The sequence below is a fragment of the Ramlibacter sp. genome (assembly GCF_035655895.1).
Lineage (GTDB): Bacteria > Pseudomonadota > Gammaproteobacteria > Burkholderiales > Burkholderiaceae_C > Ramlibacter.
Genome location: NZ_DASRTN010000006.1, coordinates 219,953 through 276,535, shown reverse-complemented (window position 1 = coordinate 276,535; position 56,583 = coordinate 219,953). Strand labels below are relative to the sequence as shown.

Sequence of the window (56,583 nt, the reverse complement as noted above, 5' to 3'; positions counted from 1 at the left end):
CGCGATGCTGCTGGCCGTCGTCATGGCCGGGCACGACCCGAACGCCCGCGCCCTCTTCGACGCGCTGCTGACCACCGTGCGTGCCCGCCCGGCGTACAGCATCCCGACGCACGGCCGCTACCTGATGGACTGGCGCCTGACCGCCAACGGCTCCTCGACCGATGCCGCCGGCGGTGGCTGGAACGCGATGGACGGGGACCTGGACATCGCGTTGGCGCTGCTGATGGCCGACAAGCAGTGGGGCTCCGGCGGCAGCTGGAACTACAAGCAGGAAGGCATCAACACCATCAACGCCATGAAGGCGTGGAACATGAAGCCCGACGGCACCACCAAGGGCCTGGGCACGCCGGACGTGAGCCGCACGTCCGACTACATGATCGGCCACTTCCGCGCGTTCGCGAAGGCGACCGGCGACAGCTACTGGAGCACCACGGTGATCGACCGCTGCTACTGGCTGATCAACCGCATGCAGACGGTGTACTCGCCCTCGGCCGGCCTGATGCCCGACTTCATCGTGCAGACCAACACCAGCGCGCCGGTCCCTTCGCCCGGCTTCATGGGCGATGGCGTGGCGACGGAGATGTACTACTACGCCAACGCCCAGCGCAACCCGTGGCGCTGGGGCACCGACTACGTCCTGTCCGGCGACGTGCGCTGGAAGAACGTGGTGAACAAGATGATGGCGTTCTTCAAGTCCGACACGGGCAGCGATCCGGCGCGCACCGCGACCGGCTACCACCTGGACGGCGTGGCGGTTTCCCGGACCTACCCGGACTGGACGTCCAAGGGCATGGTCGGCCCGCAGCTGTGCGGCGCAATGGTCGACCCGGCCCACCAGGCCTACCTCAACTCGCTCTGGACCTACAACGCCAACAACTTCGTCGTGAGCTACTACGAGTCCGAGCTGCAGCTGATTCCGATGCTGGTGGCCTCGGGCAACTGGTGGACGGTGTGATCGAGAAGGCGCGGCCCTCGGCTGACATGAACAAAGCCGGGCGACGCCCGGCTTTTCTGTTGCGGGCCACGCGGCCGCCCCCGACCGACGCGGTTTGCCGGCCCGTTCGCGAGCGGCAGCTCAGCGAAGCGCCTCGACGATCGTGACGTTGGCCATGCCGCCGCCTTCGCACATGGTCTGCAGTCCCCAGCGGCCGTTGCGCTGCTCCAGCACGTTCAGCAGCGTGGTCATGAGCTTGGCCCCCGAGGCGCCCAGCGGGTGGCCGAGTGCGATGGCGCCGCCGTTCACGTTCAGGCGAGCCGGGTCGGCGCCGGTCACCTGCAGCCAGGCCAGCGGCACCGGCGCGAACGCCTCGTTGACCTCGAACGCATCGATGTCGTCGACCGTCAGGCCGGCCTTCTTCAGGGCGCGCTGGGTCGCGGGGATCGGCGCCTCGAGCATCACCACCGGGTCGTGGCCGAGCACCGACAGGTGGTGGATGCGCGCCAGCGGCTTGAGGCCGAAGGTCTTGAGCGCACGCTCGCTCACCACCATCACGCCAGCGGCGCCGTCGGCGATCTGGCTGGCGCTGGCGGCGGTGATCACGCCGTCGGCCTGCAGCAGCTTCACCCCGGCGATGCCCTCGGGCGATGCGTCGAAGCGGATGCCTTCGTCCACCGTGTGCAGCGCGTCGCCGGGCTCCTCCCCCGCCTTCCAGGCGCGCACCGGCAGGAGCTCGCGCCCGAAACGACCGGCCTGCGTCGCGGCGATGGCACGCCGGTGGCTCTCGAGCGCGTAGGCGTCCAGCTGGTCCTTGGTGAGCCCGTACTTGCGCGCGATCATCTCGGCGCCCATGAACTGGCTGAATTCGATGCCGGGGTAGCGCTGCTGGATCCGCGGGCTCATGTAGAAGCCCAGCCCGTTCCGGCGCGGCAACTCGCTGGACGTGAACATGGGCACGCGCGACATGCTCTCGACGCCCGCGGCGATGACGCAATCCATGCTGCCGGCCATCACGGCCTGGGTGGCGAAGTGGAGCGCCTGCTGGGACGAGCCGCACTGGCGGTCGACCGAGGTGGCCGGCACCGACTCGGGCAGGCGCGACGCGAGGACCGCGTTGCGGGCGATGTTGGTGGACTGCTCGCCCACCTGGCTGACGCACCCCATGACGACGTCCTCGACCGCCGCCGGGTCGATCCCCGTGCGATCGAGCAGCGCATCCAGCACCTCGGCAGCCAGGTCGGCCGGGTGCCAGCCGGACAGGCGTCCGTTGCGGCGGCCGGCGGCCGTGCGGACGGCGGCGACGAGAAAGGCTTCAGGCATGGACACCTCCTGGGAAAAACCGATTATCGGTCGGCCGGTGCGCCCGCCCTGCCGGTGCGCGCCCCGGCCGCCGGCATCCGGCCGGGCGAAAAAAAAGGCCGCCCGAAGGCGGCCGAGGGTCCCTGAGCAGATGCCTTCGTCAAGGTGCGAAGGTCAGATTGAGGGTCTGGCTGGCGGTGCCCGCCACGTTCGCCGTCGACGACGCGGTGGTGCGGCCCGGGGCCGTGGCTTCCACGCGGTACTGCCCGGCGGCGGCCGTCTCCGGCGCACCGAAGGCCAGGGCGCCGCCCGCGACATAGCTCGCCCGGATCGGCCCGCCTTGCGGCAGGGCCAGCGAATAGCCGCCGGTCGCCGCATTCACCGGCAGCGACACGATCTCCACGGCGGTGCCGCTGGCGAGCGTCTGGGTGACGCGCACCGTGGCATCGGCGACCGGCGTGCCCGAGGCGGTCGCGGTGCCGGAGACGGTGGCCATCGTGGAGGCTGCGGGCGTGATCGCCGAGCTGGTCGCGTTCAGGGTCGTGGTGCTCGTCGTCACCGGCACGCCGGTCACGACGGCCGTGCCGAAATTGGTCGAGGTCACCACCACGTCGTAGCTGCCCGCCGGCAGGAAAGCGAGGTTGAAGCGGCCGCTGGTGTCCGGCACGGTGGACCGCACCACCACCCCACCCTGCTGCGCCGTGACCAGCGTCGTGGCCGGCGCCGCCTGGGCAGCCAGCGCGGTGCCGACGAAGCCGGCGATGCCCGAGCTCACCCGCTCCATCACGCGCACCACCGGCTTGAGGTTGTAATTGCCCGAAGACCCCGCCGGCACGACGGAGCGGCAGGCGTCGAAGTCGAGCACGAGGTCGGCGGTCTGGCCGGATTGCACGTCGAAGCGCGCCTGCAGCTTCAGGCCGCTGCTCTGCCCGCTCGGCGTGTTCAGCGGCACTTCGACGCCGGTGGTCGGCTTGACGGCATTGGCGCGCGGCTGCGAGGCGGTGTTCTCCGCCAGCACCAGGCGGATCTGGTTGTACTGGCCGGTCGGCAGCGTGGTCTGGCCAAGCTCCTCGAGCACGCCGTTGGTCAGGTTGAGCAGGTCGATGCGCCGGGGCGTGTCGAGCACGATGTCGCGCCATCCGCCATCGTTGTCGCCGGCCGCCGCATTCTGGTTCACGCGGACGCGCTCGACGGTGATGAACACGTTGTCGTAGCCGCAGCTGGGTGCATCGGTCAGCGCCAGGCGCAAGGTCCCGCTGCTGCCCAGCGAGGTGGGGTTGCCCCCGCCTCCACCGCCGCAGGCAGCCAGCCCTGCCACCAGGGCGGTCGCGGCAATCGCCTGCCAGCGCGGCCACCCGGTTCCGATCACGTCACGCGTCATCCAGTCCTCTCGAATCAACGAGGGCGATGGTCGGCCTGCAGTGAACAAATCCTGTTGCCGGGCGTAACCAACGCTGCGAAACATTGGGATTCGCCCTAGTCTGTTACGGGCGGTTGCGAATCGCTGGTCGTTGTTCCCAGACTGCGACAGTTCTGCCCGTGAAGCAGTTCACGACTCAATTCGCGCCAGCTACTCAGCCTGCCTCACCTTGCACGAAGAGGTCTGCTTCGCGCGACACGGATGCCAATTTCGAATGGTCGAAAAAATCACGCACGGGCAGATCGGCCAGGACCCGGCCGCGTTCGACATAGGCCACGCGGGTGGCCAGTCGCTTCACCTGGCCCAGGTTGTGGCTCGCAAAGACGAGCGTCATGCCGGCAGCCGCGAATTCGGCCATCACCGCCTCGACCTCGCGCTTGGCCGGGGGGTCGAGGTTGGCGGTCGGCTCGTCCAGGAAGAGCAGGTCCGGTTGCAGGCTCCAGGCGCGCGCCAGCGCCACCCGCTGCTGCTGGCCGGCGGACAGGTGGCGTGCGTTGCGCTGGCCGATGCCGTCCAACCCGACACGGGCGAGCGCCGCTGTGGCACGGCCCGCGCACTGGCGCCACGGCACGCCAGCCAGCCAGAGGCCGAGCGCGAGGTTTCGCTGCACGGTCGTGCGCAGCAGGAACGGACGCTGGAACACCATGGCCTGCCGCGCGCCAGGGTCACGCGCCAGCCGGCCCGCGGCAGGGGGCAGCAGCCCATGCAGCGTCCTCAGCAGCGTGCTCTTGCCACTGCCGTTGGCACCGATGAGGGCCAGCCGCTCGCCACGCTCCACGCGCAGGTCGACGGCGTGCAGGAGGGTGCGGCCGTCGATGGCGACGTCGGCCGATTCCAGTTGCAGCAGGGGCCTCACGCGCCGACCTCCCGCAGTGCGGCCGGCGTGGCGGCCTGCGCGAGCCGCCAGCGGCGCAGCAGCGCGATGACCGTGTTGAGGGCCAGCACGATGGCCAGGAGGACGGCCCCGAGGGCGACCGCCAGCGGAAGATCGCCCTTGCTGGTCTCCAGCGCGATCGCGGTGGTCATCACCCGGGTGAAGCCGTCGATGTTGCCGCCGACGATCATGACGGCGCCCACCTCCGCGATCGCGCGCCCGAAGCAGGCGATCAGCACCGTCAGCATCGCGTAGCGCTCGTCCCATGCGAGCAGCAGGCTGCGCAGACCCGGCCCGGCGCCCAGCGACGCCAGCTGCTCGCCATGCGCCAGGTTCGCATCGTCGACCAGCTGCCGCGTCAGCGCCGCGGCCACCGGCAGCACCAGCACCGCCTGCGCCAGCACCATCGCCTGGAAGGTGAACAGCCACCCCAGGCTGCCCAGCGGCCCGCTGCGGGAGAGCAGCAGGTACACCACCAGGCCGACCACCACCGAGGGGATCGCGAGCAGCGTGTGCAGCACGGCCAGGATCGCGCCACGGCCGGCGAAGCGCGCCACCCCGAGCCAGGCGCCGAACGCGCAGCCCAGCACGCAGCCGAAGACGCAGGCGGTGGCGCTGACGGCGAGCGAGCGACCGACGATGGCCAGCAGCGCAGGCTCGGCGCCGGCCACGAGTTGCAGGGCGGTCTGCGCCGCCTCGATGAAGGTGCTCATCGGGGGAATTGTCGGGCAAGGCGGCGGGCGGGCGGAGGGCCGCCAGCGGAAACGAACCGGCCACGGCGCGCGGCCGATCCCGGTGCGTGGCGGCCTCTTCGCGCCATCGTGGCCAGCGGGGGCGCCAAGCGGTTCACAAGACGGGCGGCGCTGCTGACTGGCGCAGCGCTGCAGCCACACGACGGAACCCCGGAGCCCACCGGCCGGAGCCCGGAGTCCCGAGCCAGAGCGCACGGCGCAGAAGGCCGGTGGTCCGCCGCCCGGCGTCGGGCCGAGGCCGGAGCCGCAAGCGGCGCCGGATCCAGCCCGCTGTTCAGGCGGCCAGGGGTTGCTCCAGCGGCGAACCCTGAACGCCGCTGCCGTACCCGGCGGGCGCCCGGGGCTGTCCGCCCGGCACCACGCGCACGGCGCAGTACTTGAACTCCGGGATCTTGCCGAACGGGTCGAGCGCCGGATTGGTCATCAGGTTGGCCGCCGCCTCGTAGTACGCGAACGGGATGAACACCGCCCCGTGCGGCGTGCCGTCGTCGCGCCGCACGTGGATGGCCACCTCGCCCCGCCGCGACTGCACCGTGATGACGTCGCCCGGCTGCAGCCCCAGGCGCACCAGGTCGGCGCCGTTCATGGACGCCGTGGCCATCGGTTCGATGGCGTCGAGCACCGACGCGCGCCGGGTCATGCTGCCGGTGTGCCAGTGCTCCAGCTGACGCCCGGTGATCAGCACGAACGGGAACTCGGTGTCGGGCCGTTCGTTGGCCGGGATGATGTCCGCCGGCACCAGCTTCACGCGGCCGTCCGCGGTCGGGAACCGCTCGGTGAACACGGTGGGCTGGCCGGGGTCGTCCTCCGACAGGCAGGGATAGGTGACGCTCGAGTCGCGCTCCAGCCGCTGCCAGCTGATGCCCGAGATCGCGGCGTGCATCGCCTGCCGCATCTCCTCGTACACGGCCGCCACGCCGGACTCCTCGCCCGGGTAGTGCCAGTCCAGCCCGATGCGGCGGGCGAGCTCCTGGATGATCCACAGGTCGGGCCTGGCCTCGCCCGGCGGGTTGAGCGCGCGCCGGCCCAGCTGCACCATGCGGTCGGTGTTGCTCACGGTGCCGGTCTTCTCGGGCCAGGCCGAGGCCGGGAGCACCACGTCGGCCAGCCACGCGGTCTCGGTCATGAAGATGTCCTGCACGACCAGCAGCTCCAGGCTGGCCAGCGCGTGCCGCGCATGGTTCAGGTCCGGGTCGCTCATCGCGGGGTTCTCGCCCATGATGTACATGCCGCGGATCTTGTGCGGGTCGCTGTCCTCGGCCAGCGCCTTGTGCATGATCTCCACCACCGTGTAGCCCGGGCGCGGGTCGAGCGGCGTGTTCCAGAACTTCTCGAACCAGGTGCGCGCCTGCGGGTTGTCGACCCGCTGGTAGTTGGGCAGCATCATCGGGATCAGGCCGGCGTCGCTGGCACCCTGCACGTTGTTCTGGCCGCGCAGCGGATGCAGCCCGCTGCCGGGCTTGCCGATCTGCCCGGTCACGCTCGACAGCGCGATCAGGCAGCGCGCGTTGTCGGTGCCGTGCACGTGCTGGCTCACGCCCATGCCCCACAGGATCATCGCGCCCTTGGCCCGGGCGAACGCCCGCGCGACGTCGCGCAGCACGGCGGCCGGCACGCCGCAGATCGGCTCCATCGCCTCCGGGCTATAGCCCTGGACGTTCTCGCGCAGCGCCTCGAAGTTGCTGGCGCGTTCGCGCACGAAGGCTTCGTCGGCCAGGCCCTCTTCGATCACGACGTGGATGAGTGCGTTGAGCATCGCCACGTCCGTGTCCGGCTTGAACTGCATCACCCGCCAGGCGTAGCGGCCGATCTCGGTCACGCGCGGGTCGGCCAGGACGATCTTGGCGCCGCGCTTGGCCGCGTTCTTCATCCAGGTGGCGGCCACCGGATGGTTGGCCGTCGGGTTCGACCCGATGATCAAGATCAGCTCGGCGTTCTCCACGTCGTTGACCTGGTTGCTCACCGCGCCGGAGCCCACGCCCTCGAGCAGGGCCGCCACGCTGGACGCATGGCACAGGCGCGTGCAGTGGTCCACGTTGTTGCTGCCGAAGCCGGTGCGCACCAGCTTCTGGAAGAGGTACGCCTCCTCGTTGCTGCCCTTGGCGGAGCCGAAGCCGGCCAGCGCCATCTTGCCGTGCGTGTCGCGCAGCCGCTTCAGGCCGCCGGCAGCGACCTCGAGCGCCTCGTCCCAGGTCGCTTCGCGGAAGGCCTCGCTCCAGTGCGCCGGACGCGGCGCGTCGTCGTGATGCTTCGGGATGCCGGGCTTGCGGATCAGCGGCTTGGTCAACCGCTGCTCGTGGTGCGCGTAGTCGTAGCCGAAGCGGCCCTTGACGCACAGCCGGCCGTGGTTGGCCGGCCCGTCGCGGCCCTCGACGCTGACGATCTTCTCGTCGCGCACGTTGTACGTGATCAGGCAGCCGACGCCGCAGAACGGGCAGACCGAGTCGACCTTGCGGTCCACCACCTGGCTGCCGATCTGGGTCTTGGGCATCAGGGCGCCGGTCGGGCAGGCCTGCACGCACTCGCCGCAGGCCACGCACGTGCTGTCGCCCATCGGGTCGTCGAGGTCGAACACGATCTTGCTGTCCAACCCGCGCATCGCATAGCCGATGACGTCGTTGACCTGTTCCTCGCGGCAGGCGCGCACGCAGCGGTTGCACTGGATGCACGCGTCCAGGTTCACGGCCATGGCCGGATGCGTGATGTCCGCGGCCGGCTGCTCGCGGCGCAACGCCACCAGCTCGGGGCGCGGCACGATGCCCAGGCGCTCGGCCCAGGCGGAGAGTTCGCCGTGCTGCCCGGGCTGCGCCGGGGCGGCGGTCGCGGCTGCCAGGACCGCCGCGGCCGACCCGGCCTGGGCCGGCGGCACCGTGGCCACGCCGTCGAACGGCGCGGCGCCGGTGGTCGCCGGTCGGGCCAGCGCCGGCGTGAGGGGCGCGCCGTCGGTCCACTTGTAGCCGCGCTCGGGCACGTCGGCCAGCAGCATCTCGACCACCATCTTCTGGCTCTTGCGGGCGCGTTCGCTCTCGGCCTTGACGTCCATGCCGGGCGTGACGGCGCGGCAGCAGCTGGGCGCCAGCGTGCGCTCGCCCGCGATCTCCACCACGCAGGCGCGGCAGTTGCCGTCGGGCCGCAGGCCGTCCTTGTAGCAGAGGTGCGGGATGTCGACGCCGACGCGGCGCGCGGCCTGCAGGATGCTCTCGCCCTGGACCGCCTGGACCTTGGTGCCGTCGAGCGTGAAGTCGATGAGGGGCAGGTCAGATTTCATGGGGGAAGTACCTCTGCACGCAGCGGATCGGGTTGGGGGCGGCCTGGCCCAGGCCGCAGATGGAAGCGTCGCCCATGACCTGGCCGAGGTCGCCCAGCGTGGCGTTGTCCCAGCGCGGCGCCTCCATCAGGCGCGCCGCCTTGGCGGTGCCCACCCGGCAGGGCGTGCACTGGCCGCAGCTCTCATGCTCGAAGAAGCGCATCACGTTCACCGCGGCGTCGCGGGCGCGGTCATGCTGGCTGAGGACCATGACGGCCGCCGAGCCGATGAAGCAGCCGTGCGGCTGCAGCGTGTCGAAGTCGAGCGGAATGTCGCCCATCGAGGCCGGCAGAATGCCGCCGGACGCCCCGCCCGGCAGGTAGGCATACAGCTCGTGCCCGTCGGGCATGCCGCCGCAATATTCGTCGATCAGTTCGCGCACGGTGATGCCGGCCGGCGCGAGCTTGACGCCCGGGAACTTCACGCGTCCGCTGACGCTGAACGAGCGCAGGCCCTTGCGGCCGTGGCGGCCAAAGCCCGAGAACCACTGCGGGCCGCGCTCGACGATGTCGCGCACCCAGTACAGCGTCTCGAAGTTGTGCTCCAGCGTGGGCCGGCCGAACAGCCCGACCTGCGCGATGTAGGGCGGGCGCATCCGAGGCTCGCCGCGCTTGCCTTCGATGCTCTCGATCATCGCGGACTCCTCGCCGCAGATGTACGCGCCGGCGCCGCGCCGCAGCTCGATGTGCGGCAGCGGGCACGGCGGGTCGGCACTGAGCTTGCGCAGCTCCTGGTCGAGCAGCGCGCGGCATTCGTGGTACTCGTCGCGCAGGTAGATGTAGACCGCGTCGGTGCCCACGACCTGCGCGGCCACCAGCAGCCCCTCGAGGAAGCGGTGCGGGTCGCGCTCGAGGTAGGTGCGGTCCTTGAAGGTGCCGGGCTCGCCCTCGTCGATGTTGATCGCGAACAGGCGCGGGGCGGGTTGCTCGCGCACGATGCGCCACTTGCGCCCGGCGGGGAAGCCGGCGCCGCCCAGGCCGCGCAGGCCCGAGTCCTCCATTGCCTTGATCACGGTCTCGGCGGCCACTTCGCCGCGCGCCAGGGCCGCCGGCAAGCCGTAGCCGCCGCCGGCGCGGTAGGTGGCGTAGTCGGTGTACGCCACGCTGGCCTGCACGTCCTGCAGCGCAGGCGACACGCTCCGCTCGGCCAGCGCCGCCGGCGCGAAGTCGGCGCCCGCCGCAGGTGCGCGCACCGGGGCGGCCCCATGGGCCGCGACCGCCTGCGCCACCTTGTCGGCCGTGGCCAGCGGCACGGCATGCTGGTGCACGGCCACTGCCGGCGCCTGCTCGCAGCGGCCGATGCACGGCGCGGCGATCACCCGCACGTCGGTGCCCAGGATCGCGGGCAGCCGCTCGATCAGGTCGCGGGCGCCGGCCAGTTCGCAGGCCAGCCCGTCGCACACGCGCACCGTCAGGCCCGGCACCTGCGCGTCGCGTGGCACCACCTCGAAGTGGTGGTAGAACGTCGCGACCTCGTAGACCTCCGCCATCGGCACGTTCATCTCGCGGGCCAGCGCCACCAGGTGGTGCTCGCGCAGGGCGCCGAAGCGGTCGTTCAGGCGGTGCAGGTGCTCGATGAGCAGGTCGCGCCGATGCCCTTGCGCGGGGCGCTCGCCGATGCACTCGCGCACCTCCAGGACGGCCTGTTCCTCGGGCTGGCGGCCCTTCAGCTTGCTCTTGCGTCGGATGCGCTCGCGCAGCTGGTCCTCGGTGGCGAGGGCCACGGCCTGCACCTGCTGGCTGGGGATGGGATGGTTCATGGTCCGGTCGGGAAAAAGTCCCGTGGGCCAGTGTCGAAGCCGCGCCGGCGCACCGTCAAATTGAATCGAAGCATCTGGCGATTCAATCCGGAAATGACGCGCCGCAGCAAAAGTGCTCGCGTTGAATGAGCGGGGCGCAGGGAACGCGGTACAGCCTGCTCGTCCACCCGCACGGACCGGTTGCGCAGCGGACCCTGGCACACCGTTCCGGCGCGCCGGCCGCGCTAGATCGACAGCAGGCCCGCGTGGGCCGGATCCTCGCGCAGCCAGGCGGTGTCGGCCGCCATCTCGAGCCCGGCCTCCAGTGCGCGGGACGGGCGCACCGACGCGGGCGTCATGAAGCCGATCGGCGTGTGCACCTCGGGCTCGACCAGCGGCAGCGCCTCCAGCTCGCGGTACCCGCGCACCGCGCTCACCAGCGCGCCGGGCATCACCGTGCACACCTGCCCGGCCACCACGCTGAGCGCCAGCGCCAGGATGGAGTTGGTCTCCAGCGCTGGCCGCACGCGCGCGCCGGCGGTGACGAAGGCGCTGTCGACGATGGTGCGGTTGTGCATGTCGGGCGTCAGCATGGCCAGCGGCAGCTCGCCGATGTCCTTCCAGCGCACCGGCGCGCCGATCTGCAGCGCGCTCGCATGCGGCGTGGCGGCCCGGCGCAGCAGGAAGTAGTGCTCCGTGTACTGCGGCAGGGCCTGCAAGGTGCCGCCATGGTGCTGCATCCGCTCGGTGTAGCCCAGGGCGAGGTCGATCGACAGGCGCTCGAGGCCGGCTTCCAGCTCGGCGGAACTGAGCGACAGCACCACGGGCACGACGCCAGGATGGCGCGCCTGCAGCCGCGCCGCGAAACGGGCCAGCACGGGCATGGCGGTCGGCACGGCGCCCATGCGCAGCGAGCCGCGCGGGCGGTTCGCCTCGCTGCCGAGCTCCTGCTGCAGCAGGGTGTGCTCGTGCAGCATGCGTTGCGCGGTCGCGAGGACCCGTTCGCCTTCGGGGGTGAGGCCGGCGTAGTTGCGGGCCCGCTTGACGATGACGACCTGGAACTCTTCTTCCAGCGCCTTCAGCGCGTTCGACAACGCCGGCTGGGTGATGTGGCACGCCTGCGCCGCCCGGCCGAAATGCTGGTGCTCGCTCAAGGCGACCAGGTAGCGCATCGAGGCCAGCAGGTTCATGGCGGGATTGTCGCTGAGCCGCCGCCCGGCGCGCCCGTCGACGGCCGGCACAAGACCGTGCGGCGGGCTGCGGCATTCGCGGGGCCCACATCCGTCCGGCCGCGGGCGCCGTATCCACAGCACCTGCAACCCCGAAAGGACCCCACCATGCAACGCACCCTCGCCCTCCTGCTGTCCAGCGCCATCGGCTGCCTGGCCCTGCCGGCCCATGCCGTCGTGCCGGTGCGCGCCGCCGATCTGCCGGCCTCGAACGACGGTGGCACCGGCTTCATCGGGGTGGCCGCGTCGGGCGCGACCGGCTGGCACGCCGAAGCGCGCCAGCGCACGCCGGCCCAGGCGCTCGGCGCTTCCGGCGAGGCCTCCACGCTGGTCGACGGCCGCCCGAACGTGCAGTCGCCGATGAGCGTGAACGGGACGGCGCCCGCGGTGCCGCGAGGCACCGCGATGGGGGCCGGCGGCCCCGCCACCCACCGCGCCTGGGGCACGCCCGACTGAAGAGGCCGCGGCGTGCATGCCGCGGCCGGCGACTACGCGGCCAGCACCGCCGCGATCGCCGGGCGCATCTGCGCATAGCACCAGGCGTAGGCCTGGGCGCTGGGATGCACGCGGTCGCGCGCGTAGAACCGCTGCGGGTCGGCCGAGAACGGGTCGTCGGCCTTTTCCCGGAAGAAGTCGACGAAGCGGGCCCCGGCGCGCCTCGCCTGCCGGGCCAGCAACCGGTTCGCGCGGCGCGTCCGCGCGGTCATCCACCAGGAGAACGGCGGCAGGAAGAGCGGCGCGAGGCCGACGTTGGCCATGCCGGCCCACAGCACCTGCCCGGCGCGCGCCTGCAGCTCGCCCAGCAGGGCCTGGCTGCCGCTCTCCAGCTCGGCCCAGGGCGTGCGCTTGAGCACGTCGTTGCCGCCGGCGAACACGAGCACGAGGTCGAACCGCGGCCCCGCCGGCAAGCCGCGCACCGTGCGCAACACGTCAGCCACCGTGGCGCCGTTGAGGCAGAGGTTGCGCACCTCGGCATCGGGGAACTCGTCCGCGAGGCGGGCCGCGATCGATTCGCGCGGGTGCTCGCACCCGACGCCGGCGCCGGTGCTGTCGCCCACCAGCAGGACGCGGCGGCTGGGGCTGGCCGGGCTTCGCGTGAACACCGCCGGCGCGCACTCGCACAGGGTGCGCGCCTGGCGCACGCGCCGCAGCTGCGCCAGCAGCAGCGCGGCGGCGGCGCTGGCCGCGAAGGCGATCGGTGGGGCGACCAGCGTGCGCAACAGGGGATCGGCAACGAGGGATGGCATGGAGGAGGTGCTGGAGCGACCCACACGCTAACTGGGCCGCGCCGCTGGCGGGGTCGCCATGTGCCCGATCGCTTGTGGGCCGCCGGCGTTCCCGGCTGCCAGCCGGAGTCGACTTGCAAGCCAACCACGACGTCTTCCCATCAGTCGCGGCCTACAGCCGGGCGCACGGCGGCGGCCTAGCCTTCTCGCATGCAAGTCCTCGAGGTGCTGGAGCACATCCCGGAGATCGCGGAAGCCATGGAGCGCGCGCAGCAGGTGGACCGCGATTGCGCGATCCAGGCCGAGCCGTCCAGCGCATGTCCGTGGACGCTGCAGGCGCGCGAACCCGGCCAGCCGGGCTGCGGCACGCTGCGGCTGCGCAGCTACAGCCAGGGCCGCACGCTCGCCGTCGAGCTGAGCCAGCTGGGCTTCGTCGTCGCCGTGCGGGACCGCGAGGACCGCGTGCGGCTGCGCATGTGGCCGCCCTCCTCCCACTGACTTCCCATCGACCCACCATGGCCCTGCCCCACGCCCGACCCCTGGACATCATCAACGTCGCCCCGCTGGCGGAGGCACTCAGCCAGGCCGTCAGCACCAGCCTGATCAAGACCGAGCGGATGCAGCTGCTGCACCTGGTGCTGCGCGCGCACCAGGACCAGCCGGAGCACCGCGTCGACGACGAGTGCACGATCCATTGTCTGGAGGGCGTGGTCGAGGTGGTGACGCCGGCAGGGGCGCGGCAGCTCAAGGCCGGCAACGTCGTGCTGCTGCCCGGCGGCCAGAAGCACTCGCTGCGCGCCCGCACCGACTGCGCGGTGCTCGTCACGCTGCTGCTCGACCACGGCGATGCGGCGCACGGCGGCGGCAGTGGTGCTCGCACCCTGCGCGACCAGAAGAACGACTGAGCGCCACGGTCCCACCGGGCGGGCCTCCGGTGTCCGCTGGCGCGGGCGCCCACTGCGGCCGTGCGCACCGGAAGGGCGCGCCACGGTGGACGCGCCGCACCGCGGCATCCAGCCCACGGCACGACGCCGTCGCCGTGCGGGCGCACCGGCGGCCCGGCGTGCCGCTGGCGGGCGCCGTGGCGGCGGTGGCGGCCGTTCCAGCGCGGTATGGCAGGATGTCCGGCCGGCACACCCTGCACGCCGCCGACGGCTGCGACGTCGACTCCCTCGGAGCCTCGTTCGGCGCACCCCCGGCAACCGGCGACGACTGACCACCATGACCTCCATCCTCCAGAACGGCCCCCTCCTGCCCTGGCTCGAGCAACAGCTCGCCGCCGTCTACGACCTCGTCCCGCTGCACCAGCAGCCCGATCCCGCTGCCTTCCTGCGCGCCGAGGGCGGCCGCTTCGTGGGCCTGGTGAGCTCGGCCCGCTTCGGCGCGAGCCGGTCCCTGATCGAGGCGCTGCCGAACCTGAAGGTGATCTCCAGCTTCGGGGTGGGCTACGACGTGTTCGACCTGGACGCCGCGCGCGAACGCGCCATTCCGATCGGGTACACGCCCGACGTCCTGAACGACTGCGTGGCCGACACCGCCTTCGGCCTGCTGATGGACAGCGCGCGCCGTTTCAGCGCCGCCGATCGCTTCGTGCGGCGCGGCGACTGGCTCAAGGGCCAGTTCCCGATGTCCACCCAGGTCAGCGGCAAGCGCCTGGGCATCCTCGGGCTCGGGCGCATCGGCCGGGTGGTCGCCCGGCGCGCCAGCGGCTTCGAGATGGAGGTGCGCTACCACAACCGCCGCCCGGTGCCGGACGTGCCGTACGCCTACGAGCCCACCCTGCGCGGACTGGCCGAGTGGGCCGACTTCCTGGTGGTGATCAGCGCCGGGGGCGAGAGCACACGGCACCTGGTCGACGCCGACGTGCTGCGCGCGCTCGGCCCCCAGGGACATCTGGTCAACGTGTCGCGCGGCACCGTGGTGGACGAGCAGGCGCTGGTGAAGGCGCTGCAGGACGGCACGATCGCCGGTGCCGGCTTGGACGTCTACGAGGACGAACCGCGCGTGCCTCCCGCGCTGTTCGCGCTGGACAACGTCGTGCTGCTGCCGCACGTCGCCAGTGCCACGCACGAGACCCGCCGCGCGATGGCGCAGCTGGTGCTGTCCAATCTGGCGGCCTTCTTCGCCACCGGCCGGGTGCCGGTGGCCGTGCCCCACGACGCGTGACGCGGCCGCCGGCGTGGCGCTCCCGCCACTGACCGCGCACCGGTGATTGGCCGGACGACCGTGCGGCGCTACGATCCCCGCACGAACGACTCGACGAACCCGCAGAGCGGGAAGCGGGGGTGGCAGGACTGCAGCCGCCTTCGCGCGCAGGGCGGTGCCTCCATCGCCGCCATGATCGATCCATCGGGGAGGAATGCATGGAACTGGAAGTCACCTGGGGCCGGGCGGTCCGCGTGTGGTGGGCCTATCTCTGGCGCAACCTGCTGGCCATCCTGGCGATGGTCGTCGCCGGCGCCGGGATGGGCTTCGTCGTGGGCCTGGTGCTGGGCACGCTCGGCGTCCCGATCAAGACCATCCAGGGCGTCGCCACCGTCATCGGCGGCCTGCTCGGGCTGGCCATCTCGGTGGTGCCGGTCAAGCTGATCCTCGGCAAGGATTTCGGCGAGTTCCGCCTGGTGCTGCTGGCGAACGGGGCGCGCCGGCGTGCGTGAACCGGGGCCCGGGTGGCCGCACGCCTGCCCGTGACGAACGGCAGCGTGTCAGCGCGAGCCAGGCCGGTCCTGTTCCTCGCCCTCTTTGCCGCCCTGGCCGCAACACACGGCGCGCTGGTGCTGCTGCGGCCGCCGCTGCTGGCGCCGGCAGTTGCCGCCACCGTCTACGGCCCGCTGCTGGCGGCCCAGGCGCTGGGACTTCCCGTGTTCTCGTCTGCCGGCTCGGGCGGATGGGCGTCGCCATCGCTTCTGGGCTGGACCTTCGTGGTCCTGTGCTGGACGCTGGTCTGGGGCGCCGCCGCGGCGGCGGGTGCACGCCTGCTGCGCCGGCGGACATCGGACGGCTGACCTCCCTCCTGCCGCATGCCGGCCTGCTTCGATGGCCGCGGCCCCGTTCCGCTGGCCGCGCCCGCGTGGTCCACGACCTTCCGCGCCCTGACGTTCACCGCCCGGCTGCTGCGCAGCTGGTGAGAAGGCCGCTCGCTCAGGCCGCCGTGCGCTGGCCCTGAAGCAGTTCGGCCAGGGCTCGTGGCTTGAACGGCTTGTGCAGCACGGGCAGGCCGAGCGCTTCCAGCTGGTCGATCTGGTCCGAGTAGCCGGTCATCAGCAGGATGCGGACGGCCGGATGGCGCTGCTGGACCACGCGGGCGAGTTCGATCCCGCTCATCCCGCCGGGCATGACGACGTCCGTCAGCAGCAGCTCGGGCGCCGGATGCTGCTCCAGCCAGGCCAGCGCTTCGGCGGCACTGGCGCGCAGCACGACGGTGCAGCCGAGCGACTCGAGCGTGTCAAGGACGGCGGCCCCGACCTCGGGATGGTCCTCGACCAGCAGCACGCGCCGATGGACCGGGGGCACCGAAGGCTGCTGCTCCGCCGCGGGCGGCAGCACCGCATCGAATGGCAGCTGGGGCAGCAGCACGCGCACCGTGGTGCCGACGCCGGGAACACTGTGCACGGACGCATGGCCCCCGCTGCGCTGTGCGAATCCGAGCACCTGGCTCAGGCCCAGGCCGGTGCCCAGGCCGACCGGCTTGGTGGTGAAGAACGGCTCGAACACCCGCTCGACCACCTCGGGCGGGATGCCGGTGCCGGTGTCGCGCGCCTCGACCACGACGACCGGCCCCTCGACCCCCGGCGCGGCGTCCTGCGGAAAGGCCCGCACCTCGAAGCGCCCACCCGAGGGCATCGCGTCCCGTGCGTTCATCGCCAGGTTCAGGACGGCCAGCTCCAGCTCGGAGGAATCGACCTTGACCGGCGGCGTGCCCGGATCCACCTCGATGCGCACCGTGCAGGCCGCCCCGAACACCGGGTGGAGCAGCTGGTCCATCGCGGGCAGCACGTCCTGCAGCCGCATGGGCTGCGGCGCCAGGACCTGCTTGCGCGAAAGGGCGAGCAGCTGGCGCGTGAGGGTGGACGCCGAATCGACGGCGCGGCCCATCGCGTCGAGAAGGCGGTGGTCTTCGGGCGCGACGCGCCGCCGCAGCAGGTGCAGGTTTCCGCTGAGCACCATCAGTGCATTGTTGAAGTCGTGCGCGACGCCGCCGGCCAGCCGGCCGATGGCCTCGAGCTTCTGTGCCTGCAGCAGCGCGTTCTCGGCCAGCACGCGGGCGTCGGTCTGCTGCTGCAGGAGCTGGGCGGCCTGCAAGGCCTGGCGTGCCCGTCGCGCCGCGATGACCGTGGCACCGATCAGGCCCAGCGTGGGGATGGCCCAGATCAGGCCGAACACCGCCATCTCGCGCAGCCATTCGGCACGGATCGCGGAGGTCTCGAGCGCTGCGGTGACGTACGCCGGGTAGTCGCCCACCTTGCGCAGCACGACGAAACGGCTGCGGCCGTCGAACGAGGACTGGCCGGTGTATTCCGCGGCGGGGCGCCCCCGCCCGGTCTGCGCCAGGGTCTGCGAGCCCGCCGGCAGCCGGGCGAGCGGCGGCACCGCCTCCGGCGTGCGGGTGAACACGGCGCCGTCCTCGCGGAACAGCGTCAGCGCCAGCGAGGGATCGCCGCTCAGCAGGTCGTCGTGGAACTGTCGGAAGTAGGCCGGGTACAGCGCCACCGACACCATGCCGGCGAAGCTGCCGTCCTTGCGGTAGCGGCCGATGCTCAGATCGAAGAAGGTGTCGCGGGTGACGCGGCCGACCTGCGTCTCGCTCAGGTACACGCCCCCTTTGCCGGCCTGGTGGTGCCGGAACGACGGGCGCTCGGCGATGTCGACGTCGCGGCGCACCGGCAGGAAGCGGTTGCCCACCAGCGCGCGCGCATCGGGGCCATGCACCCAGATCGCCTGGATCTGCGGCTTGCCCGCCGCCATGCGGGCCAGCTGCCGGTGCAGCACCGCCTCGTTCGCGCGGATCGCCTCGTCGTCGTCGCTGCCCACCAGGTCAAGCACCCGACGCAGCAGCGTCTCGTTGGTGTCGAACACCTTGAGCGCGTGCTCGTGCGCCACCCGCAGCGTGCGCCGCACCCGGTCCTGCGCCTCCTCTTCCGCCGCGTGCAGCCGGTACGCGGCGACCAGCGCGAACACCAGGGCCGGGACGGCCGCACCGAGCACGACCAGCAGACGCAGCCACGCCAGGCTGGCCAGCGACGCGGCGTCGACGGCGCGTGACTGCGAGGCCCGCGAACTGCTCATCCGGCCATGATAACGATGAGCTTGCCTGCCGCCCAGGGTGTCACCCCCGGGTCACGCATGCCGCACGCGCAGTCCGCTGAACACCGCGCCGGCGCCGGCGAACACGCACGCCAGCACGATGGCAGCCTGCGGTCCCGCGCCCCGGTGCGCGCCCGCGAAGGCGAACACGGCGGCGACGCAGACGGCGCCGAGCGACTGGCCCGTGAGGCGTGCCGTGCCGAGCATGCCGCTGGCGGCGCCCGAACGGTGGGCCGGCGCGCTCGTGATGATGGTGTGGTTGTTGGGCGACTGGAACAGGCCGAAACCGAGTCCGCACAGCGCCATCTGCCACCACACGGTGCCCACGGCGTCCGTGCCGGCGGCAGCACCCAGCAGGCCCAGGCCAAGGCTCAGGGTCGCCAGGCCGATGGCCCCGAGCAGGCCGCCCGGATAGCGGCCGATCAGGCGGCCGGCCAGCGACGCCGCCGCGATCACACCAGCCGGCCAGCACGCCATCAGCAGGCCGGCCCGGCCCGCCGACAGGTGCCACGCGTCCAGCAGCAGGAACGGCAGCGCGATGTACGCCAGCGTCTGGGCCGCGAAGGCGCACAGCGAGGTGCCCATCGAGAGGCGGAAGATCGGGATGCGCAGCAGGTCGACCGGCAGCAGCGGCACCGGCCGCCGCAGTTGCCGGCGCACGTGCACCACCCCCGCCACGACCGCGCCGGCCAGCAGCGCGAGCCCCAGCAGCAGACCGGTGCGATCGGTGCCGCCGGCCCGCGCACCCAGCACGTCGGCGCCCAGGAACAGCAGGCAGAACATGGCGGCATTGAGCAGCACGTCGGCCGCGGACAGGCGGGCCGGCTGGTGCGACGCCGGCGGGTTGTGCGGCAGCACGCGCGCCCCCAGCGCCAGCAGCACGATTCCCAGGGGGACGTTCACCGCGAACAGCCAGGGCCAGCTCGCGTGCGAGAGGACCGCCGCCGCGATCGGCGGACCCGCGACCGACGCCGTGGCCACCGTCACCGAGTTGATCGCGATGCCACGGCCCAGTTGCTCGGTCGGGTAGGTCAGTCGCACCAGGGCGGCGTTCACCGCCATCAGGCCGGCCGCACCGGCTCCCTGGAGCGCCCGGGCCGCGGCCAGCAGCGGCAGCGAGTCGGCCAGGCTGCACACCGCGGACGCGGCGGTGAACACGGCCACGCCCACCAGGTACACGCGCCGGTAGCCGACCCGATCGCCCAGCGAGGCCAGCGGCAGCAGCAGCGCCAGGGTGGCCAGCTGGTAAGCATTGACCACCCACACGGCGTGGGACGGCGTCGATTGCAGGTCGCGCACGATGCCCGGCAGCGCCAGGTTGACGATCATGCCGTCGAGCACCGACACCGCGATGCCCAGCAGGATCACGGCCATGGCGTGGTACCGCTGCGGCACCGGCAGGCCCGGGTGGCGCAGGTCGGTCATGTCGGCAGGCGGCAGGAGGTGAGCCGCGATGCGCGGGACACCGTCAGGCCACACGCTCGGCGACCAGCACCGCGAAGAAGCCGCCGGCGGCCAGCAGCGTCCACTTCAGGACGACCCAGCCCCAGTGCTTGAAGCGGGGCTGGCCGGTGCCGGCGTAGAAGGCGAAGCAGACGCCCGCCGCCAGCAGGCAGAGCAGGATGACCCAGCGGAACAGGAGCATCGCGCCGGCTTACCAGGCGCGCGCCGGCCTGGCGAAGCCCGCGGGCGCCTGCTGCTCGTTCTCGAAGGTCACCACTTCCCACGCGTCCTTCTGGGCGAGCAGCGCGCGCAGCAGCTTGTTGTTCAGGGCGTGTCCCGAGCGGAACGCGTTGTAGGCCGCGAGCAGCGGCTTGCCGACCAGGTACAGGTCGCCCATGGCGTCGAGGATCTTGTGCTTGGCGAACTCGTCGTCGTAGCGCAGGCCGTCGACGTTCAGGACGCGGTAGTCGTCCATCACGATGGCGTTGTCCATCCCCGCCCCGAGTGCCAGGCCGTTGGCCCGCATCATCTCGACGTCCTTGGTGAACCCGAAGGTGCGCGCGCGGGCGATGTCGCGCTGGTAGTTGCCGCTGCCCAGGTCGAACTCGACGCGCTGGCCGGTGGAGTCGACGACCCGGTGGTCGAAGTCGATCTCGAAACTGAGCTTGTAGCCGTGGTACGGGGTCAGGCGCGCGAACTTCAGGGCATCGCCTTCGCCTTCGCGCACCTCCACCGGGCGCGTCACGCGGATGAAGCGCTTGGGTGCGTTCTGCAGCTCGATGCCCGCGCTGTGCAGCAGGAACACGAACGAGGACGAGGATCCGTCCAGGATCGGCACTTCCTCGGCGGTGATGTCGATGTACAGGTTGTCCAGGCCCAGGCCGGCGCAGGCCGACATCAGGTGTTCGACCGTGTGCACCTTGGCGTTGCCGCGCGAGATGGTCGAGGCCAGGCGCGTGTCGGTCACGGATTCGGCGGACACGGGGATGTCGACCGGCTCGGGCAGGTCGACCCGGCGGAACACGATGCCGGTGTCGGGCTGGGCGGGACGCAGCGTGAGCTCGACCCGTTGGCCGCTGTGCAGACCCACGCCGACGGCGCGGGTGAGCGACTTGAGGGTTCGTTGCTGCAGCATCCCCTGATTTTACGGCCGGGAGCTCATCTTCCGCGGGGGGCGCGGGCTATCCCGCGCATAGCCGTGACGCTTGAGGCAGCCCGGCGGACCACACGGTCGAGCCATGCCAGTTCTCGCACGGCCACGTGGCCCAGCCGCACACGTCGCGTCCCGGCAGCGCGACGCCGGTGTTGAGTTCGCGCGTCCACTGCGCACTGCGAAAGTCGCTGCCGTGCAGGCCACGCCCTCGCCGGCGGCCTCGACGGCACGCCGTCGAGCGTTCCAGGACATCGGGCAGGCACCGACCAGCTGCGCGGTGAGGCCGTCGCCCGGCACGCGGGACAAAAAAAGGCCGGGGCGAGCCCCGGCCAATCGATCACTCACTGTCCACTGCCCGCGGGCAGTGCTTCCGTCCTCAGTCGGCCTGCTTGCGCAGGAACGCGGGGATCTCGAAGTCGTCCATGCCACCCGAGCTCAGGGCGTCGACCTTGGCGGCCGCCTGGGTGCGGTTGGTGCGCCAGACGCTGGGCACGGCCATGGTGCCGTAGTCGGGCTGCTGGGCCGGGGCCTGCATCTCGCGCGTCACGATGACGCCGGGACCGCCGACGGCGGTGTGGATGGTCGGCACGTTGAACGGAACGTTGTCGGTGCCGGTGCGCAGCACCTGCAGCGGAGGCGCCGTGCGGCGCTGCTGGCCATGGCGCGACAGGCCGGTGGCGACCACGGTCACGCGGACCTCGTCGCCCAGGTTGTCGTCGTAGGCGGTGCCGTAGATGACGTGCGCGTCGGGGGATGCGTAGGCACGGATGGTGTTCATCGCCAGCTTCGATTCCGACAGCTTCAGGCTGCCCTTGGCCGCGGTGATCAGCACCAGCACGCCCTTGGCGCCCGACAGGTCGATGCCTTCCAGCAGCGGGCACGCCACTGCCTGCTCGGCGGCGATGCGCGCGCGGTCCGGGCCCGACGCCACGGCCGTGCCCATCATCGCCTTGCCCGGCTCGCCCATCACGGTGCGCACGTCCTCGAAGTCGACGTTGACGTGGCCCGGCACGTTGATGATCTCCGCGATGCCGCCCACGGCGTTCTTCAGCACGTCGTTGGCGTGCGCGAAGGCCTCGTCCTGGGTGATGTCGTCGCCCAGCACCTCGAGCAGCTTCTCGTTCAGCACCACGATCAGCGAATCGACGTTCGCTTCCAGTTCGGCCAGGCCATGGTCGGCGTTGGTCATGCGGCGGCCGCCTTCCCAGTCGAACGGCTTGGTGACCACGCCGACGGTGAGGATGCCCATCTCCTTGGCCACGCGCGCGATCACCGGCGCTGCGCCGGTGCCCGTGCCGCCGCCCATGCCGGCCGTGATGAACAGCATGTGCGCGCCGGAGATGGCTTCCTTGATGTTCTCCACGGCGGCCTCGGCCGCGTCGCGGCCCTTCTCCGGCTTGCTGCCGGCGCCCAGGCCGCTGTTGCCCAGCTGGATGGTCTTGTGCGCCGCGCTGCGCGACAGCGCCTGGGCGTCGGTGTTCGCGCAGATGAACTCGACGCCCTGGACGGCGCGGTCGATCATGTGCTCCACCGCGTTGCCGCCGCCGCCACCCACCCCGATCACCTTGATCTGGGTGCCCTGGTGGAACTCCTCGACTTCGATCATTTCGATGCTCATATGTACTCCTGAATCGTTTGCAGTTGCCGTTGCGACTTCGATGTTGGTTTGTGATGGTTCAGAACGTTCACGAGGGCGGATCGGTGCACCGCCATCGCTCCTTTCTGCGCGGCGGGCTCCCCCGCGCAAGCCACGTCCTGTGGGTTGGATGGCCCCGTCGCGCCGCGTGCAGGCGCAGGGCTGCCCCGGAAGGGCAGCCGGCCTGGCGGTGCGGAGTGCGGAAGGGCCACATGTTGGTCAGAAATTCCCGACGATGAAATCCTTGAAGCGCGAGAACGCCGTCTTCATCGATCCGTTGCGCTCGGCCACCTTGAATCCGCGCAGGCGCGCCAGGCGCGCTTCCTCCAGCAGGCCCATGACGGTGGCCGCGCGCGGCTGCGCCACCATGTCGGCCAGCGCGCCGCGGTAGTTGGGCACGCCGCGGCGCACCGGCTTGAGGAAGATGTCCTCGCCCAGCTCCACCATGCCCGGCATGACGGCGCTGCCCCCGGTGATCACGATGCCCGAGGAGAGCACCTCCTCGTAGCCCGACTCGCGGACCACCTGCTGCACCAGCGAGAAGATCTCCTCGACGCGCGGCTCGATCACGCCGGCCAGCGCCTGCTTGCTCAGCATGCGCGGGCCGCGGTCGCCCAGGCCGGGCACCTCGACCTGCTGCTCGGGGTCGGCCAGCAGCTGCTTGGCATAGCCGCTCTCGACCTTGATGTCCTCGGCGTCCTTGGTGGGAGTGCGCAGCGCCATGGCGATGTCGCTGGTGATCAGGTCGCCCGCGATCGGGATCACGGCCGTGTGGCGGATCGCACCACCGGTGAAGATCGCCACGTCCGTCGTGCCGGCCCCGATGTCGACGACCGCCACGCCCAGTTCCTTCTCGTCGTCGGTCAGCACCGACTGGCTCGAGGCCAGCGGATTGAGCATGAGCTGCTCGACCTCGAGGCCACAGCGCCGCACGCACTTGATGATGTTCTCGGCCGCGCTCTGGGCGCCGGTGACGATGTGCACCTTGGCTTCCAGCCGGATGCCGCTCATGCCGATCGGCTCCTTGACGTCCTGGCCGTCGATCACGAATTCCTGCGGTTCCACCAGCAGCAGCCGCTGGTCGGTCGAGATGTTGATCGCGCGGGCGGTCTCGACGACGCGCGCCACGTCGGCCGGCGTCACCTCCTTGTCCTTGACCGCCACCATGCCGCTGGAGTTGATCCCGCGGATGTGGCTGCCGGTGATGCCGGTGTAGACCCGCGTGATCTTGCAGTCGGCCATCAGCTCCGCTTCCTTGAGCGCCTGCTGGATGCTCTGCACGGTGGCGTCGATGTTCACCACCACGCCCCGCTTCAGGCCGTTGGACGGCGCCACGCCCAGGCCGGCGAGCTTGAGCTCGCCGCCCGGCAGCACCTCGCCGACCACCGCCATGACCTTGGCGGTTCCGATGTCCAGCCCCACCACCAGGTCCTTGTATTCCTTCGCCATGTGCCCCTCTTATTTCTTCGCCGCGGCGGCCTCGACCGTGCCGACGCCCCTCAACCGCACCGCAAACCCATCGCCGTACCGCAGGTCGGCCGACAGCAGCGACTCGGGCCGCCGGCCGTAGCGCGACGCGACCTGCGTCAACGTCTGCACGAAGCGCTGCACCCGCGGCAGCACCTCTTCCAGTTCGCCGCGCCCCAGTTCGACGGCGGCCTCGTTGTCCAGCGCCACGCGCCAGCTGCCGCGCCCGGTCAGCTGCACCTCGACCACCGCCAGCTCCAGCGGCTCGAGCAGCGGTGCCACCGCGTGGTACATCGCCAGCACCTGCCGGGCCTGCCCGTCCGGTCCCGACAGCCGCGGCAGGTCGTCGTGCTCGACGTCGCCCGGGTTGGCCTCGAACAGTTCGCCGAAGCTGTTGACCATCCGCGAGCCGCCCTCCTCGCCCCAGAACGCCACCGCGTGGTGCTCCTGCAGCGAGACGCGCAGCCGGTTCGGGAACTCGCGCCGCACGATGGCGCTGCGCACCCAAGGCACCGCTTCGAACGCGCGCCGGGTCGCGGCCAGGTCGACGGTGAAGAAGCTGCCGCGCAGCTGCGGCGCGACGTTGGCGCGCAGCGTGGCCGCGCTGTTGTGCGTCACCTCGCCGTGCACCGTGATGCCGCCCAGCGAGAACAGCGGATGGCGCAGCGCCCACCAGACCACCGCCGCAAGCAGCAGCGCGACCCCGGCGACGAGCAGCACCGAAGCGGTGGCGTTCATCAGCCGGATGTCCACGGGCTGCGGTGCGGCGGCCTGGCTCATGCGCCCGGGCCCTCGGTGGCGTTGCCTGCCGTGCCCTGCGCCGAGCGCCGGCGCTCGATGCGCTGGTGGTCCAGCGCCGCCGAGGCGAGCAGCTGCAGGCACAGGTCCTCGTAGCTGATGCCGGCCGCGCGGGCCGACATGGGCACCAGCGAGTGGCCGGTCATGCCGGGCGAAGTGTTGATCTCCAGCAGCGAGGGCTTGCGCGTGGCGCCGTCGATCATGACGTCGATGCGGCCCCAGCCGCGGCAGCCCAGCACGCGGTAGGCCTTGAGCACGATCTCCTGGATCGCGGCCTCCTCGCCGTCGGGCAGGCCGCACGGCACCAGGTACTTGGTGTCGTCGGTGAAGTACTTGTTCTGGTAGTCGTAGTTGCCCTCGGGCGCCACGATGCGGATGACCGGCAGCGCGATCGCCGAGTCGCCGGTGCCCAGCACCGGGCAGGTGACCTCGTCGCCCGAGACGAACTGCTCGCACAGCACGTCGCTGTCGAGGCCGGCGGCGGTGTCGACGGCGTCCTGCATCTCCGAGTAGCCCGCCACCTTGGCCACGCCGATCGACGAGCCCTCGCGCGCGGGCTTGACGATCAGCGGCAGCCCGAGGTCGTCCGGGATCGCGCGCACCTGCTCGCGGGTGTAGCCGCCGCGGCGCAGCAGCTGGTAGCGCGGGGTGGGCAGCCCGTCGGCCAGCCAGACCCGCTTGGTCATCACCTTGTCGATCGCGATCGAGGAGGCCATCACGCCCGAGCCCGTGTACGGGATCCCGAGCAGCTCCAGCGCACCCTGGACGGTCCCGTCCTCGCCGAAGCGGCCATGCAGCGCGATGAAGCACCGCTTGAACCCCTTGCGCTTGAGTTCGACCAGGTCGCGCTCGGCCGGATCGAACGCATGCGCGTTCACGCCCTTGCTCTGCAGGGCCTTGAGCACGCCGGCGCCGGACATCAGCGACACCTCGCGCTCGGCCGAGCGTCCCCCCATCAGCACGGCGACCTTGCCCAGTGCCTTCACGTCCACCGACGTCATGCCATTGCCCTCCGTGCTCCGCGCGGCATCGCGCGTGCCTTCATTCGTGCGGGTGGCGCTCATGCGGCACCTCCCTGTTCCACCAGCCTGGCCGGCACGCCGCCGATCGAGCCGGCGCCCATGCACATCACCACGTCGCCGTCGCGCGCCATGTCCAGGATCGCCTGCGGCATGCCCGCGATGTCGTCCACGAACACCGGCTCCACCTTGCCGGCCACGCGCACCGCGCGGGCCAGCGAGCGGCCGTCGGCCGCCACGATCGGCGCCTCGCCGGCAGCGTAGACCTCGGCCAGCAGCGCGACATCGGCCTGTCCGATCACCTTGACGAAGTCCTCGAAGCAGTCGCGGGTGCGGGTGTAGCGATGCGGCTGGAACGCCAGCACCAGCCGCCGCCCCGGGAACGCCCCCCGCGCCGCCGCCAGGGTGGCGGCGATCTCCACCGGGTGGTGGCCATAGTCCTCGATGACGGTGAAGCGGCCACCGCCCTGCGCGGCCGGCACGCGGACGTCGCCATAGCTCTGGAACCGGCGGCCGACGCCGCGGAACTCGGCGAACGCCTTCTGCACGGCGGCATCCGGGACGTTCAGCTCCACCGCGACCGCGATCGCCGACAGGGCGTTCAGCACGTTGTGGTGGCCGGCCAGGTTCAGCCGGATGTCCAGGTCCGGCAGCACGATGCCGTTGCGGCGCTGGGCCGTGAAATGCATCTGCGGACCGACGGCGCGGATGTCCACCGCCCGCACCTGCGCATCCTCGCTCACGCCGTAGCTGGTGATCGGGCACTGCACGTCGGGCACGATGGCGCGCACCGCCGGGTCGTCCACGCACAGGATGGCGGTGCCATAGAACGGCATGCGGTGCAGGAAGTCCAGGAACGCGCCCTGGAGCCGCCCGAAATCGTGGCCGTAGGTCTCCATGTGGTCGGCGTCGATGTTCGTCACCACCGCCATCACCGGCATCAGGTTCAGGAACGAGGCGTCCGACTCGTCGGCCTCGACCACGATGTAGTCCCCGGCGCCCAGCTTGGCATTGGCGCCCGCGCTGTTCAGGCGGCCGCCGATCACGAACGTGGGATCCAGGCCGGCTTCGGCCAGCACGCTGGCGACCAGGCTGGTGGTGGTGGTCTTGCCGTGGGTGCCGGCGATCGCGATGCCCTGCTTCAGGCGCATCAGCTCGGCGAGCATCATGGCGCGCGGCACCACCGGGATCTTGCGCTGGCGGGCGGCGACCACCTCGGGGTTGTCGGCCTGGACCGCCGTGGAGGTGACCACCGCGTCGGCGCCCGCGATGTGGCTGGCCTCGTGGCCCAGGCAGGTCTGGATGCCCAGGCCGGCCAGCCGCCGCAGCGTGGGGCTGTCGTGCAGGTCGGAGCCCGAGATCGTGTAGCCCAGGTTGCGCAGCACCTCCGCGATGCCGGACATGCCGGCGCCGCCGAGGCCGACGAAATGAATGTGTTTGACGGCGTGTTTCATGCTTTCGCCAGTTCCTCGCAAGCCGCGACCATCTCGGACGTGGCGGTGGTGCGGGCCACGGCCTGGGCGGCGGTCGCCTTGCGCAGCAGTTCGTCGCGCGTGACGGTCTGCAGCAGCCCGGCCAGCCCCTCGGGGGTGAGGTCGCGCTGCTGCATCAGCCAGCCGGCGCCGGCGTCGACCAGGAATCTCGCGTTCGTGGTCTGGTGGTCGTCGACGGCGAACGGGAAGGGAACGAACACCGCGGCGGCGCCCACCGCCGCGATCTCGGTCACGGTGCTCGCGCCCGCGCGGCAGACGACCAGGTCCGCCTCGGCGAAGGCGCCCGCCGTGTCGTCGATGAAGGGGGTGAGTTCGGCGTACACGCCGGCCGCCGCGTAGTTGGCCCGCAGTTCGTCGATCTGCCGGGCGCCGCTCTGGTGCAGCACGTGAGGCCGCTGGGCTGCGGGGATCAGGGCCAGGGCCTTGGGCACGATGTCGTTCAGCGCCTTGGCGCCCAGGCTGCCGCCCACCACCAGCACCTTCAGCGGCCCGGTGCGGCCGGCGAAGCGCTCGGCCGGCGGCGGCTGCTGCAGGAAGGCGGCGCGCAGCGGATTGCCGACCCAGCGCGCCTTGGCCATCACGTCCGGAAACGCGCTGTAGACCCGGTCGGCGACGCCGGCCAGCACCTTGTTGGCCATGCCGGCCACCGAATTCTGCTCGTGCAGCACCAGCGGACGCCCCAGCAGCACGCTCATCATCCCGGCCGGGAAGGTGATGTAGCCACCCAGCCCGACCACGACGTCGGGCTTGACGCTGCGCACCACCCGCACGCTCTGCCAGAAAGCCTTGAGCAGGCGCAGCGGCAGCAGCGCGAGCGTGAGCGCGCCCTTGCCGCGCACGCCGCCGAACTCGATGGTCTCGAAGCGGAACCCGCGCGGCGGGACCAGCCGGCTTTCCATGCTGTCGGGCGCGCCCAGCCAGTGGACCTGCCAGCCCCGATCGCGCAGGGCCTCGGCGATCGCGAGGCCCGGGAAGATGTGGCCGCCCGTGCCGCCCGCCATCACCAAGGCCGTGGCCCGGGCGCCGGCCGGCCGGCCCGACGTGCGCCCGTCCGCTTGCGGACCGGGTCCGGCCGCACGAACGGCGTCGTCGGTGAGCATGAGGGCGCCGTGCGTCATGCGCGGCCTCCCCGCATCAGCACGCGGTTCTCGTGGTCGATGCGCAGCACCACCGCCAGCGCCACCATGTTCATCAGGATCGCCGAGCCGCCATAGCTCATGAGCGGCAGGGTCAGGCCCTTGGTCGGCAACGCGCCCAGGTTCACGCCCATGTTGATGAAGGCCTGGAATCCCATCCACAGGCCCACGCCCTGGGCCACCAGGCCGGCGAACACCCTGTCGAGCGCCACCGCCTGCCGGCCGATGTGCATGATCCGCCGGGTCATCCAGAGGAACAGGCCGATGACCACCAGCACGCCGACCAGGCCGAACTCCTCGCCGATCACCGCCAGCAGGAAATCGGTGTGCGCCTCGGGCAGCCAGTGCAGCTTCTCGACGCTGCCGCCCAGGCCGACGCCGAAGATCTCGCCGCGGCCGATCGCGATCAGCGAATGGGACAGCTGGTAGCCCTTGCCCAGCGCGTGCTTCTCGTCCCACGGGTTGAGGTAGGCGAAGATCCGCTCGCGACGCCAGTCCGACAGCGCGATCATCAGCATGAAGGCGATGATCATCACCAGCGCGATCAGGAAGAACATGCGCGCGTTCACGCCCCCCAGGAACAGGATGCCCATGGCGATGACGGCGATCACCATGAAGGCGCCCATGTCGGGCTCGGCCAGCAGGAGCACGCCGACCACCGCGACCGCGACGGCCATCGGCAGCACGGCGCGGAAGAAGCGCTCCTTGACGTCCATCTTGCGCACCATGTAGTCGGCCGCATAGAGCAGCACCGCGAACTTCGCCAGCTCCGATGGCTGGAAGCTCATGAAGCCCAGGCTCACCCACCGCCTGGCGCCGTTGACGCCCTTGCCGACGTGGGGCACCAGCACCACCATCAGCAGCAGCAGCGACGCCACGAACAGCCAGGGCGCGGCCTTCTCCCAGCGGGCGACCGGCACCTGGAAGGCGAGCAGGGCGGCGACGAAGGCCAGCACCAGGGAGAACAGGTGGCGCACCAGGAAGTGCGTGTGCGTGTAGCGCGCGAACTTGGGGTTGTCGGGCAGCGCGATGGATGCCGAATAGACCATCACCAGGCCGAACGCCAGCAGGGCCACGGTGACCCACAGCAGCGGCTGGTCGAAGCCCTGCACCCGTGCCGGCGCGGCCGGCGCGGTGTAGCGCGCCCCGCGCACCGGCAACTTGTCGCCGTTGCCGGAGCGGGAGAAGAGCGCCCCGATGCGGGCCATCACCGCGCTCATGCGCCGGCCTCCAGCTGCACGCCGGCTTCGTCGGCGAGTTCGCGCACCGCGGCGCGGAAGACGTCGGCGCGGTGCTCGTAGTTGCGGAACATGTCGAAGCTGGCGCAGGCGGGCGACATCAGGACGGCGTCGCCGGCATGGGCGCGCTGCGTGGCCAGCCGCACCGCCTCGTCCATCGAGCTGGCGTCGACCAGCGGCACGCCGCACGACGCGATGGCGGCCCGGATCTGCGGACCGTCGCGGCCGATCAGCACGACCGCCCGGGCAAATCGGCCGACCGGCGCCGCCAGCGGCGAGAAGTCCTGCCCCTTGCCGTCGCCCCCGAGAATGACCACCACCTTGCGGTCGGCGCCCAGCCCGGCGAGCGCGGCCACGGTCGCGCCGACGTTGGTGCCCTTGCTGTCGTCGAAGTACTCGATGTCGTCGACCATGCCCACGGGCTCGACCCGGTGCGGCTCGCCCCGGTATTCGCGCAGGCCATACAGCATCGGCGCGAGCGGCGCACCGGCCGCGGTGGCGAGCGCCAGCGCCGCCAGCGCGTTGACGGCGTTGTGGCGCCCGCGGATGCGCAGCGCGTCGGCCGGCACCAGGCGCTGGAAGTGCAGTTCCTCCTGCTCCCCCCTGCGCCGCTTCTGGGTCTCGTCGGCCTCGAGCGCGCGCACCAGCCACGCCATGCCGTTGACGATCTCGATGCCGAAGTCGCCCGGCCGCTGCGGCATGTCGGCGCCGAACGTGGTGAACGGCCGCTGCTCGAACTTGCCGCCCTTGAGCCGCACGGGCGCGGGCAGCATCTGCATCACGGCCGGATCTTCCCGGTTGAGGACCATCAGGGCGCGGCTGCCGAAGATGCGCGCCTTGGCGGCGGCGTAGGCATCCATGCCGCCGTGCCAGTCGAGATGGTCCTGGGTGATGTTCAGGACCGTGGCCGCCGTGGGTTCGAAGTCCTGCAGCCCTTCGAGCTGGAAGGACGACAGCTCCAGCACCCAGACCTGCGGCAACGACTGCGATGCGACCCTGGCGGCCAGCGTGTCCAGCAGCGTCGGACCGATGTTGCCGGCCACCGCCGCGGTGCGGCCCGCACGCTCGACCAGCTGGCCGGTGAGCGAGGTCACGGTGGTCTTGCCGTTGGTGCCGGTGACAGCGAGCACGGCAGGCGCATAGCCCTGCTCGGCGCGCAATTGCAGCAGTCCGCGCTGGAACAGCGCGAGTTCGCCGCCGACCGCGAGGCCGCGCGCACGGGCCGGGCGCAGGACCGGGTCGGCCTGCGCGGGCGACAGCCCGGGACTGCGGTACACCGCCTCCTGGCCATCCAGCAGCGCCTCGGTGAGCGCGCCGCCCACGAACCGGGCCTGCGGCAGTTCCGCCTGCAGGTCGGCCAGCCGGGGCGGCTGCTCGCGGGTGTCCGCCACGGTCACCTGCGCGCCCTGGCGGGCACACCAGCGGGCCATCGCGAGCCCGGACTCGCCCAGTCCGAGGACCAGCACGGCACGTGGGAACGGCTCGACCGGGACCGGCTCGGGCACCGTCTCCGGCACGAGCTCCGTTGCCGGCGCCGGCGCCGCATCGGGCGTCGGGGCGCTCTCGGCGGCCGGCTCGCCGAGCGCGAGCGAATCGCGCCAGGCGCGCGCTTCCGCAGCGGCCGTCAGGGTCTGCGGCAGGGGCAGCGGCGATGGCGCGGGCACCGGCGTCGGCGACGACTGCTGGACGCCGGACTGCACGTCCGGCACGGGCACGGGCGTGCCCTGCGACTCGTGCACCGTCGGCGACGCCGGCTCGTGGGCCGGCAGCTGAGAGGCGTCGTGGGACTCGTCGTGCGTCACGCCTACCTCAGCTTCAGGGTGGACAGGCCCACCAGGCACAGCAGCATGGTGATGATCCAGAAGCGCACGACGACCTGCGTTTCCTTCCAGCCGCTCTTCTCGTAGTGGTGGTGCAGCGGCGCCATCTTCAGGATGCGCCGGCCTTCGCCGTAGCGCTTGCGGGTGTACTTGAACCAGGTCACCTGCATCATCACGGACAGGGCCTCGGCCACGAACACGCCGCCCATGATGGCCAGCACGACCTCCTGGCGGACGATGACCGCGATGGTGCCGAGCGCGCCGCCCAGGGCCAGCGCGCCGACGTCGCCCATGAAGACCTGCGCCGGGTGCGCATTGAACCAGAGGAAGGCCAGCCCCGCCCCCGCCATGGCCGCGCAGAAGATCAGCAGCTCGCCCGACCCCGGGATGTAGGGGAACAGCAGGTACTTGGAATAGACGGCGCTGCCGGTCACGTACGCGAACACGCCGAGCGCCGAGCCGACCATCACCACCGGCATGATGGCCAGGCCGTCCAGGCCGTCGGTCAGGTTCACCGCGTTGCTCGCGCCGACGATCACGACGTAGGTCAGGAACACGAAGCCGAACACGCCCAGCGGATAGCTGACTTCCTTGAAGAAGGGCACCAGCAGGCCGGCCTTGGGGGGCAGGTTCACGTCGAAGCCCGAGCGCACCCACTCGAAGAACAGCTCCACCACCCGCACGTTGTTGCTCTCCGAGATGCTGAACACCAGGTAGAGCGCGGCGATCAGGCCGATGACCGACTGCCAGAAGTACTTCTCGCGCGAGCGCATGCCCTCGGGGTCCTTGTTCACGACCTTGCGCCAGTCGTCGGCCCAGCCGATCATCCCGAAGCCGATGGTGACCACCAGCACGATCCACACGAACCGGTTCGCCAGGTCGAACCACATGAGCGTGGAGACCGCGATGGCCATCAGCACCAGCGCGCCACCCATGGTCGGCGTGCCGCTCTTGGACAGGTGGCTCTGCATGCCGTAGCCGCGCACCGGCTGGCCGATCTTCAGCTCGGTCAGGCGGCGGATCACCCAGGGGCCCGCCAGCAGGCCGATCAGCAGGGCCGTCATGGCCGCCATCACCGCGCGGAACGTGAGGTACTGGACCACGCGCAGGAAACCGAATTCCGGGCTCAGGGTCTGCAGCCAGGTTGCCAGGCTAAGCAGCATCGCCGCCGTCCTTTCGTTGTTGTTGTTGTTGCTGGATCGCCTCCACCACCCGCTCCATCTTCATGAAGCGCGACCCCTTGACCAGGACGCTGCCCGCGTGCGGCAGCTGCGCCCGCACGGCGGCGTTGAGGTCGTCGATGGACGTGAAGTGCTCGCCCCCCATGGCGACCGACTGCTCGCCCAGGGTGAACAGCCGCTCGATGGCGCGCTCGCGGGCGTAGTTGCCGACCTCGGCGTGGAACTGCGGGCCCTGGTCGCCCACCTCGCCCATGTCGCCCAGCACCAGCAGCCGCGGGCCGGGCAGCTCGGCGAGCACGTCGATCGCGGCGCGCACCGAATCCGGGTTGGCGTTGTAGGTGTCGTCCACCAGCGTGAGAGACCGCCCGTCCAGCCGTACGTCGAAGGCACGCGAGCGGCCCTTCACCGGCTCGAACGCCTCCAGCCCCTGCGAGATGGCGGCCAGCGGCACGCCGGCACCGAGCGCACAGGCGGCCGCGGCCAGCGCGTTGCGCACGTTGTGGCGGCCGGCGATATGGAGTCGGAAGTCCAGCGGGCCGGCGGGGGTCGAAGCCCGGACGACCCACTGACCCTGGTGCCATTCAGACCCGGCCAGAACGAGGTCGGCGCCGCTGTCCGCGTCGCCGAACGTGAGGCAGGGGCGGCCATCCGCCAGCTGCGTCCACAGCGGCGTGAAGGGGTCGCCCGCGGGGAAGACGGCGGTGCCGCTGCGGCGCAGCGCGCCGAACACGGCGCCGTTCTCCCGGGCCACGGCTTCCACCGTGGCCATGAATTCCTGGTGCTCGCGCTGGGCGTTGTTCACCAGCGCGACGGTCGGCTGCGCGATCTGCGCGAGGTAGCCGATCTCGCCCGGATGGTTCATGCCCAGCTCCAGCACGGCGATCCGGTGTTCCGCGCGCAGGCGCAGGAGCGTCAGCGGCAGCCCGATGTCGTTGTTGAAGTTGCCCTGGGTCGCGAGATGGTGCTGCGGCTGCCATGCGCGCAGGATCGAAGCGACCATCTGCGTGACGGTGGTCTTGCCGTTGCTCCCGGTGACGGCGACCAGCGGCAGCTGGAACTGCTCGCGCCACTTGCGCGCGAGCGTGCCGAGCGCGGCCTTGCTGTCGTCCACCTCGATCCCGGCGAAGCCGGCCGGCAGCCGTCCGGGCTGGGCGACCGCGGCGACCGCGCCCCTGGCCCGGGCGTCGGGCAGGAAGTCGTTGGCGTCGAAGCGCTCGCCGCGGATGGCGACGAACAGGTCGCCCGGCTGCAGCGTGCGGGTGTCGGAATGCACCCGCGCCAGCGCGATGGAGCCGTCGCCGACCAACCGGCCGCCGATCCAGGCGGCCGCCTGCGCCAGCGTGCACATGGGCATGGACACGGGGGTGCTCATGGCCGGGCCTCCAGCGCGATGCGCGCATGTTCCCGGTCGTCGAACGGGTGCTTCACGCCCGCGATCTCCTGGTAGGTTTCATGTCCCTTGCCGGCCAGCAGGATCACGTCCTGCGGTCGTGCGGCGGACACGGTGGCGGCGATGGCCCGGGCCCGGTCGGCCTGGACCTCGACGCAGTCGTGGTGCGACAGCCCCAGCAGGATCTGGCTGATGATGGCCTCGGGCTTCTCGCTGCGCGGGTTGTCGCTGGTGACGACCACGCGGTCGGCGTTCTTCTCGGCGACGGCCGCCATCAGCGGCCGCTTGGTCGCGTCGCGGTCACCGCCGCAGCCGAAGACACACCACAGCCTGCCGCCACGCTGGCTGGCCAGCGGCCGCAGCGCCTGCAGCGCCTTGTCCAGCGCGTCGGGCGTGTGCGCGTAGTCCACCGCCACCAGCGGTTGGCCGGCCTGCTGGATGCGCTCCATGCGGCCGGGCACCGGCAGCAGGCCGGTGCAGGCCTGCACGGCCTGCGCCAGCGGCACGCCCAGCGCGCGCATGGCTGCCAGGACGCCCAGCAGGTTGGCCACGTTGTACTGGCCGACCAGGCCGGTGTCGAGCGCGTGGCGCTGCGCGCCCTCGACCACGGCAAAGCGCAGGCCTTCGCTGCCGTAGCCCACGTCCACCGCCTGCAGGCGGGCCGTGTGTTCGCACGACACCGTCCACAGATCGATGCCGGCGTCCAGCAGCGAGCCCGCCAGCTCGACACCCTTGGCGTCGTCGACGTTCACCACCGCCGCCCGCAGGCCTGGCCAGCGGAACAGCTCGGCCTTGGCCGCCCAGTACGCGTCCATGCTGCCGTGGTAGTCGAGGTGGTCCTGCGTGAAGTTCGTGAAGAGCGCCACGCCGATGCGCGTGCCGTCCAGGCGGCGCTCGGCCAGGCCGATCGACGATGCCTCGATCGCGCAGGCCTGCAGGCCCTCGTCGACGAAGCGACGGAACTCGGCCTGCAGCAGCACGGGGTCGGGCGTGGTCAGCCCGTTGAACGTGACCTGCGGCGGCCGGCCGGTGCCCAGGGTGCCGATGACCGCGCACGGCCACCGGTTGCCAGGCACGCGCGACAGCGCCTGCGCCAGCCACCACGCGGTGGACGTCTTGCCGTTGGTGCCCGTGACCGCGAGCACCTGCAGTTGCGCACTGGGGTGGCCGAAGTACTCCGCGGCGATGGGCCCCGTGGCCGCCTTGAGCCGGGGATAGCTGGCGACTTCGTCACCGGGCAGGCCGAAGGCTTCGACGCCTTCGCGCTCGACCAGGCATGCGGTGGCGCCCTGCGCAATGGCCGAGGGCACGTGCCTGCGGCCATCGGTGGCGGCGCCCGGCCAGGCGATGAAGCCGTCGCCCGCGCGCACGCGGCGGCTGTCGCAATGCAGCTGACCGCTCACGCGGCCGTGCAACCAGCGGGCGGCGTCCTGCGGGGTGTCCAGCTGCTGCATCAGAAGGACTCCTCGACGGCGTCGACCACGACCTGCGGCTTGACGCTCATGTCGGGCTGCACGCCCATGCGGCGCAGGGTCTGCTGCACCACGTCGCTGAAGACCGGGGCGGCGACGTCGCCGCCGAAGTACTTGCCCGCCGACGGTTCGTCGAGCATCACGCCCACGATGATGCGCGGCTGGTCGATCGGCGCCATGCCGACGAACCACGAGCGGTACTTGTTGCTGGCGTAGGACTTGCCCACCTGCTTGTGGGCGGTGCCCGACTTGCCGCCGACCGAGTAGCCCAGCGTCTGCGCCTTCGGCGCGGTGCCACCCGGGCCCGCCGCCATCTGCAGCATCGCGCGGACCTCCGCCGCCGTCTTCGCCGAGAACACCTGCACGCCCGGCGCCGCCTGCCCGGTGCGCAGCAGCGTCGCGGGGATGATCTGGCCGTCGTTGGCGAACACGGTGTACGAGCGCGCCATCTGGAACAGCGAGGCCGACAGGCCGTAGCCGTACGACATCGTGGCCTGCTCCACCGGCCGCCAGCTCTTGTAGGGACGCAGGCGGCCGCTGACGGCGCCGGGGAACGTGATCTGGGGCTTCTGGCCGAAGCCGGCCGCCGTGAACAGCTCCCACATGTCCTTGGGCTGCATCTGCAGCGCCAGCTTCAGGGTGCCGATGTTGCTGGACTTCTGGATCACCTGCTGCACCGTGAGCACGCCGTGCGCATGCGAGTCGGTGATGCGCGCGCCGCCGATCACCACGTAGCCGGGGGCGGTCTGGATCGGCGTCTGCGGCGTCACCATGCCGTGCTCCAGGGCCAGGCCGATGGTGAACGGCTTCATGGTCGAGCCCGGTTCGAAGACGTCGGTGAGCGCGCGGTTGCGCAGCTGCTCGCCGCTGAGGTTGTGCCGTTGATTCGGCACGTAGCTGGGGTAGTTGGCCAGGGCGAGCACTTCGCCGGTGTGCGCGTCCAGCACCACCACGCTGCCGGCCTTGGCCTTGTTGGCCAGCACCGAGTCACGCAGCTTCTGGTAGGCGAAGAACTGCACCTTGCTGTCGATCGACAGCTGCAGGTCGCGGCCGTCGATCGGCGGCACCTGCTCGCCGATGTCCTCGACGATGCGGCCCAGGCGGTCCTTGATCACGCGGCGCGAGCCGGCCCGGCCCGCCAGGTCGCGGTTGAAGGCCAGCTCCATGCCTTCCTGGCCGTTGTCCTCGACGTTGGTGAAGCCGACCACGTGGGCGGCGGCTTCGCCCTCGGGGTACTGGCGCTTGTATTCCTTGCGCTGGTAGATGCCCTTGATGCCGAGCGCGGCGATCTGGCGCGCGACCGGCTCGTCCACCTGGCGCTTGAGCCAGACGAAGGTCTTGTCCTCGTCGGCCAGCTTGGCGTTCAGCTCCGCCACGCTGATCTGCAGCAGCCTGGCCAGTTGCGCGAGCTTGGCCGGATCGCGTTCCACGTCCTCGGGGATCGCCCAGATGCTGGGCGTCGGCACGCTGGTGGCCAGCAGCAGCCCGTTGCGGTCGAGGATCCGGCCGCGGTTGGCCGGCAGTTCGAGCGTGCGCACGAAGCGCACCTCGCCCTGGTGGCGGAAGAAGTCGTTGCCGAACACCTGCACCCAGGCGGCGCGCCCGGCCAGCCCCGCGAAACCGAGCGCCAGCCCCGCGACGATGAACTTGCTGCGCCAGACCGGCGTCTTGCTGGCCAGCAGCGGGCTGGAGGTGTAGAGGACGCTGCGGGTCATGGTGTCCTCGCACTGGCCACCGGGCGCACGGCGTCGCTGGCAGGGTGTGCCGCGCCGCCCGCAGCCGCCGCGGCAGCCACGCTGTCTTGCGCCGAAGCGGGCGGCAGCGTCACGTACTGGGTGATCGCCGGCGACGCGGGCCGCATGTGCAACTGGTCCTTGGCGAGCCGCTCGACGCGCAGCGGCGTGGCCTGGGCGCGCCGCTCGACCTGCAGGCGCTCGTGTTCGGTCTCCAGGCGCCGCGCCTCGGCCGCGGCCTTCTCGATCTCGGCGTACAGGCGGCGCGATTCGTACTGCACCTGCACGGTCAGCATCGCGCTGAGGACCAGCGCCACGAGCAGCACGAGGTTGAGCCGCGTCATGCGTCGGTCCTCTCGGCCACGCGCATGATGGCGCTGCGCGAACGCGGATTGGCCGCCACCTCGTCCGCCGACGGCTTGATGCGGTCGAGCGCGCGCAGCTTCATCGGCTTGGGAGCGGCAAACGGCGCGCGGCGGTCGAACACCTCGCGCGAGTGCTGCGCGATGAACTGCTTGACGATGCGGTCCTCCAGCGAATGGAAGCTGATCACCACGAGCCGACCTCCGGGTTGCAGGATGTCCAGGCTGGCTCCTAGGGCCGCCTGCAGCTCTTCAAGCTCGGCGTTGATGAAAATCCGAAGAGCCTGAAATGTGCGCGTTGCAGGGTCCTGGCCCGGCTCGCGGGTTTTGACCGTGCCAGCCACGAGCTGGGCCAGCTCGGCGGTGGTTGCAAGAGGGCCCCGTTCCTGTCGGCGAGCAACAACCGCCTTTGCAATCTGAACAGCAAACCGTTCTTCGCCGTAGTCACGTATCACCTCCGCGATCTGGCCCTGTTCGGCCGTGGCCAGCCAGTCGGCCACGCTCTCCCCGCGCGTGGTGTCCATGCGCATGTCGAGCGGCCCGTCGGACCGGAACGAAAAGCCCCGCGCGGGGTTGTCGATCTGGGGCGAGCTCACGCCCAGGTCCATCAGCACGCCCGCGACGCTGCCCGGCGCGAGTTCGCCGAGCGAGCGGAAGCCCTCGTGCCGGATCGAGAAGCGCGGGTCCGGGATGGCAGCCGCAGCGGCGATCGCCTCGGGATCCTTGTCGAACGCCACCAGCCGCCCCTGCGGCGACAGTCGCGACAGCAGCAGGCGCGAGTGCCCGCCGCGGCCGAAGGTCGCATCGACGTAGGTTGCATCCGGCTTGGTGAGAAGAGCGTCGACTGCTTCCTTCAACAAGACGGTGGTGTGTTGCCATCTGGTGTCCACCGTCTGCGCTCAGAAAGAGAAGTCCTTGAACACGTCGGGCATCTGGCCTTGCATCGCCTCGGCTTCCTTGGCCTCGTACGTTGCCTTGTCCCAGAGTTCGAAGTGGTTGCCCATGCCCAGCAGCATGGTGTCGCGCTCGATGCCGGCGGCGGCGCGCAGTTCGGGGGAGACGAGCACGCGGCCGGTGGAGTCGAGCTCCACGTCCATCGCGTTGCCCATGAAGATTCTCTTCCACCACTGCGCGGACATCGGTAACGCCGCGATACGGTCGCGAAATTTCTCCCACTCGGGCCGCGGGAAGATCATCAGGCAGCCGTGCGGGTGCCTGGTGATGGTCAGCTGGTTGCCTGCCGTCGCCGCCAGGACGTCACGATGCCGGGTCGGCACAGAAAGCCGACCCTTGGCATCGAGACTGACGGACGAGGCGCCCTGGAACACCGCTGTGGCCTGCTGTGCGTGGAGGTGCAGGTGGAGTGCGAAGGCACTTTTCACCACTTAATTGCACTTTTCTCCACTGTAGCAGGAAACCTCAGCTGTGCAAGCACACGCTTGCGGCAAATTTGCAATGAAATCAACAACTTAGAACGACTTTTGCGAGCTGGACAGCAGGCAAAAGCGTTCTAAATGAAGCACTTAGCGCGTGCTCTGCAAGTTGAACTTGAAGCCCGACCGGACTGTTAGAGGATGTAGCGCGACAAGTCTTCGTTGCGGCTCAACTCGGCCAGCCGGTCATCCACGTAGGCGGCATCGATGGTGACGGTCTGTCCTTCCAGGCGGGCCGCCTCGAAGCTCACCTCGTCGAGCAGGCGCTCCATCACGGTCGACAGCCGCCGCGCGCCGATGTTCTCGGTGCGTTCGTTCACCTCGTAGGCGATCGCCGCCAGCCGCGTGATGCCCTCCGGCGTGAACGCCAGCCGCACGCCTTCCGTGCCCAGCAGCGCCTCGTACTGCTTGACCAGCGAGGCATGGGTGCTGGTGAGGATGGCCTCGAAGTCCTGGACCGAGAGCGATTGCAGCTCGACGCGGATCGGCAGGCGGCCCTGCAGCTCGGGAATCAGGTCGCTCGGCTTGGCGAGGTGGAACGCGCCGCTCGCGATGAACAGGATGTGATCGGTGCGCACCGGCCCGTACTTGGTCGACACCGTGGTGCCCTCCACCAGCGGCAGCAGGTCGCGCTGCACACCCTGCCGGGACACGTCGGCGCCGGACGCTTCGCTGCGGGACGCGACCTTGTCGATCTCGTCGATGAAGACGATCCCGTTCTGCTCGGCGTTGTGGATCGCCTGGGCCCGGATCTCGTCCTCGTTGACCAGCTTGGCCGCTTCCTCGTCGACCAGCAGCTTCATCGCCTCGGCGATGCGCAGCTTGCGCGTCTTGCGCCGCTGGTTGCCGAACTGGCTGAACATGCCGCGCAGCTGCTCGGTCATGTCCTCCATGCCGGCCGGACCCATGATCTCCAGCTGCTGGCGCGGCTCGGCCAGGTCGATCTCGATTTCCTTGTCGTCCAGCTGGCCCTCGCGCAGCTTCTTGCGGAAGCCCTGACGCGCGGGGCTGTCGCCGCCCACGCCGGGCATCAGCACCTCGAGCACCCGCTCCTCGGCGGCATCCTCGGCACGCGTGCGCACCTTGCACATCTCGGCCACGCGCGTCTGCTTGACGGCGATCTCGGCGAGGTCGCGGATGATCGCGTCGACGTCCTTGCCGACGTAGCCGACTTCGGTGAACTTGGTCGCCTCGACCTTGATGAAGGGCGCGTCGGCCAGCTTGGCCAGGCGGCGCGCGATCTCGGTCTTGCCGACGCCGGTCGGGCCGATCATGAGGATGTTCTTGGGCGTGATCTCCGGCCGCAGCTTCTCGTCGACCTGCTGGCGACGCCAGCGGTTGCGCAGCGCGATGGCGACGGCCCGCTTGGCCTGTGCCTGGCCGACGATGTGCCGGTCGAGCTCGGAGACGATTTCCTGGGGAGTCATGGACATGGGGATTGGGCTTTGGGCGTTGGACGGGGGACGCTGCAGCGGCGCAGCCGGCACGGTCGAAGCACCGTCACCGGGCGCGGGCAACTTCGACGCAACACGTTCCCCCTGGACAGGTTGAACAAGCGGGTCGCGCGTCCGAAGCACCGGATGCGCGGCCCATGGCGACCGGCTACTCCAAGACCTCGATGGTGTGGTTCATGTTGGTGTAGATGCACAGTTCGCCGGCGATCTCGAGCGACTTCTTGACCAGGTCGCGCGCCGGCAGGTCGGTGTTCTCCAGCAGGGCGCGGGCCGCCGCCTGCGCATAGGAGCCGCCCGAGCCGATCGCGATGATCCCGTGCTCGGGTTCGAGCACGTCGCCGTTGCCGGTGATGATCAGCGACGCCTCCCGGTCCGCCACCGCGAGCATGGCTTCCAGCCGGCGCAGCACGCGGTCGGTGCGCCAGTCCTTGGTCAGCTCGATGGCCGCGCGCACCAGGTGGCCCTGGTGCTTCTCCAGCTTGGCCTCGAAGCGCTCGAAGAGGGTGAAAGCGTCGGCGGTGGCGCCTGCGAAGCCCGCCACGACCTTGTCGTGGTAGAGCTTGCGCACCTTGCGGGCCGAGCCCTTGACGACGACGTTCCCGAGGGTGACCTGGCCGTCGCCGCCGATGGCCACCTGCCAGCGCCCGTCCGGCGTCTTGCGCCGCACGCTGACGATGGTCGTTCCGTGAAATTGCTCCATCGGCGGCACTTGGGGCCGCGTGGAGTCATTGCAAGCCGCGTTGCGGCCGGTTGCGATCAGTCGCGGCGGGCGACGACGCGGGCGTGTTCGGCGATACCGATGACGTTGAAGAACGCTGCCACCAGCCGGTTGACATCCACGAACTGCACCTGGCGACCCTCGCTCTGCCGGGCGCTCGCCCAGTTCAGCAGGTTGCCGGCCGCCGTGAAGTCGATCCGGATCAGCCTGGCGCAGGAGATCACCATCAGGTCGGCGCCCGAGAGCTTGCCGTCGAGCAGGTCGATCGCGTCGCTCGCATCACCCAGGATCTGCCCAGCCAGCTCGACCGTCGCCACGTGCATCAGCTGCGAGCTGTTGCCGCCGGGAGATTGCGTGTCGCCGTAGCCGGTGGTCAGGCCGGAGTGCACCGAGTCGTGGAATGCCTCGCCGATCAGCGTGGGGTTGGCAACCGCGCTGCCGTCGGCCTGCAGCGGCTTGTAGTCGCAGCGCGCGCTTTCCCAGGAAGGCGGAGAGACCTCGTACGTGACGCAGTAGTCGAGGGCAACGAGTTCGAACTCGTCGGGCCGATGCATCACGCGCAGCACTTCCATGCGCAGCTTCCACCACGCCGGATTGACCGACTTGTCACCGGACGGCGTGGCGTTGCGGAGAACGCTCTCGAGCCGGTCGGCGCCGATGAAGCGCAGCTGGGCCGGCTGCGAGGCCCACTGGCCGAACAGCCGGGCCAGGCCCTCCAGCGCGGGCTCGTCGATGCTGGACAGCTTGACCCAGGACAGCCGCCAGGGCTGCTGCGCCCGGCCCAGCGCGGCATTCAGCGCCGCCAGGGTCTGGGTGCCGACACTGGAAGGGCAGTTCCAGTCGGCGATGGCACCAGAGCCGCCGGCAGCCGGGGCGCCGCTCTTGGTGGCGCCCATGCGCCCCACCGCCTCGGGCAGCGAGATCCACTGCGGGGCGGAGCGGCCGAACCGGCCGGCGAACTCGATCGCGGCGGTTTCGAAGCGTTCCTGCTGGCCGGTCGCCCGGTACAGGTCGAACAGCGTGAGCCAGGTCTCGTCGTGGTCGATGCGGGTGCCACCGGCACCCAGCACTTCCATCAGACCGACTTCGGCACCGGCATCGTCGCCGTTGGCGAAGCGGATGGCGGCTTCCTCGAGTTCCGGGTCGTGCGCGAACGCATCGTCGACATCGATCGCAAGCGCGCGCGAGGCAGTGAACCCGCCGCTGGGCGTGGTGGATTCCGGGCCCTGGCGCGCGGCGGCCGCCGGCGGGATCACGGCTGCCGGCGTGACGGGAGTCGCCGCGGCGGCGGGCGGCCGCGCAGCCGCCGGCGCTGGCGCCGCGACGCGTGCCGTGGCCGCCGGGTCGGGCCGGCGAGGTGCAGGCGTCGGAGCCGGCGCTGCCACCGAGAACGGCGGCGGCGCCGGGGCCGTCACGTCGGAATCGGTGAAGTCGATCATCGGCAGCGAGTCGCGGCCGGTGGGGCCCGCGTCCTGCGGCATCAGCGGCTGCGGGGCGGTCCTGGTGTAGGCATTTGCACCCGCGCCGGGGGCCGACGGATTGGGACGCGGCAGCGACTCCGGCGGCATGTGGGCCGACATCGGAAAATTCGTGCTGCTGCCAGCGGCGCTGCGGGCGGAGGCATCGCCATGCTTGGTCTTCCACCACTGCATGGACATCTGCGCCTCGATCTCGTCGATCTTCTTGAGCGTGCTGGCGCGGTCGTCAGGGCGCGACGGCAGCGAGCTCTGGAAGAACGAGGGACGCGCGCCGGCATCCTGGCCCGCCATGACCTCGCTGCGGCGCATCTTGCGCAGCATGTCGAATTCGCGCTTGCGCACGAAGTCGTTGCGCCGCTTGCGCTCGATCATCTCCTTGAGCATCTGCTTGGAGTACGAGCTTTCGCTGGCGCTGTCCTGGTCGAGGTCCGACCAACCCGTGGTGGGGTTGCGGACGAACTTCACCACCTTGGAGAAGAGTCCGCCGTTCTCGTCCTTGGTCGCCATGAGCGGGCGTGGTCCTGCTTGGGGGTTGCCGGGGCGACGTCAGTCGCCGAACATCTTCTGCTTGAGCTCGCGGCGCTGCTGCGCCTCGAGCGACAGCGTGGCGGTCGGTCGCGCCAGCAAGCGGCCGACGCCGATCGGCTCGCCGGTCTCGTCGCAGTAGCCGTAGTCGCCGGCGTCGATGCGCGCGATCGACTGCTCGATCTTCTTGAGCAGCTTGCGCTCGCGGTCGCGGGTGCGCAGCTCCAGCGCGTGCTCTTCCTCGATGGTGGCGCGGTCGGCCGGATCGGGCACGATGACCGTGTCCTCGCGCAGGTGCTCGGTGGTCTCGCCGGCGTTGTTCAGGATGTCCTGCTTCAACTGCACCAGCTTGCGCCGGAAGAACGCCATCTGCTTGTCGTTCATGTACTCCGAGTCCGGCATGGCGAGCACCTCGGCGTCGGACAGTTCGTCCACCGCCTTGGTCTTCCAGTTGTTGGCCAGCTTCGGGTCTTTCTTGATGTTGACGAGGGGCGGGGGAGTCAGCACGGATGGGGCGGGGGTCTGGGTGTAGCTGGCCTTGGGCGCGGTGGAGGCGACCGACTGCGCCATCGAGGGCACGGTGATCTGGGCCAGCCGGGCCGACGGCCGGGTCGCACGCTGCGGGTTCGCCAGCACTTCGGCGGGCGAAGGCCGCGGCGGCATGGCCGACGCGGGCGCAGGCGAGGCAGCTACGGGGGTTGGTCGGGCACTCGCCTTGGCAGGCGCAGGGCGCGCGGTGGCGACCGGCGTCTTCGCGGCGGTGGTCGGAGTCTTGATGGGAGCTTTCGTTTGCGGCGCGGGCGCCGCGGTGGTCTTCTTCGCGGCCGCCTTGGTCGGCTCCGCCTTCTTGGTCGGTGCTTTGGCCGACGGCTTGACCGTCTTGGCCGCTACAGGGGTCTTCTTGGCCACGGGCTTGGTCGCCGCCACCTTCTTGGCCACCGGCTTGGGGGCCGGCTTCACCGTCTTGGATGCGGGCTTGGCAGCGGCTTTCGCCTTGGGGGCTGCCTTGATCGCCTTGGCGGGGGCCTTGGGTTGGGGCTTCACGTCCGGTCTCCTCGCAGCGCCCACGCGGGAGTGCGAACTCCCGGCGAGCGTCGTTTCTTGGGGGTGGCCATCATCGGTGCGAGTTATACCCTGATTGTCGGGCATGCCAGCCGCCGGATCGGGGTTTTGCCGGAACCACGCCACGGTGGCGAGGCCCACAGCCACGCGGCCTGCGAGGGGAAACCCCAGCATTTGCAAAAGCGCGACAGTCGCGCCGGGCGATCGGGCCGGGGGAGCACCCCGCGGCACGGCGTCCGCGCCGGCGGTCCGTCAGACCAGACATTGCTCCAGCCCCTGCAGGAAGATGTCCCGGGGCAGGTCGATGCCGATGAACACCATCTTGCTGGTGCGCGTCTCGCCCTCGCCCCAGGCCGGGCCCAGGTCGCTGCCCATCAACTGGTGGACGCCCTGGAAGATCACCTTGCGCTCGGTCCCCTTCATGTTCAGCACGCCCTTGTAGCGCAGCATGCGCGGGCCGTAGATGTTCACCACGGCACCCAGGAAATCTTCCAGGCGGGCCGGGTCGAACGGGCGGTCGGCCTTGAAGACGAAGCTCTTGACGTCGTCGTCGGTGTGGTGGTGGTGCCCGTGCCCGCCGTGCCCATGGGACGGATGGTCGCAGTGCTCCCCGTGCTCATGGTCATGGTGGTCGTGGGCGTGTCCGTGGTCGTCCTCCCGCAGGAAGTCCGGGTCGATGTCCAGCTTCGCGTTCAGATTGAAGCCGCGCAGGTCGAACACCTCCTTCAGGGCCACCTCGCCAAAGTGCACCGCCTTCTGCGGAGCGCGCGGGTTCATGTGCTTGAGCCGGTGCATCAGCGCCTCGGTCTCCTCGCGGCCGACCAGGTCGGTCTTGCTGATGAAGAGCTGGTCGGCAAAGCCCACCTGGCGCCGCGCCTCCTGGCGATCGTTGAGCTGCTGGGCGGCGTGCTTGGCGTCCACCAGCGTCAGGATCGAGTCGAGCAGGTAGGTCTCGGCGATCTCGTCGTCCATGAAGAACGTCTGCGCCACCGGGCCCGGGTCGGCCAGGCCCGTGGTCTCGATCACCACGCGCTCGAAGTCCAGCAGGCCCTTGCGCTTCTTGGCGGCGAGCAGTTGCAGCGTGGAGCGCAGGTCCTCGCGGATGGTGCAGCAGATGCAGCCGTTGCTCATCTGGATGATCTGCTCCTTGGTCTCGGTGACCAGGATGTCGCTGTCGATGTTCTCCTCGCCGAACTCGTTCTCGATCACGGCGATCTTCTGGCCGTGCGCCTCGCCGAGCACGCGCTTGAGCAGGGTGGTCTTCCCCGAGCCGAGGAAGCCGGTCAGGATGGTGGCGGGGATGAGGCTCATGGCAAGTGGCGGAGCGGCAAAGGGGGCGGCAGTGTAGCGGACAACCGTCGTCCCCGCCGCGGAACGGGCCGGTCGCGCGGCCGGCAGCCGCTCCGGCCGGTGCACGCCGCCCCGGAACCCGCACCAACGGCCGTCAGCGCCGCATGACGGCCAGACCCTTGAGGTACTCGCCTTCCGGGAAGACCAGGGTCATCGGGTGGTCGGGCGCGCCGGCCAGCCGGGCCGTGACATACCCATCAACCCCGGCGTCGATGGCGGCTGACGCCACGATCTTGTGGAACAGGTCGGCGCTGATTCCGCCCGAGCAGGAGTAGGTGAACAGCATTCCGCCCGGCTCCAGCAGCTTGAAGGCGAGACGGTTGATGTCCTTGTAGGCCCGGGCGGCCCGCTCGGCATGGGCCGCCGTGGGCGCCAACTTGGGCGGGTCGAGCACGATGGCATCGAAGCGCCGGCCTTCGTCGATGAAGCGGCGCAGGCTGGCGTTGACGTCGGCGTCCAGGAATTCCGCACGGCCCGCCTCGAATCCGTTCAGGGCCACGTGCGCCCGGGCCCGCTCCAGGGCTGGCCCGGACGAGTCGATCGAGGTCACGTGGGCCGCGCCGCCAGCCAGTGCGGCCACGGTGAAGCCGCCCGTGTAGCAGTAGCAGTTGAGCACGCGCTGGAAGCCCAGCCGTGCCGCGTGCTCGCTGAAGATCCGGCGGCTGTCGCGCTGGTCCAGGTAGAAGCCGGTCTTGTGGCCGGTGGCCACGTCCAGGGTCAGCCGCCAGCCGTGCTCCCGGATCTCCAGCGCGGTCGGTCCGTCGCCGCGCAGCCAGCCGACCTGCGGCTCGAGCCCTTCCAGCGCGCGCGAACTGGTGTCGGAGCGTTCATGCAGGCGGGCCAGGCCGGTCGCCTTGAGCAGGGCGTCGGCCAGCACCGGCTTCCAGCGTTCCGCGCCGGCGGACAGGAACTGGGCCACCAGGGTGTCGCCATACCGGTCGACGATCAGGCCCGGCAGTCCGTCCGACTCGCCGTGCACCAGGCGCACGCCGTCGCTGTCGATGGCGAACCGCTCGCGCGCCCGGACCGCCGCGGCAACGGCGGCCTCGAAGAACGACGCGTCGATCCGCTGCGCCGGCTCGAAGCTCCAGCAGCGCGCCCGGATGCGCGAGGCCGGGCTGAACGCGGCCCAGGCGAGGAAGTTGCCGTCGTGCGACTCCACCCGCACCGTCTCCCCCGGGTCGCCGCCGCCCTTGGCGATGGCCGAGTCGAAGATCCAGGGGTGGCGGCGTTGCAGCGACCGTTCCTTGCCGGGTCGCAGACGGATGGTTTTCATCCCCCGATTGTCCTGCGGGCCGGATGGAATGGCCGGACCCGCCATGCCACGCCAGGGCCGGCCCTCTTTCCTCACCCTCCGCGCCCCGTCTCCCACCTCCCCGCCTGCCCGCCTGCCCGCCTGCCCGCCTGCCCGCCTGCCAGCCTGCCAGCCCCGCCGGTGCTCTCCCAAGCCGACGCCCTCCCCCTTCGAGCATGCACCGATCCGTGACCGACGCTTGTGCAACCAAGCTCAGCCACAGCTCGGCGCCAAAGTCCAGCGCAACCGTGGCATCCGACCAGCGGAGTCGGAAAGCCCGGGGCCGGGGACGGCCGACCCGACAATGGTCGACCAAAGTGCGGGGGACGAGTGGGGATAACGAGGACTAGCCTGTGGCAGGCGGCTGCCTGCCGGCTCCTGGTCGCCTTGGCGACCTGGATGCTGTCGACCGTGGCCGTTGCGGCGGCGCAACCGCTGACGCTCGACCCCGCCACCGGCCAGGTCGGGCTCGCCGACCGGGGCGAGTACTGGTACGACCGCAGCGGCCAGGTCACGGTCGACACCACGACCCAGGTGTCCGAGACGGAGTGGCGCCAGACCCGCACCGACCGCATCTACCGGGTCCGGGGCGGCACGGCACTGTGGGTGCGCTTCCAGCTCGCCGAGCCCGACGACAGCCAGCGCTGGTACCTGGAGGTGCCGTATTCCGGGGTGGACCGGGTCACGCTCTATGCGCAGGACAAGGCCGGCCGCTGGGTGCCGCGCAGCGCGGGCGACCAGATCCCGGTGGCCAGCTGGCCCGTCCCGCACCGCCATCCCGTCCTGCCGCTGGCCCTGACCCCCGGCGCCGCCCAGCAGTTCTACGTCCGCATCGAGAACCCGCACACCTTCGGCGCGCCGTTCGTGTTCATCAGCGAACGCGAACTGCTGCGCCAGGAACAGCGCACCGCGCTGATCCTGGGCATCTACTTCGGCCTGGCCGGCCTGTCGGTCATGCTGGCACTGGTCGCGGCCATGTCCACGCGCGACACGGCCTTCCTCTGGTATGGCCTGACCGTCACGCTCATGGGCCTGGCGCAGGCGTCGGTCACCGGCGTGGCCGGCCTGCACCTCTGGCCCGAGTGGGCCTGGTGGAACGATGCCGCCACCCTGGTGCTGCCCGTCACGTCGCTGGGCGTGCTGCTCTGGCTTCTGTCGGCCGTGGTGTCCCTGCCGCAGCGCCTGATGCGCCTGCACCGGCTGCTGTCCATCCTCTCGCTGATCTGCCTGCTGTGCGCCGCCACCATCCTGCTGGTCGACACCGCCTGGCGGGTGCGCCTGATGGTGCCCACCATGCTCCTGGGCATTGCCTGCGCGATGGGCGTGGTGGCCTGGGCCGCCACGCGGGGCGACCGCTACGCCGGCTGGCTGATGGCCGGCATGGTGCCGCTCGCGGTGGGCTCCGCGTTCCCGCTGTCCCGCGCCGCCGGCCTGTTGCCGGTGGGCTTCTGGACGACCCACGGGGCCCAGCTGGGGATCGCGATCGCGCTGCCCGTCATGCTCACGGTGCTGTTCGCCCGCAGCCAGGACCGGCGCGAGAACATCCGCCGCATCCACGGCCTGGGCCGGATCGACCCGGCCACGGGCCTGATCAACGGCGACGTGTTCCTCGAGCGCCTGCGCCGGCTGATCGCGCGCAGCAAGCGGTTGCACCACCAGAGCGTGGTGCTGCTGCTGGACATCGCCAACATCGGGCAGATCGAGCGCAACTTCGACCGCCGCTCCGCCGAGGAGATGCCGCTGCAGGTGGCCGGCCGCCTGCTCTCGTCGGCGCGCGACATCGACAGCGTGGCACGGCTGTCCGACCACCGCTTCGGCATCCTGATCGAGGGCCCCGTCACGCCCGACGACGCCGCGGCCGCCGGGGCCAAGGTGGTGGCCCGCTGCCTGATGCCGTTCGACGGCAAGCCGCTGGAATGGGTGGCGCAGGTGCGCGTCGCCCAGACGCTCGTGCCCGGCCCGGGCGCGGCCGAGGAAGTGCTGGAGAAGCTGGAAGGCCTGCTGGCATCGATCCCGCCCGACAGCAAGCGCGCGGTCTTCACGCTCAAGTGAACGCGCGGCGGGCCACCGCACCCGGGACCGCCCCGCCAGCCGCCGCCGGCATGCGCCCTTGACGGGTGACGCGCGCGACAGCGACCCGGCGCGCCTACCAGGCGACCACCGGGCGGCCGATCCTGCCAGGCCCGCAGCCCGCTCAGCGCTTGCGATGCGCCCGCGGATGCGCGGCGTCGTACGCCTTCGCCAGGTGCTGGAAGTCCAGCCGGGTGTAGACCTGCGTGGTCGCGATGTTGGCGTGGCCCAGCAACTCCTGCACCGCGCGCAGGTCGCCGCTGGATTGCAGCACGTGGCTGGCAAACGAATGGCGCAGCATGTGGGGATGCACGGGCGTGGCCAGGCCGGCACCGAGGCTGCGCTGGCGCAGGCGCAGCCAGACCGACTGGGACGACAGCCGCCTGCCGGTGCGGCCGACGAACAGCGCGGGGGCGTCACCGGCCAGTTGCGGCCGCAGTGCCAGCCAGTGCCGCAGGGCTTGCGCGGCCTGGGTGCCGACCGGCACGGCCCGGCGCTTGCTGCCCTTGCCCAGCACGTGGGCCTCACCGGCCTCCAGGTCGACCCACCCCCGCGCGGACTTGCTGGCCACGGCATCCAGGCCGACCAGTTCGCCGACCCGCAGCCCGCAGCCGTACAGCAGCTCCACGATGGCGACGTCGCGCGCTTCGAGCAGCGGATCGGCGCCCGCATCCTCGTGGTCGGCCAACTGCATCGCGTCGTCCACGCCCAGTGCCTTGGGCAGCGGCCGCGGCGACCGCGGTGCCCGCACGTCCTGCACGGGATTGCTGGGCACCTTGTCCTGCAGGCCGAGCCAGGCATAGAAGCCGCGCCAGCCCGACAGGATGAGGGCGATGCCGCGCCCGCTGCGGCCGGCCCCGTGCATCTGGGCGACCCAGCGCCGCACATGCGCGGTCTGCACGCGGGTCAGCGCGACGCCGGCGGCACGGGCGTTCTCCTGCAGCTTCTGCAGGTCCAGCGCATAGAGTTCGACCGTGCGCTGGGCAAGCCGCTTGCCGGTGCGGACGTGCTCCAGGTACTGCTCGACCAGGGCGACATCCTCGTCCATGCTCAGGCGTCCCGCAGGCGGCTCAGCGCCGCCGAGGTGATCTCGGCGATGCGCTCCAGGAAGTCGGTGCCCATGCTCGCCGAGAAGCGCTGCGGATCGGGCGACGCCAGCACCAGCATGCCGAAGGCAGGCGATGCGCTCTGCACCGTGCCGTCGCGCAGCGGCAGCAGCGCGACCGACATCGCCATCGCCGTGTCGTCCAGCCAGTTGACGGCCTCGAAGCCGGAGTTCACGCCGCAGTACGGCTGGGTGAGCGACGAGGCGAAGGTCTTGGCGTCCTCGCTCACGCCCTGCGCGAAATCCTCGGCTTGCAGCGGCCCGGCGACGTCCCAGACCTTGATGGCGACCTGGGGCACCATGAACTGGGCCTGCACCTGGCCGGCGATGGCGGTGGGCAGGTCGCGGTCGTCGCGCACCAGCATCAGGCTGCGCGTCCAGCGATGCAGGCGGTCGGCGATGACCACGTTCTCGTTGCCATTGCGCACCATCTCCATGATGCGGTGCTCCAGCGCCTTGATCTTCTCGCGCAGCATCTCGGCCTGACGCTCCTGCAGGCTGACGGCGCGGTTGCCGTGCGGGCTGGTCAGCTGCACGGTGGCCAGCAGCTGGGCGTGGCGCTCGAAGAAGGACGGCGTGTTCACCAGGTAGTTGGCGATGTCGTCTTCGGTGATGGGGTTCATGCTGCCTGCAGTCGTCATGGGTGGGGGATCTCGATCTCGCCTTCGAACACGGTGACGGCCGGCCCCGTCATCCACACGGGGGCGCTGCCGCCGGCCCACTCGATGGTCAGCACCCCGCCGCGGGTGTGCACGTCCACGCGGGCATCCAGCAGGCCCAGCCGGATGCCCGCCACCACGGCGGCGCAGGCGCCGGTGCCGCAGGCCAGCGTTTCGCCGGCGCCGCGCTCCCAGACCCGCAGCCGGACCTGGCCGCGGTCGACCACCTGCAGGAAGCCGGCGTTCACGCGCTTCGGAAACCGGGGATGGTGCTCGATCTTCGGGCCCTGCAGCGCCACCGGTGCTGTCTCGACGTCGTCGACCAGCTGCACCGCGTGCGGGTTGCCCATGGACAGCACGGCCACCGGCACGATGAGCGACTCGGCATGCGTGCCGAGCGCCAGTTTCCAGGTCTGCCAGTCGCCTTCCCGATGGGGATCGAGGCCGGCCGCGTCGAACGGGATGGCAGGCAGGTCGAACACGGGCGGGCCCATGTCCACCGTCACCCGGCCGTCGGCCGCAAGGCGCGGCTCGATCACACCCGACAGCGTGCGCACGCGCACCGTGTCGCGCGTGGTCAGGCCCTTGTCGCGCACGTAGCGGGCGAAGCAGCGCGCGCCGTTGCCGCACTGCTCGACCTCGCCGCCGTCGGCGTTGTGGATGACGTACTCGAAGTCGACGCCAGCCTGCGGCGAGGGGCGCACGGACAGGATCTGGTCGGCGCCGACGCCGAAGTGGCGGTCGGCGAGCCACCGGTACTGCGCCGTCGACAGGTCCAGGCGCCTACGGGTCTCGTCGAGCACGACGAAATCGTTCCCGGCGCCCTGCATCTTGGTGAAGCGGATCCGCATGGCGGGGGATTATCGGCGCAGCCGGGCCGCCCGCCGAGCGGCGTATGCTCGCCCGCACCGAGGCACCCACATCCTTCACAGCCATGCGCATCCCCGACTGGACCCCCGATCGCAAACCGCAGCCGCAGGACCTGGTCGAGGCCATCCGCGAGCGGCGCGGTGGCGCGCTGATCAACCTGGATCGCGCCCTGCTGTGGAGCGAGCCGCTGGCGCGCGGCTGGAACACCTACCTGAAGGCGGTGCGCACCGGCCTGCCGACCAGCCGCAAGCTGCGCGAACTGGGCATCTGCACGGTGGCCCTGCTGACCGGGGCGCACTACGAGTACCACCACCACGCGCCCGACTTCCTGGCGGCCGGCGGCAGCCAGGCCGAACTCGACGCGCTGGGCACGTGGTGCCTTGCGCCCGAGGGCCCGCTGCCGCCGGCGCTGGGCGGCGACGAGGCACTGGTGGCCCGCTACGCCGCGCAGATGACCCGTCAGGTCAAGGTCGACGACGACCTGTTCGCGCAACTGCAGCAGCGCTTTGGCACCACCGAGCTGGTGGAGATCACTGCCGCGATTGCGACCTACAACATGGTGGCCCGGTTCCTCGTGGCGCTGGGCGTGACGCCGGAGACCTGACGGGCCGCCGAAGGAGGATGGCCGCGCGCCCGCCGGCGGTCTTGCTCAGTCGGCCTTGATGTTGTTGTCCTTCACGACACGGGCCCAGGTGTCGATCTGCCGGTCGATGAAGGCGCGGGCGCTGTCGACCGATCCGCCGGCCAGCGTGATGCCCTGCGCTTCCAGCTTGCGGGCCACCTCCGGGTTCTTCAGGGCCTTGTTCAGCTCCTCGTTCCAGCGAGCCACGAGCTCGGGCGGCATCTTCGCCGGCGCGAGCAGCGCCCACCAGGCCGGCGCGTCGAAGCCGGCGAAGCCGCTCTCGGCGACAGTGGGCACGTCCGGCAGGTCGGCGGCGCGCTGGGAACTCGTCACCGCCAGTGGCCGCAGCCGCTTGCTGTCGATGTGGGGCTTGGTCACGAACACCGAGGCGATCGACAGGGGCACGTGTCCGGCGACCGCGTCCTGCATCAGCGGGCCGCCGCCCTTGTAGGGCACGTGGGTCAGCTCCAGGCTGCCGTTCCTGGCCAGCAGCGACATCGCCAGGTGCCCCAGGCTGCCGTTGCCGATGGTGCCGTAGCTCACCGGCTTGCGCGCCTTCGCGGCGGTCACCACGTCGCCGAAGGTCTTGAAGTCGCTGCCGGCATGGGTGGCCAGCACCATCGGCGAGGTGCCCACCAGCACGAGCGGCACCAGGTCCTTGCGCGTGTCGTACGGCAGGCCGGGGATCAGGCTCGGGTTGACGCCGTGCGTGTCGAACACCACGGCCACCGTGTAGCCGTCTGCCGGCCCCTGTACCACGCCGGCCGTGCCGATCGAGCCGGACGCACCGCCCTTGTTCTCGACGATGACGTTCTGGCCCAGCTGCGCCTGCAGCGCCGGCGCGAGGATGCGCGCCACTTGGTCGACCGAGCCGCCCGGCGGGAACACCGCCACCAGCCGGATCGGCTGCCGCTTGGGCCAGTCGCCGGTGCCCGATGCCGGCTGCGCGTGGACCCATCCGGCCATCAGGCCCAGGGCCAGCGCGACCAGGGTGCCGCGTCGCAGGGATGTCGTCATCGTGCTTGTCTCCATGCTGTAATTCCTCGATGGTAAGAGCCGCCCAGCTGCTGCACACCCAGCGAGAACCCGCCCCCACCCGCCCCGCCGCCACCGTCCTGCTGATGCGCGACACGCCGCAGGGGCCCGAAGTGCTGATGACGCGGCGGTCCGCCACGGCCAGCTTCGCGCCCGGGGCCTACGTGTTCCCGGGTGGCGGCATCGACCCCGCAGATGCCCAGGCGCATCCGGTGGCGGCGCGGCGCCCCACCCAGGACGACCTGCGGCTGACGCAGGCCATCGCCGCGATCCGGGAAAGCTTCGAGGAACTGGGCGTGCTGCTGGCGCGCCGTGCCGACGGAAGTCCCGCGCAGGCCGCGGACATCGCCCTGCTCGAGCGGCACGCGCCGTTCGCCGACCAGTGCCGCGCCCGCGGGCTGGTGCTGGCGGCCGACGAGGTGTTCGTGCTCGCGCACTGGATCACCGACCGCGACCTGCCACGGCGCTTCGACGTGCCGTTCCTGGTGGCCCGCATGCCCGCCGGCCAGGAGCCGGTGGCCGACGAGGCCGAACAGTTCGAGCCGCTCTGGGTGCGCCCGGCGGACGCCCTGGCGCGGCATGCCGAGGGGCGCTTCTTCATGATCTTCCCGACCATCCGGACCCTGGAGCGGCTGCGCGGCTTCGCCAGCGTCGACGCGGTGCTGGCCGCCTGCGCCGGCGAGCAGCCGCTGTGGACCAGCTGCCCGCGCGCCGGCCTGCTGGGCGGGAAGGAGGCGCGGTACATGGAAGGCGAGGCGCCCTACGGCGAGCTGGCGATGGTCTGCCCCGACGGCCAGATCGTGCATGCGCTGGACTGGCAGAGCGAACGGCCGGTGCCGCTGCTGCGCAACCTGATGCGCCTGACCGCCGCCAATCCCGGCGTGATGACCGGGCCGGGCACCAACAGCTATGTGGTGGGGGACGCCGCCACCGGGTACATCGTGATCGACCCGGGTCCGGACGAGCCCGCGCACCAGCAGCGGCTGCTGGACGCGACCTCGGGCGACATCCGCCTGATCGTGTGCACGCATTCGCATTCCGACCACTCGCCCGGCGCCCGCCCCCTGCAGTCCCTGTGCAGCGGCCGTCCGCCGATCCTGGGACTGGCGTCGCGGCCGACGGCCCGGCCGGGCAGCGCCTTCACGCCCGACCGTGAACTGGCCGACGGCGAGGTGCTCGCGCTGTCGGCGCCGGGCGTGTCGCACAGCCTGCAGGTCGTGCACACGCCGGGGCACGCGGCCAACCACGTGTGCCTGGTGCTGCGCGAGGACGGCCTGCTGTTCTCGGGCGACCACATCCTGAACGGCAGCACCACGGTCGTCGATCCGCCCGACGGCGACATGACCGCCTACCTCGACTCGCTCGACCGGCTGTCGGCGGCGTGCGAGCGGCACAGCATCGACTTCATCCTGCCCGCGCACGGCCATGTCCTGGGCTTCGCCCGCGATGCGATCGCCCGCCTGAAGGCGCACCGCCTGCAGCGCGAAGCCAAGGTGGCGGCGGCGATGCGCGCGCGACCCGAAGGATCGCTCGACGACTGGGTCCCGCTCGCCTACGACGACGTCCCGGCGCGGCTGTGGCCGGTGGCCCGGCGTTCGCTGCTGGCCCATGTCGACCGCCTCCGGGCCCTGGGCCCGGAGGGCATCCATGGGTGAGCCCCAGCGGCTGGCCAAGCGGGTCGCGGCCCTGGTGCCGTGTTCGCGCAGCGAAGCCGAGCAGTACATCGAGGCCGGCTGGGTGCAGGTGGACGGCGTCGTGGCCGACACGCCGCAGCAGCGCGTCGACGACGCGCAACGGGTCACCGTCGATCGCGCCGCCGACCTGTCGAAGCTGGCGCCCGCCACGTTTCTGCTGAACCAGCCGCCCGGCCTCCTGCCGGGCGATGCCATCGCGCTCCTGTCGCCGGCGAACCGCTGGGCCGCGGACACCGAGCGCACGCCGCTGCTGCGCGCCCACCTGCGGTCGTTGCAGGCGTTGATGCCGCTGCCGCCGCAGGCGGCGGGGCTGGCGGTGTTCAGCCAACACCGCTCGGTGATCCGCAAGCTCACCGAGGAGGGCGCGTTCGTCGAACAGGAACTGCTGGCGCAGGTGGAGGGCGCGATCGCACCGGACGGGCTGCGGCGGCTGGCGCACGGGCTGGCGCGGGAAGGACATCCGCTGCCGCCGGCCAGGGTCAGCTGGCAGAGCGAGCACCGGCTGCGCTTTGCGCTCAAGGGCATCGAGGCCGACCTGGTGCCGTGGATGTGCGCGCAGGTGGGCCTGAAGGTCACGCAACTGCGGCGCATCCGGCTCGGGCGGCTGCCCATGGCGGGCCTGCCGGCCGGCCAGTGGCGGCGCCTGCTGCCGGGCGAGCGCTTCTAGCGCCCGCCGCGGCGGAGCGCCGCGGTGTCGCGACGCTCGCAAGAAAGTGTGAAGCCCGCCGTACGCCGGATTCTGTGCGGCGCGGTTGCCCGCGCCGTGGCCGCCATTCCTCTGGGCCGGGGGTCGCCCCACCGGCTCGGTGCTACCTACCCGCCGACGCCTCCCGGGACACAGGAGGTGGGATGGCGGCGAACCGCCGTCCCGTGCCGGCCTACTTGGTATTGCTGCGCGTAGAGATTGCCCGTTTCACCCCTGGCCGGCGGTCGACGGGCCGTGCCGCCGGCTTGCGCCTGCGTGCGGCCCTCGCGCCGGCCAGGACTCGTCTCTGTTGCTCTGATCCTCACCTCGCGGTGGACAGGTGTTGCCTGCTACGCTGCCCTGTGCAGTCCGGACGTTCCTCCAGTGCGGTGTTTCCACCCTTGCACCAGCGACGGCCTGGCGAACTTCACGCCCGGATTATCCCCCGTCCGCCGCCCGCGCCGCGCTGCGCCCGGGTGGAGGACAATGCACGTCCCCGCAGCTCCGCATTCCCGCCCTGCCCATGAAAGCCGACACCATCCTGCAGACCATCGGCCGCACGCCGCACATCCGCGTGAACCGCCTGTTCGGCGGTAGCCACCAGGTCTGGATCAAGTCCGAGCGCAGCAATCCCGGCGGCTCGATCAAGGATCGCATCGCCCTGGCCATGGTCGAGGAGGCCGAGCGCAGCGGTGCGCTCAAGCCGGGCGGCACCATCGTCGAGCCGACCTCCGGCAACACCGGCATCGGCCTGGCCATGGTGGCCGCGGTCAAGGGCTACAAGCTGGTCCTCGTGATGCCCGACAGCATGTCGGTGGAACGCCGCCGGCTGATGCTGGCGTACGGCGCCACGTTCGACCTGACCCCGCGCGAGAAGGGCATGAAGGGCTCGATCGCCCGGGCCCAGGAGATCGTGGCCGCGACGCCCGGCGCCTGGATGCCCCAGCAGTTCGAAAACCCCGCCAACATCGACGTGCACGTGCGCACGACCGCCCGCGAGATCCTGGAGGACTTCCCCCAGGGCGTCGACTTCCTCATCACCGGCGTCGGCACGGGCGGGCACCTGACCGGCTGCGCCCGCGTGCTGAAGCAGGCCTGGCCG

Annotated in this window: 49 protein-coding genes, 1 other RNA gene and 1 pseudogene (2 of these 51 only partly in view); 13 read left to right on the top strand and 38 right to left on the bottom strand. The window is 71.1% G+C overall.

The features are described 5' to 3' along the window. Positions 1-955: the 3' portion of a glycosyl hydrolase family 8 gene (locus tag VFE82_RS04460; RefSeq protein ID WP_324999035.1), read on the top strand. It extends 455 nt beyond the left edge of the window; only the last 955 of its 1,410 coding nucleotides appear in the window; its start codon lies off the left edge, out of view; it ends in the stop codon at positions 953-955. Between the two features lie 120 nt (positions 956-1,075). Here the strand turns inward: VFE82_RS04460 and VFE82_RS04455 are convergent, their stop codons facing one another. The 7 genes from VFE82_RS04455 to VFE82_RS04425 form a co-directional block, all read right to left on the bottom strand. After that, positions 1,076-2,257, bottom strand: a complete 1,182-nt coding sequence (locus tag VFE82_RS04455; protein WP_324999034.1) for an acetyl-CoA C-acetyltransferase — start codon at positions 2,255-2,257, stop codon at positions 1,076-1,078. Between the two features lie 139 nt (positions 2,258-2,396). Continuing rightward, a complete protein-coding gene (locus VFE82_RS04450) occupies positions 2,397-3,617 on the bottom strand; it encodes a DUF4382 domain-containing protein (RefSeq protein ID WP_324999033.1) in 1,221 nt (406 codons plus the stop codon). Positions 3,618-3,810: 193 nt separating this feature from the next. After that, complete coding sequence (locus VFE82_RS04445; RefSeq protein WP_414708722.1) at positions 3,811-4,512, bottom strand: ATP-binding cassette domain-containing protein; 702 nt, start codon at positions 4,510-4,512, stop codon at positions 3,811-3,813. Next, the gene (locus VFE82_RS04440; protein ID WP_324999032.1) at positions 4,509-5,243 is read right to left on the bottom strand and encodes an ABC transporter permease; all 735 of its coding nucleotides are present in this window, start codon (positions 5,241-5,243) and stop codon (positions 4,509-4,511) included. Before VFE82_RS04440 ends, VFE82_RS04445 begins: the two co-directional genes overlap by 4 nt. Before the next feature lie 313 nt (positions 5,244-5,556). Continuing rightward, the gene (fdhF, locus tag VFE82_RS04435; RefSeq protein WP_324999031.1) at positions 5,557-8,550 is read right to left on the bottom strand and encodes a formate dehydrogenase subunit alpha; all 2,994 of its coding nucleotides are present in this window, start codon (positions 8,548-8,550) and stop codon (positions 5,557-5,559) included. Beyond that, on the bottom strand, positions 8,540-10,348 hold the full coding sequence (locus VFE82_RS04430; protein ID WP_324999030.1) for an NAD(P)H-dependent oxidoreductase subunit E: 1,809 nt from the start codon (positions 10,346-10,348) through the stop codon (positions 8,540-8,542). Before VFE82_RS04430 ends, fdhF begins: the two co-directional genes overlap by 11 nt. Positions 10,349-10,572: 224 nt before the next feature. Further along, positions 10,573-11,517, bottom strand: coding sequence for a LysR family transcriptional regulator (locus VFE82_RS04425; protein ID WP_324999029.1), 945 nt, complete (start codon positions 11,515-11,517; stop codon positions 10,573-10,575). 147 nt (positions 11,518-11,664) lie between these two features. Here VFE82_RS04425 and VFE82_RS04420 point away from each other — a divergent pair, with 147 nt between their 5' ends. Beyond that, a complete protein-coding gene (locus VFE82_RS04420; RefSeq protein ID WP_324999028.1) occupies positions 11,665-12,012 on the top strand; it encodes a hypothetical protein in 348 nt (115 codons plus the stop codon). Between the two features lie 32 nt (positions 12,013-12,044). Here VFE82_RS04420 and VFE82_RS04415 read toward each other — a convergent pair whose 3' ends face one another. After that, positions 12,045-12,803 carry a GDSL-type esterase/lipase family protein gene (locus VFE82_RS04415; RefSeq protein WP_324999027.1) on the bottom strand — a complete coding sequence of 253 codons (759 nt, stop codon included), beginning with the start codon at positions 12,801-12,803 and terminating at the stop codon, positions 12,045-12,047. Between the two features lie 189 nt (positions 12,804-12,992). Here VFE82_RS04415 and VFE82_RS04410 point away from each other — a divergent pair, with 189 nt between their 5' ends. The 5 genes from VFE82_RS04410 (at position 12,993) to VFE82_RS04390 (ending at position 15,787) form a co-directional block, all read left to right on the top strand. After that, positions 12,993-13,280: a hypothetical protein gene (locus tag VFE82_RS04410; RefSeq protein ID WP_324999026.1), complete on the top strand. Its 288-nt coding sequence runs from the start codon at positions 12,993-12,995 to the stop codon at positions 13,278-13,280. Between the two features lie 17 nt (positions 13,281-13,297). Further along, a complete protein-coding gene (locus tag VFE82_RS04405; RefSeq protein ID WP_324999025.1) occupies positions 13,298-13,687 on the top strand; it encodes a hypothetical protein in 390 nt (129 codons plus the stop codon). A gap of 316 nt (positions 13,688-14,003) precedes the next feature. Beyond that, positions 14,004-14,948 (top strand): 2-hydroxyacid dehydrogenase, encoded by a 945-nt coding sequence (locus VFE82_RS04400; protein WP_324999024.1) that lies wholly within the window; start codon positions 14,004-14,006, stop codon positions 14,946-14,948. A 197-nt stretch (positions 14,949-15,145) separates the two neighbouring features. Further along, positions 15,146-15,439 (top strand): hypothetical protein, encoded by a 294-nt coding sequence (locus tag VFE82_RS04395; protein WP_324999023.1) that lies wholly within the window; start codon positions 15,146-15,148, stop codon positions 15,437-15,439. A 45-nt stretch (positions 15,440-15,484) separates the two neighbouring features. After that, positions 15,485-15,787 carry a hypothetical protein gene (locus tag VFE82_RS04390; RefSeq protein WP_324999022.1) on the top strand — a complete coding sequence of 101 codons (303 nt, stop codon included), beginning with the start codon at positions 15,485-15,487 and terminating at the stop codon, positions 15,785-15,787. Between the two features lie 136 nt (positions 15,788-15,923). On the opposite strand, the gene VFE82_RS04385 is transcribed toward VFE82_RS04390, so the two are convergent. The 25 genes from VFE82_RS04385 to VFE82_RS04265 form a co-directional block, all read right to left on the bottom strand. Further along, a complete protein-coding gene (locus VFE82_RS04385) occupies positions 15,924-18,068 on the bottom strand; it encodes an ATP-binding protein (RefSeq protein ID WP_324999021.1) in 2,145 nt (714 codons plus the stop codon). Positions 18,069-18,119: 51 nt separating this feature from the next. After that, positions 18,120-19,511, bottom strand: a complete 1,392-nt coding sequence (locus VFE82_RS04380) for an MFS transporter (RefSeq protein ID WP_324999020.1) — start codon at positions 19,509-19,511, stop codon at positions 18,120-18,122. Positions 19,512-19,554: 43 nt separating this feature from the next. Next, positions 19,555-19,731: a hypothetical protein gene (locus tag VFE82_RS04375; RefSeq protein ID WP_324999019.1), complete on the bottom strand. Its 177-nt coding sequence runs from the start codon at positions 19,729-19,731 to the stop codon at positions 19,555-19,557. 9 nt (positions 19,732-19,740) lie between these two features. Next, complete coding sequence (gene lpxC / locus VFE82_RS04370) at positions 19,741-20,664, bottom strand: UDP-3-O-acyl-N-acetylglucosamine deacetylase (protein WP_324999018.1); 924 nt, start codon at positions 20,662-20,664, stop codon at positions 19,741-19,743. 394 nt (positions 20,665-21,058) lie between these two features. Continuing rightward, positions 21,059-22,300, bottom strand: a complete 1,242-nt coding sequence (ftsZ, locus tag VFE82_RS04365; RefSeq protein ID WP_324999017.1) for a cell division protein FtsZ — start codon at positions 22,298-22,300, stop codon at positions 21,059-21,061. Between the two features lie 237 nt (positions 22,301-22,537). Then, positions 22,538-23,767 (bottom strand): cell division protein FtsA, encoded by a 1,230-nt coding sequence (gene ftsA, locus VFE82_RS04360; RefSeq protein ID WP_324999016.1) that lies wholly within the window; start codon positions 23,765-23,767, stop codon positions 22,538-22,540. A 9-nt stretch (positions 23,768-23,776) separates the two neighbouring features. Next, a complete protein-coding gene (locus VFE82_RS04355; RefSeq protein WP_324999015.1) occupies positions 23,777-24,565 on the bottom strand; it encodes a cell division protein FtsQ/DivIB in 789 nt (262 codons plus the stop codon). Beyond that, the gene (locus VFE82_RS04350) at positions 24,562-25,584 is read right to left on the bottom strand and encodes a D-alanine--D-alanine ligase (RefSeq protein WP_324999904.1); all 1,023 of its coding nucleotides are present in this window, start codon (positions 25,582-25,584) and stop codon (positions 24,562-24,564) included. The genes VFE82_RS04355 and VFE82_RS04350 overlap by 4 nt, the downstream gene beginning before the upstream one ends. Positions 25,585-25,643: 59 nt before the next feature. Then, positions 25,644-27,056 (bottom strand): UDP-N-acetylmuramate--L-alanine ligase, encoded by a 1,413-nt coding sequence (gene murC / locus VFE82_RS04345; protein ID WP_324999014.1) that lies wholly within the window; start codon positions 27,054-27,056, stop codon positions 25,644-25,646. Next, a complete protein-coding gene (gene murG, locus VFE82_RS04340) occupies positions 27,053-28,096 on the bottom strand; it encodes an undecaprenyldiphospho-muramoylpentapeptide beta-N-acetylglucosaminyltransferase (protein ID WP_324999903.1) in 1,044 nt (347 codons plus the stop codon). The genes murC and murG overlap by 4 nt, the downstream gene beginning before the upstream one ends. 113 nt (positions 28,097-28,209) lie before the next feature. Continuing rightward, positions 28,210-29,451, bottom strand: a complete 1,242-nt coding sequence (gene ftsW, locus VFE82_RS04335) for a putative lipid II flippase FtsW (protein WP_324999013.1) — start codon at positions 29,449-29,451, stop codon at positions 28,210-28,212. Beyond that, a complete protein-coding gene (murD, locus tag VFE82_RS04330; protein ID WP_414708743.1) occupies positions 29,448-30,899 on the bottom strand; it encodes a UDP-N-acetylmuramoyl-L-alanine--D-glutamate ligase in 1,452 nt (483 codons plus the stop codon). The genes ftsW and murD overlap by 4 nt, the downstream gene beginning before the upstream one ends. Positions 30,900-31,273: 374 nt before the next feature. Continuing rightward, entirely contained in the window at positions 31,274-32,452 is a 1,179-nt protein-coding gene (gene mraY / locus VFE82_RS04325; RefSeq protein WP_324999012.1) for a phospho-N-acetylmuramoyl-pentapeptide-transferase, read from the bottom strand. After that, positions 32,442-33,842, bottom strand: a complete 1,401-nt coding sequence (locus VFE82_RS04320) for a UDP-N-acetylmuramoyl-tripeptide--D-alanyl-D-alanine ligase (protein ID WP_324999011.1) — start codon at positions 33,840-33,842, stop codon at positions 32,442-32,444. The genes mraY and VFE82_RS04320 overlap by 11 nt, the downstream gene beginning before the upstream one ends. Next, complete coding sequence (locus VFE82_RS04315) at positions 33,839-35,314, bottom strand: UDP-N-acetylmuramoyl-L-alanyl-D-glutamate--2,6-diaminopimelate ligase (protein WP_324999010.1); 1,476 nt, start codon at positions 35,312-35,314, stop codon at positions 33,839-33,841. Before VFE82_RS04315 ends, VFE82_RS04320 begins: the two co-directional genes overlap by 4 nt. Further along, positions 35,314-37,047 (bottom strand): penicillin-binding protein 2, encoded by a 1,734-nt coding sequence (locus VFE82_RS04310; RefSeq protein WP_324999009.1) that lies wholly within the window; start codon positions 37,045-37,047, stop codon positions 35,314-35,316. Before VFE82_RS04310 ends, VFE82_RS04315 begins: the two co-directional genes overlap by 1 nt. Continuing rightward, positions 37,044-37,409: a cell division protein FtsL gene (gene ftsL / locus VFE82_RS04305; protein WP_324999008.1), complete on the bottom strand. Its 366-nt coding sequence runs from the start codon at positions 37,407-37,409 to the stop codon at positions 37,044-37,046. The genes VFE82_RS04310 and ftsL overlap by 4 nt, the downstream gene beginning before the upstream one ends. Continuing rightward, on the bottom strand, positions 37,406-38,317 hold the full coding sequence (gene rsmH, locus VFE82_RS04300) for a 16S rRNA (cytosine(1402)-N(4))-methyltransferase RsmH (protein ID WP_324999007.1): 912 nt from the start codon (positions 38,315-38,317) through the stop codon (positions 37,406-37,408). Before rsmH ends, ftsL begins: the two co-directional genes overlap by 4 nt. 9 nt (positions 38,318-38,326) lie before the next feature. Beyond that, positions 38,327-38,755, bottom strand: coding sequence for a division/cell wall cluster transcriptional repressor MraZ (mraZ, locus tag VFE82_RS04295; RefSeq protein ID WP_324999901.1), 429 nt, complete (start codon positions 38,753-38,755; stop codon positions 38,327-38,329). A 239-nt stretch (positions 38,756-38,994) separates the two neighbouring features. Then, positions 38,995-40,293 carry an ATP-dependent protease ATPase subunit HslU gene (gene hslU, locus VFE82_RS04290; RefSeq protein ID WP_324999006.1) on the bottom strand — a complete coding sequence of 433 codons (1,299 nt, stop codon included), beginning with the start codon at positions 40,291-40,293 and terminating at the stop codon, positions 38,995-38,997. 169 nt (positions 40,294-40,462) lie between these two features. Continuing rightward, the gene (hslV, locus tag VFE82_RS04285; RefSeq protein ID WP_324999005.1) at positions 40,463-41,014 is read right to left on the bottom strand and encodes an ATP-dependent protease subunit HslV; all 552 of its coding nucleotides are present in this window, start codon (positions 41,012-41,014) and stop codon (positions 40,463-40,465) included. A gap of 56 nt (positions 41,015-41,070) precedes the next feature. Further along, complete coding sequence (locus VFE82_RS04280) at positions 41,071-43,017, bottom strand: STAS domain-containing protein (RefSeq protein ID WP_324999004.1); 1,947 nt, start codon at positions 43,015-43,017, stop codon at positions 41,071-41,073. Between the two features lie 39 nt (positions 43,018-43,056). Continuing rightward, positions 43,057-44,079: an RNA polymerase-binding protein DksA gene (dksA, locus tag VFE82_RS04275; protein WP_324999003.1), complete on the bottom strand. Its 1,023-nt coding sequence runs from the start codon at positions 44,077-44,079 to the stop codon at positions 43,057-43,059. A gap of 270 nt (positions 44,080-44,349) precedes the next feature. Then, the gene (locus VFE82_RS04270) at positions 44,350-45,408 is read right to left on the bottom strand and encodes a GTP-binding protein (protein ID WP_324999002.1); all 1,059 of its coding nucleotides are present in this window, start codon (positions 45,406-45,408) and stop codon (positions 44,350-44,352) included. Positions 45,409-45,541: 133 nt separating this feature from the next. Beyond that, entirely contained in the window at positions 45,542-46,723 is a 1,182-nt protein-coding gene (locus VFE82_RS04265) for a class I SAM-dependent rRNA methyltransferase (protein WP_324999001.1), read from the bottom strand. Between the two features lie 417 nt (positions 46,724-47,140). Here VFE82_RS04265 and VFE82_RS20030 point away from each other — a divergent pair. Together VFE82_RS20030 and VFE82_RS20025 are read left to right on the top strand one after the other, a co-directional pair. Beyond that, positions 47,141-48,244: pseudogene (locus VFE82_RS20030) on the top strand (7TMR-DISM family protein); the annotation flags it as partial. After that, entirely contained in the window at positions 48,239-48,793 is a 555-nt protein-coding gene (locus VFE82_RS20025) for a diguanylate cyclase domain-containing protein (protein ID WP_414708742.1), read from the top strand. The pseudogene VFE82_RS20030 and the gene VFE82_RS20025, both read left to right, overlap by 6 nt. A 142-nt stretch (positions 48,794-48,935) precedes the next feature. Here VFE82_RS20025 and VFE82_RS04255 read toward each other — a convergent pair whose 3' ends face one another. The 3 genes from VFE82_RS04255 to dapF are packed head-to-tail and all read right to left on the bottom strand — an operon-like array spanning position 48,936 to position 51,426. Next, positions 48,936-49,859 (bottom strand): tyrosine recombinase XerC, encoded by a 924-nt coding sequence (locus VFE82_RS04255; RefSeq protein ID WP_324998999.1) that lies wholly within the window; start codon positions 49,857-49,859, stop codon positions 48,936-48,938. A gap of 2 nt (positions 49,860-49,861) precedes the next feature. Beyond that, positions 49,862-50,539, bottom strand: a complete 678-nt coding sequence (locus VFE82_RS04250; protein ID WP_324998998.1) for a DUF484 family protein — start codon at positions 50,537-50,539, stop codon at positions 49,862-49,864. Positions 50,540-50,553: 14 nt separating this feature from the next. After that, positions 50,554-51,426, bottom strand: coding sequence for a diaminopimelate epimerase (gene dapF / locus VFE82_RS04245; RefSeq protein WP_324998997.1), 873 nt, complete (start codon positions 51,424-51,426; stop codon positions 50,554-50,556). A gap of 83 nt (positions 51,427-51,509) precedes the next feature. Between dapF and VFE82_RS04240 the strand changes: the two genes are divergently transcribed. Further along, on the top strand, positions 51,510-52,049 hold the full coding sequence (locus VFE82_RS04240) for a carboxymuconolactone decarboxylase family protein (RefSeq protein ID WP_324998996.1): 540 nt from the start codon (positions 51,510-51,512) through the stop codon (positions 52,047-52,049). A gap of 45 nt (positions 52,050-52,094) precedes the next feature. Here VFE82_RS04240 and VFE82_RS04235 read toward each other — a convergent pair whose 3' ends face one another. Continuing rightward, the gene (locus VFE82_RS04235) at positions 52,095-53,084 is read right to left on the bottom strand and encodes a tripartite tricarboxylate transporter substrate binding protein (protein ID WP_324998995.1); all 990 of its coding nucleotides are present in this window, start codon (positions 53,082-53,084) and stop codon (positions 52,095-52,097) included. Positions 53,085-53,113: 29 nt separating this feature from the next. On the opposite strand from VFE82_RS04235, the gene VFE82_RS04230 reads away from it, so the two are divergent. Continuing rightward, positions 53,114-54,757: an MBL fold metallo-hydrolase gene (locus VFE82_RS04230; RefSeq protein ID WP_324998994.1), complete on the top strand. Its 1,644-nt coding sequence runs from the start codon at positions 53,114-53,116 to the stop codon at positions 54,755-54,757. Beyond that, a complete protein-coding gene (locus tag VFE82_RS04225; RefSeq protein ID WP_324998993.1) occupies positions 54,750-55,463 on the top strand; it encodes an RNA pseudouridine synthase in 714 nt (237 codons plus the stop codon). Before VFE82_RS04230 ends, VFE82_RS04225 begins: the two co-directional genes overlap by 8 nt. Before the next feature lie 46 nt (positions 55,464-55,509). Here VFE82_RS04225 and rnpB read toward each other — a convergent pair. Beyond that, positions 55,510-55,910: RNase P RNA component class A (gene rnpB, locus VFE82_RS04220), an RNA gene on the bottom strand. A gap of 94 nt (positions 55,911-56,004) precedes the next feature. On the opposite strand from rnpB, the gene cysK reads away from it, so the two are divergent. Beyond that, on the top strand, positions 56,005-56,583 hold the 5' portion of the coding sequence (cysK, locus tag VFE82_RS04215) for a cysteine synthase A (RefSeq protein ID WP_324998992.1). The gene runs 339 nt beyond the window's last position; only the first 579 of its 918 coding nucleotides appear in the window; its start codon is at positions 56,005-56,007; its stop codon lies beyond the right edge, outside the window.

Bases quoted from the DNA above. Each gene is read 5' to 3' on its own strand.
- VFE82_RS04455 (WP_324999034.1), bottom strand. From the start codon at position 2,257: ATGCCTGAAGCCTTTCTCGTCGCCGCCGTCCGCACGGCCGCCGGCCGC.
- VFE82_RS04450 (WP_324999033.1), bottom strand. From the start codon at position 3,617: ATGACGCGTGACGTGATCGGAACCGGGTGGCCGCGCTGGCAGGCGATT.
- VFE82_RS04440 (WP_324999032.1), bottom strand. From the start codon at position 5,243: ATGAGCACCTTCATCGAGGCGGCGCAGACCGCCCTGCAACTCGTGGCC.
- fdhF (WP_324999031.1), bottom strand. From the start codon at position 8,550: ATGAAATCTGACCTGCCCCTCATCGACTTCACGCTCGACGGCACCAAG.
- VFE82_RS04430 (WP_324999030.1), bottom strand. From the start codon at position 10,348: ATGAACCATCCCATCCCCAGCCAGCAGGTGCAGGCCGTGGCCCTCGCC.
- VFE82_RS04425 (WP_324999029.1), bottom strand. From the start codon at position 11,517: ATGAACCTGCTGGCCTCGATGCGCTACCTGGTCGCCTTGAGCGAGCAC.
- VFE82_RS04420 (WP_324999028.1), top strand. From the start codon at position 11,665: ATGCAACGCACCCTCGCCCTCCTGCTGTCCAGCGCCATCGGCTGCCTG.
- VFE82_RS04415 (WP_324999027.1), bottom strand. From the start codon at position 12,803: ATGCCATCCCTCGTTGCCGATCCCCTGTTGCGCACGCTGGTCGCCCCA.
- VFE82_RS04410 (WP_324999026.1), top strand. From the start codon at position 12,993: ATGCAAGTCCTCGAGGTGCTGGAGCACATCCCGGAGATCGCGGAAGCC.
- VFE82_RS04405 (WP_324999025.1), top strand. From the start codon at position 13,298: ATGGCCCTGCCCCACGCCCGACCCCTGGACATCATCAACGTCGCCCCG.
- VFE82_RS04400 (WP_324999024.1), top strand. From the start codon at position 14,004: ATGACCTCCATCCTCCAGAACGGCCCCCTCCTGCCCTGGCTCGAGCAA.
- VFE82_RS04395 (WP_324999023.1), top strand. From the start codon at position 15,146: ATGGAACTGGAAGTCACCTGGGGCCGGGCGGTCCGCGTGTGGTGGGCC.
- VFE82_RS04385 (WP_324999021.1), bottom strand. From the start codon at position 18,068: ATGAGCAGTTCGCGGGCCTCGCAGTCACGCGCCGTCGACGCCGCGTCG.
- VFE82_RS04380 (WP_324999020.1), bottom strand. From the start codon at position 19,511: ATGACCGACCTGCGCCACCCGGGCCTGCCGGTGCCGCAGCGGTACCAC.
- VFE82_RS04375 (WP_324999019.1), bottom strand. From the start codon at position 19,731: ATGCTCCTGTTCCGCTGGGTCATCCTGCTCTGCCTGCTGGCGGCGGGC.
- lpxC (WP_324999018.1), bottom strand. From the start codon at position 20,664: ATGCTGCAGCAACGAACCCTCAAGTCGCTCACCCGCGCCGTCGGCGTG.
- ftsZ (WP_324999017.1), bottom strand. From the start codon at position 22,300: ATGAGCATCGAAATGATCGAAGTCGAGGAGTTCCACCAGGGCACCCAG.
- ftsA (WP_324999016.1), bottom strand. From the start codon at position 23,767: ATGGCGAAGGAATACAAGGACCTGGTGGTGGGGCTGGACATCGGAACC.
- VFE82_RS04355 (WP_324999015.1), bottom strand. From the start codon at position 24,565: ATGAGCCAGGCCGCCGCACCGCAGCCCGTGGACATCCGGCTGATGAAC.
- VFE82_RS04350 (WP_324999904.1), bottom strand. From the start codon at position 25,584: ATGACGTCGGTGGACGTGAAGGCACTGGGCAAGGTCGCCGTGCTGATG.
- murC (WP_324999014.1), bottom strand. From the start codon at position 27,056: ATGAAACACGCCGTCAAACACATTCATTTCGTCGGCCTCGGCGGCGCC.
- murG (WP_324999903.1), bottom strand. From the start codon at position 28,096: ATGGCGGGCGGCACGGGCGGCCACATCTTCCCGGGCCTCGCGATCGCC.
- ftsW (WP_324999013.1), bottom strand. From the start codon at position 29,451: ATGAGCGCGGTGATGGCCCGCATCGGGGCGCTCTTCTCCCGCTCCGGC.
- murD (WP_414708743.1), bottom strand. From the start codon at position 30,899: ATGGCCCGCTGGTGTGCCCGCCAGGGCGCGCAGGTGACCGTGGCGGAC.
- mraY (WP_324999012.1), bottom strand. From the start codon at position 32,452: ATGCTGCTTAGCCTGGCAACCTGGCTGCAGACCCTGAGCCCGGAATTC.
- VFE82_RS04320 (WP_324999011.1), bottom strand. From the start codon at position 33,842: ATGAGCACCCCCGTGTCCATGCCCATGTGCACGCTGGCGCAGGCGGCC.
- VFE82_RS04315 (WP_324999010.1), bottom strand. From the start codon at position 35,314: ATGCAGCAGCTGGACACCCCGCAGGACGCCGCCCGCTGGTTGCACGGC.
- VFE82_RS04310 (WP_324999009.1), bottom strand. From the start codon at position 37,047: ATGACCCGCAGCGTCCTCTACACCTCCAGCCCGCTGCTGGCCAGCAAG.
- ftsL (WP_324999008.1), bottom strand. From the start codon at position 37,409: ATGACGCGGCTCAACCTCGTGCTGCTCGTGGCGCTGGTCCTCAGCGCG.
- hslU (WP_324999006.1), bottom strand. From the start codon at position 40,293: ATGTCCATGACTCCCCAGGAAATCGTCTCCGAGCTCGACCGGCACATC.
- hslV (WP_324999005.1), bottom strand. From the start codon at position 41,014: ATGGAGCAATTTCACGGAACGACCATCGTCAGCGTGCGGCGCAAGACG.
- VFE82_RS04280 (WP_324999004.1), bottom strand. From the start codon at position 43,017: ATGGCGACCAAGGACGAGAACGGCGGACTCTTCTCCAAGGTGGTGAAG.
- VFE82_RS04270 (WP_324999002.1), bottom strand. From the start codon at position 45,408: ATGAGCCTCATCCCCGCCACCATCCTGACCGGCTTCCTCGGCTCGGGG.
- VFE82_RS04265 (WP_324999001.1), bottom strand. From the start codon at position 46,723: ATGAAAACCATCCGTCTGCGACCCGGCAAGGAACGGTCGCTGCAACGC.
- VFE82_RS20025 (WP_414708742.1), top strand. From the start codon at position 48,239: ATGCTCACGGTGCTGTTCGCCCGCAGCCAGGACCGGCGCGAGAACATC.
- VFE82_RS04255 (WP_324998999.1), bottom strand. From the start codon at position 49,859: ATGGACGAGGATGTCGCCCTGGTCGAGCAGTACCTGGAGCACGTCCGC.
- VFE82_RS04250 (WP_324998998.1), bottom strand. From the start codon at position 50,539: ATGAACCCCATCACCGAAGACGACATCGCCAACTACCTGGTGAACACG.
- dapF (WP_324998997.1), bottom strand. From the start codon at position 51,426: ATGCGGATCCGCTTCACCAAGATGCAGGGCGCCGGGAACGATTTCGTC.
- VFE82_RS04240 (WP_324998996.1), top strand. From the start codon at position 51,510: ATGCGCATCCCCGACTGGACCCCCGATCGCAAACCGCAGCCGCAGGAC.
- VFE82_RS04235 (WP_324998995.1), bottom strand. From the start codon at position 53,084: ATGACGACATCCCTGCGACGCGGCACCCTGGTCGCGCTGGCCCTGGGC.
- VFE82_RS04230 (WP_324998994.1), top strand. From the start codon at position 53,114: ATGGTAAGAGCCGCCCAGCTGCTGCACACCCAGCGAGAACCCGCCCCC.
- VFE82_RS04225 (WP_324998993.1), top strand. From the start codon at position 54,750: ATGGGTGAGCCCCAGCGGCTGGCCAAGCGGGTCGCGGCCCTGGTGCCG.